This is a genomic window from Yinghuangia sp. YIM S09857 (genome assembly GCF_051388915.1).
Taxonomy (GTDB): domain Bacteria; phylum Actinomycetota; class Actinomycetes; order Streptomycetales; family Streptomycetaceae; genus Yinghuangia.
This window is the reverse complement of record NZ_JBPKBH010000004.1, coordinates 270,769-326,036: the sequence shown is the minus strand read 5'-3', so window position 1 is coordinate 326,036 and position 55,268 is coordinate 270,769. Positions and strand designations below refer to the sequence as shown.

The window sequence follows — 55,268 nt, the reverse complement described above, 5'->3', positions numbered from 1 at the left end:
CCCGCATACCGGGCGATCTCGTCGAGACCATTCACGGACACCTCCGGCGCACGTTCTCGCGGAGAACGGCGAAGACCGTACGGCGGGTCATGGCAAGAACCTGTCACCGGGCCGCGGATGTCTGCAATGACGAGATTCCCAACTTTCCTGCCATAGGGCGCGGTGGTGGATGCGGAGCGACGACTTCGCGCAGGCTGTCGAGGCGGCGACGGAGGCGCATGGCATGAAAGTTGGTTTTTGCGTCATTGCTGCCTATATATCCCGGGTGCGACCATGGCGGGCATGATCGGCGCCGCCGGCGGCACACGCGCCGCCGCTCCCGCGACCGCGCCGTCCTCCGCGACCGGAAGAAACATGACCATGCGTTCAACCCAGAGCACGCTCTTCGGCTCCGCCGCCGTACTTGTCTTGGCCCTCACAGCCTGTGGCGGCGAAGGCAACGACGACGACTCCCAGGCCTCTTCGACACCCACCGGCCGTCACGCGTCCGCCGCAGGTTCCCCGACCGCCGCCGGACAATCTCGTACCGGCGAAGCCACGCCCACCCCGGTCGACCCCGCGCGGTTCCCCCCGGCCGCGCCCGGCACCGAGCTCAAGGTCGGCGAGCCCGCGGTCATCCCCTTCGAGGACGGCGACCAGACAGGTGTCGTGCAGGTCACGGTGACAGCGATCGAGAAGGGGGCTATCGAGGACCTGACCTCCGCAGGCATCGACGTCAAGGACGAGGACAGGTCCGCTACGCCGTACTACGTGCGAGCCACCTTCAAGAACGTCTCGGCCGCCGACCTCTCGCACAGCCATCCGACCATCCCCTTCACCGCTCTCGACGCGTCCGACCGCAATCTCGGCCACACGATGATTTTCGGCAAGTTCGACAAGTGCGAGGCACCGGACACCGACATGTTCACCAACGGCGCCGAGGCCACCGGCTGCAAGGTGTATCTGGCGCCGCCCGGAGCGACGGTGGCGTCGGTCACCTACGACTTCGTCGACCTCTCCGCAGACCCGGTGGTCTGGAAACCCTGACGCCGACCCTCCGTGACGTCGCCAATACGCGGCCTCCGCGCGGGATGCACTGCCGGTGCGCCGTCGGGGTCGAACACCCCTGAGTTTCCGCACGGGTGAGGAGGCCTTTCGCCACCGGTGTCGGGTAGGCACAGCACACCTACCCGACACCCCGGATTGCGAGGCGCCTCGGCCGAGCCGCCCGCCGGCGTCTGCCGAGGGCGTCAGATGGTGGCTCGAACGGCGTCGGTGATGAGGTTGGCCACCGCGTCGGGTCGGCTCAGCATCGGAAGGTGGGAGGCGGCGATGGAGAGAACCTTGGAATTCGCGCGCTGGGCCTGGAAGTTCTGAAGCTCGGGGGGCAGGATGCGGTCCTGCGTGGTGACCAGATTCCAGGACGGCAGGGTACGCCACGCCGCGGAGGTGGTGACGTCGGTCAACGCGCTTGCGCTGACCGGGCGTTGCGCGGCAGCAGATACGCGGGTGAGTGCGGCGGGCACGTCACCGGCGTACACGTATCCGAAGCTCTCCTGCTTGATGTAGAGGTCGGTCCGCGGCGTCCCGTCAGGAGCAGTCGCGGAGACTTGCTCAAGCACCGGCTGAAGCTCGGAGCCCGGGTAGCGGAAGGCAAGTTCGCCCGCCGTTTCGCCCACGTCCGGGACCAGTGCGGCCACGTAAACGAGCGCTTTGACGTTCGCCGCGTGCGCGGCGGCCTCCGTGACGACGGCGCCACCGTACGAGTGCCCGACCACCACGACGGGCCCGTCCACGCGGTCGAGGACGGACTTCAGGTGTGCCGCATCAACCGGAAGCCCCCGCAAAGGAGTTGCCGCGGAGATCACCCGGTGGCGCTTGGCTTGCAGCCGGCCGATGACCGGATACCAGGCGGAAGCGTCGATGAATGCACCGTGCACGAGGACGACGGTGACCGGGGCGGCGCTGTCGGCCTCCGCCGACTGGCTGCCGGCCGCCACAGCCGTGCCCGCCCGCAAAGCGGTCGCGCCCGCCACTGTCGCGGCAGTGCCGACGACAACGCTACGACGACTGACACCAGTTGAGGTCATAACCGAACTCCTTGATGGGAAGAAAGCCGGGGGTTCGCATGCGCGAGCGAGCACCGGCACCGGCGCCGGAATTGAGGCAATGGCATTCACCGGGTGAGGATCTGACCCGTGCTCGCAGGATGGGCCCGCATCACCGTCATGTGTGAGCAACGGGGTGCCGGCCGCGCCCAGCTTGGCATCGCACACCTATGGCAGCAATGACAGAATTCCCAACTTTTCAGCCACCGACAGGCCACTCAGGCCCACGAAATAGGGGTCGCCGGACCGGCGACGATGTCGGGTCGCATGACGGTTCCGTACATCGGCGGCACAATTCTCGAACTCGGTGGCGTCCGAACGTGGACGAATCCTGGTTGAGCTCAACGGCCACGACCGCCAACTTGGCAGGATGCTCGCGCAGGTGATGTCCGACAGGCTGCCTTGCGATCGTGCCATCGGTGCACACTTCGTCCCGCGCATCGGTGGACGATTCTCCACTGTTGGCGCAGGGCGGGCTCTGATGTTGTGCATCCATCTGCAAAGCCGCACCTGCGCAGGCAACTTCGCCGACGCACGGCACTCCCTCGGGGCGCCCGCAAGTTGCCTTCCTCATGCGACTCGGCCCCCAACCGATTCCCGTCCTCACTCTCTCAGAGGCTGTCCATGCACAAGACCATGAAGCAGATCAGCAAGGCCGCCACCGCCTTTGTCCTTTCCGTCGGCGTAACCGCCACCCTCGCGCCCACAGCTGATGCCGCGGGCGACAGCGTCTACCTGGCGAGCTATTACGACGATTCCTTCTCCCTCGCCAGTCATGTGCGTTTCCACAGCTACGACGAGACGTTCACCGTGTACGACGACAAAGCCGACGGCCACGGCGCCGGCGTCCAGATCGACCTGAAGGACTCACGCGGCGTCTGGGTCCTCTGGAGCACCAGTTACCTGGGGACGGGTGACAACACGTCGCGGGTATTCGACTACGACATTGCCGAGGGCCGAAAGCTGAGGTTCCGCAGCTGCGTCATGGACGGCGCGGCAGACCCGAGGCCGACTTGCGGCCCCTCCAAAGAGGCCACTGCTTGATCTCCCGCGCCGCGCCGGGCCCGTCGACCGGTCCCAGGCGCGGCGACACCAAGCGTTGGGGCGCCGCCGCCGGCCACAACGGTCGGGCGCGGATTGACCGGTGTCACGTTCACGTCTGCACGCCGCGCAAGGCGGTTGGCCGCCATGACACCGGCAATCCTCCACCGACGACGGCATCGGTGCCACAGTCTCCTCGGTCACGGCCCACCTCCGTCCGCAAGGGCCGCTCAGGACAGACGGGCAACTTCCGCATGCATGACCGGACATGGGCCATGTCACACAGCCCGGCGCGCCGGCTCCGCTCGACCCGAGTGCGGATTGGCGGACACTGCACCCTCGTTCGCACCCACCAGAGCCCGCAACCTGTCAAACCGCCGTACTCGTGTCGTCACCGCACCGAGGTCTTGGCAGCGAGTCGCATTTCGCGGACGAGTGCCGCCCATGCGATGAGCCGAGGGTCGCGGGCGAGGTCGGCGACCTTGAGTCGTATCCCGTACGCGCTCCACTTGCTGACCACGGTCATCAGTCCGACGGAGTCCAGTCCCTGAACGAGCAGGTTTGTCTCGTCGTCGATTTCCGATTGGGGGCAGCGCAGAACCGCGGCCACGTCCCGACGCATCGTGTCCAGACCGAGCACCTCGGTGCCGACGGAGGTGGCACGGACGATGCCGCGCGCCATGCCGTGGAGATTCTCGCGGGTCTCGGTGAGCACCCGTTCGGGCCGTGACTCGCTGACGATGCAGGCGCCGGCATGTAGCCAGGTGTGGCCGTCGCGCCGGTGAACCGAGCGGAGCACCGTGGCCGCGTCGAAGGTGCCGTTCTGACCGAGGGTCAGCACGGATCCGGCGCGCAATCCGCGCGGTTCGCTGTTCGGCCGAAGGTTGGCGTCGTAGGCCCTGGCCTTGGGGGAGCGCGGTGCGGTCACGGCCATGAAGAGCGAGGCCAGCGCGTCCCAGCCGTCGCAATCCGGTGCGGGCATCCCGTGGAGTTCGGACGCCGGCTGCGGGGATCCATGCCAGCCGTTGGTGTCGCCCTCGCCCTCGTGAGCGGTATGGCCAAGTTGCGGCACCACGGTGTGCGTCTCCAGCCCACCGAGGTCAATCTCCACGCCGGCGCCATCATGCTCGACCCGCAGGATCAGGTGGCCGGAATCATGGGGCTCGACATCGCCAACGGCCGCGTCGACGCAATCCACTTCATCGTCAATCCAGACAAGCTCCGCCATTTTGGTCGCGTCAGCGATGTTGGCGTGTGCATACGAGCGCGCCGCTAACCAGCAAGCGGCAGTGGACACACCGGACACTTCGCGGCGGCCGTGTCTGCGCGAGTGGGGGTGACACGGCTGCTACGGCAGAATCAGTGGGTTTTGTGTCATTGCTGCCATCTCGCACGACTGCGAGGCTGACATCGAGGCGGTCTGTCGGCCACGTTGCGGAGCGGCAGTCGCAAGGCGCTCGAACACTCAGCCGAGGCACGCCCGCGCCGGATGCGCGTGCCGCAGTCTCGGCAAGAAGCAGGTGGTGCAGATGATCGACATGACACACGCGATGCCGCCGGTGGTCGTGGCGGCGTATCTGCGGACGTATCCGCGCGATACGGCGAGCATGTCGGCCCACCAGTACGCAGTCGCCCGACACGCCCGTGAACTGGGATTGGGAAACCCGGAGTTCTACACGGACCACGGCGTGCCCTCTCGCGGGGGCAAGCCCGGACTGAAGCGGCTGATGGCCGCGGTGGAGGACCATCGGGTGGACGCTGTTCTCGTGCCCGGCCCCTTCGTGTTCTCCATCGATGACGCGGACGCAGCGGCGATCGTGGACCGAATCCAAATGCACGGTTGTGCCGTGCTGGAGGTCCCGCCGCTGCGTGCCCATGGCCCACAAACCGGCCGAGCACCGATCCGCGATCCGTACTGCGCTCCCGCAGCCCCGCGACTCTCGGTCGCACAGGGCGGACACACGGTGCGAGGGTCTTGAACGCGGTGCGCCCCCGCGGCAGTGAGGTCTGAGATGAGCGAGAAGGCCGCAGCGCAGGCGGTACGGCCCACGCAGACCAGTGCCACGAGCAACGCGGTGCCATGGCTCAGTTGGCGTGGGCTGGTCCGACTCACCGCCGCGTTCACCGCCCTGTTCGCCGCCTTGCATGTGTACTGGGCGGTCGGTGGCACCTGGGGTCTGCCTCCGGCCGCCCACGAGCACGCGGCCTCCGTTCGAGCGACCAACTGGGCCGTGACCGCGGTGATGGCCTTCGGTGTGTGCTGGATCCTCGCTCTGGAACACCCCGCCGCCCGGCGACCGCCGCCGTGGGTTCCTCTCGCTCCCCTGTGGGTCGCGTCGGTGGTCTGCATCTCGCACGCCGTCTTCGGGTTCGCCACCAAGGGACTGTATTTGGCCGGGCTCCGCTCGGCGGTCGACTTCCCGGACGTCCAGGGCCTGGACGCCGCGACTCTGAACGACAAGAACCACTGGGCCGCCGTTCACGACATCCTGGTGTTCGAACCCTGTTTCGCAGTCCAGGGGCTTCTCCTGGCCGCCCTGGGCCACAGGTTCGCCCGGACCCGGCGAGGCCGCCGGGCCTGGTCCGGCTCCCTGGCCGCCGGAACGGTCGCCATAGACGCCTTCGGAATCGCGCTCGTGCTCGTCGGACACCACGTCACCGTGTCCTGACGCACCACGGCCGGATCGCTGGATGCGCTTTGCGCGATGCCGATGGCAGATTTGTTGGGTTTTGTGTCATTGCTGTCATTTGCCGGGGCTGCGACGCTGGTCATATGACCAGCTGACACCGACCACCGATCTGGATACCTGCCGGCCTCCGCACACCCTGCTCGTGCCGGGCGGGCCAGGCATGGAGAACGTCCCGGAAACCGCTCTCAAGCGTATCCGGGAACTGGCGGACCAAGCGGAACGCGTGGTGTCCATCTGCACCGGCGCATACCTGCTCGGCCTCGTCGGCGTCCTCGACGAACGCAGGGTCACCACCCACTGGAGCCTCTGCGACACCCTGGCGGAGCGCTTCCCCTCGACCACGGTCGCCGCCGACCAGTTGTACGTGCGGGACGGCAAGGTCAGCACGTCCGCAGGGGTGACCGCCGGCATCGACCTCGCGCTCGCGCTGGTCGCGGAGGATCTCGGCAGCGACAACGCCCGCTTTGTGGCACAGCAGCTCCTGGTCTTCCTGCATCGTCCAGGCAACCAGGAGCAGTTCAGCGTCGCGCCGCCCGCACATCCGGCGGAGCGCCATCCCGTACGCGAGTTGCAGCAATGGGTGCAGCGCAACCTGGACCAAGACCTTTCCGTGGAAGCACTGGCCCGCCGAATCGCCTTGTCGCCGCGGCAGTTCGCCCGCGTGTTCCTGGAGGAAACCGGTGTCACACCGGGGCGCTTCGTCGAGCGCACCCGGTTGGACGCGGCTCGCCGCCGTCTGGAGACCACCTTCGACAGCATCGACAAGGTCGCCCAAGACGTCGGCTACGGCTCGGCCGAGGCCATGCGGCGCGCCTTCATGCGACACATGTGCGTCCCTCCCGGTGCGTACCGCCGCCACTTCCGGGCACTGGCCGTGCCCTGCAACGGCTGAAGCCGCGACGCCGGCACGTGGAGTGCCGGTCGCGGCAGTCAGTTCCAACGCTGCGGGGATGCACAGGAGTTGCGGCCGGAGCGGCGAGGAACCGCGGTGCTCCGAGCTGTGGCGGTCATCGGTTCGCCTCGGGGCCCGGTTCGGCCCCGGGTTCGCCTGCCGGGATCACCACTCAGGCCGGCGGCCAGGCGGTGCCGAGGTCGTCGCCCTCAAGGAGATGGACCGCGGTCAGCTCGGTGCTGAGCCGCGGGAGGTTCTGCCGTGCGAACCAGCGCCCGGTCGCGACAGTCGCGGCCAAGTACCGGACGTCGGCAGGGCGTGCGTTTCTCTGGAGGCGCAGCGCGACCGCAGCGGCGCGCAGCAGCAGCCAGGCGACGACCAGGTCCCCCAACGCGAACAACAGGCGGTTGGCGCCAAGGGCCGCGTGGCGGAGGTCGGCGGCGCAGGCCCACTTCGACAGACCGGCCACACACGACACGCCGGTGAGCAAGAGCCTTCCCTCGACGGCGAGTTCCCGTGAGTCGTTCAGCTGTGCCGCAGTCAACTCCACGTCGGCCAGCAGACGGTGGAGGGCATGGCCCTGATCGCGGCGGATCCGACGTTGAAGCAGATCGAGTGCCTGGATGCCGGTGGTGCCTTCGTAGATGGTGTCGATCTTTGTGTCGCGGACGTACTGCTCCAGCGGGTAGTCGCGCAAATAGCCTGAGCCGCCGAAGACTTGGAGGCTTTCGGCCCCCAGGACGCGCCACGCGTTCTCAGAGCACCACCCCTTCACGACGGGAAGCAGGAGTTGGTGCCGTCGCCGCGCCTCGCCGGCCGGCTGGCCGAGCTCCTCGAAGGCCTCCACGGTGTCCAACTGCGAGGCCGTGTACAGGACCAGCGCGCGGGCGCCTTCGGCGTACGACTTCTGGGTGATCAGTGACCTTCGCACATCCGGGTGATCGGCGATGGGCACCCGCGCGGGCGGCGGGTCGTCGTCGAGTCGCTTGCCCTGGACTCGCGTGGCGGCGTATGCGGCGGCGTTGAGGTAGCCGCTGGAAAGGGCAGCGGTCGCCTTCAGCCCGACCAGCATGCGTACGTAGGTGATGATGTCGAACATCAGGCGCAGGCCGGTGTTTTCGCGCCCGAGGAGCGTACCGACGGCGGGGACGCCGTCGACGCCGAACACCAGCTCGCAGGTGGGCGACGCGACCACGCCCATTTTGTGCTCCAGCTTGGTCGCCCGTACGCCGTTGCGTTCCCGTGGCTCGCCGGTGGCCGGGTCGGTGTGGTGCGAGGGGACCACGAACAGCGACAGCCCCGCGCTGCCGGCGCCGCGTCCGGCCGGGGTGCGGGCCAGTACCAGGTGGACGATGTTCTCGGCCGCGTCGTGCTCACCCCAGGTGATGAAGCGCTTGGTGCCGTACAGGTGCCAGGTCCCGTCCTGTTGCGGAACTGCCTTGGTCGTCGCCGCCCCGACGTCCGAGCCGGCATCCGGTTCGGTCAGGACCATGGTGACGGTCCAGTGGCGGTCCAGGATCTGCTGGGCCAGGCGCCGCTGCGCGTCGTCGCCTTCCCGCCTGAGCAGGGCGACGGCGCGGGGCACGAGTTGGGTGCTCATCGCCACGGCGGGGTTGGCACCGAGGGCGAATTCCGTCGCGGCCCAGCGCAGCGAGGGGGGTATCCGCGCCCCGTCGGCGTCGGCCGGCAGGTCCAGGCGCAGCCAGTCCGACGCGAGGTGGTCCTGAAGCGCGACGCGCAGCTCGGCGGGCAGCCGTACGCGGCCTTCCTCAAGGCGAATCGGCTCGCGTTCGGCGGCGTCGAAGCTCGGCGCGAGCCTGGTCCGGGCGAAGAGTTCGGCGCCGTGCAGGAGGGCGCTGGCTGTGGCGCGGTCGAGGTCGTCGTACGGGGCTTTGCCATACCGCCTGTCCGCGCCCAGGACGTCGAACAGCGTGAACTCGGTGTGCCGGAGGTCGCTGCGGTAGTGGGACATGTCTGGGTTACCTCCGGCGGCGTGTTCAGGCGTAGTAGCGGAAGACGGGCCGGGCGACGCAGACGGGCTTGCCGCCGCCTTCGCGTTCGACGACCGCGTCGATGGTCAGTTGGACCCCGTTGGGCAGGTCTCGCAACTCCGCCACGGTCGCGCTCGCGCGCACACGCGAGCCGGCCGGCAAGGGGGCGGGGAAGCGGACCTTGTCGAGGCCGTAGTTCACCTTCGTGGCGACGTCGCGGACCTCCAGCAGCGAACTCCACAGCGGGACGAGCAACGAGAGGGTGAGGTACCCGTGCGCGATGGTGCCGCCGAACGGGCCGTCCTTGGCACGGTCGACGTCGACGTGGATCCACTGGTGGTCGTCGGTGGCCTCGGCGAACGTGTCGATGCGTCGCTGGTCGACGTCCAGCCAGTCGCTGCTGCCCAGGCTGGTTCCGACGAGTCGGGGCAGGTCCTTGATGCTGTCGACGACGATGGTCATGGGGTGTCCTCGGGGTTCGGTCGGGAATCGCCGGTGGCGGGGGAAACACGCAGTTGCGCCTTGCGGACCTTGCCCGACGCGGTGCGGGGCAGGTCGTCGACGACGCTGAGGTAGCGGGGGACCTTGTAGCGGGCGAGCCGGTCTTCCAGGTGGCGGAGCAAGCCGGCGCGGTCCAGGTCGTGGTTCTCGGCGCACATCACAAAGGCCGCGCCCACTTCACCCCATCGGTCGTCGGGCACCCCGACGACCGCGCTGTCCGCGACGCCCGGGAACTGGGCGATGACGGCCTCGACTTCGGCGGGGTAGACGTTCTCTCCCCCGGAGATGTACATGTCCTTGACCCGGTCGACGATGCGGGCCCAGCCGTCGTCGGCGACGTCCACCACGTCGCCGGTCCTGAACCACTCGTGGTCGAAACCGGCTGCCGTTTCCTGCGGGCGTCCCCAATAGCCCTGGAAGACGTTCGGCCCCTGGACCAGGAGTTCGCCGTGTCCGGGTGGGCGGGCCGGGGTTCCGGCGCCGGTGGCGAGCGCGATGTCGACGTAGAAGTGGGCGACCCCTGCGGCGAGCGGGCGTTCGCGGGCGCTCTCGGGGGTCGACATGAAGATGCCGGGCGATGCCTCGGTCATGCCGTAGCCGTGCAGCATGCTGATGCCGCGCTTGTGCCACGCGTCGGCGACGCGTGCCTGTATCGGCGAGCCGCCGAAGACCACGTAGCGCATGGAGCTGGTGTCGGCGGTGTCCCAGGCGGGGTGGTCCGCGAGCATCTGGAGCATCGTGGGGACGGCGGCGAATCCGACGACGCGTTCGCGGGCGATGGTCGCAAGTGCCGAGGCGGGGTCGAATTTGGGGGCGATGACGAGGGTGCCGCCCTTGAAGAAGGTGGGGATGCTGACGAGGTTCAGGCCGGTGACGTGGAACAACGGCGCCATGCACAGCACCACGTCGGTGCCGAGCACGTCGGTGTGCGCGAGCTGGTTCATGACGTTGAACGTCAGGTTGGCGTGGCTGAGCACCGCGCCCTTGGGGCGGCCGGTCGTGCCGCTGGTGTAGAGGATCAGCGCGGGATCGTCGAGCGCGACGTCGGCGGAGAGGAGTTCTGTCCCGATCGGGGACAGCACCGCCTCATAGTGATCAGCAGACCGCACACGCGGTGCGCCCTCGCAGGCGATGAGCGCGGGCGGCGTGTCTGCGTGTGCCGCCGCGCCCGCAGCCAGATCGGCGGTCTGTGCGGCGTACACCAACGTGCGGCTGCCGCTGTCGTCGAGCATGTACGCGAGTTCGGCGACGGACAGGCGCGTGTTGAGGGGGACGAAGATGGCGCCGAGGCGCAGCACTGCGAAGAACGTCTCGAAGGTGGCGATGTCATTGGGGCCGAGGTAGGCGACGCGGTCACCTTTGCGCACCCCGCGTTCTGCCAGGCCTCCGGCGAGGCGTTCCACGCGGTCCGCCAGTTGCCCGTAGGTCCACGTTCGGGCGTCTTGGCGGAAGGCGACGCTGTGCGGGAGGATACGGGCCCGCCGACGGGGCCAACTGCCCAGGCCTACGTCAGTCATGGCTGTCCGCCTCTGCCTGAAGGCGGAGTACGCGCGCCGCGTTGTCCTTGAGGACCAGCGGTCGGACTTCCGGCTTGACGTCCAGGGTGTCGAAGTCGCCCAGCCACCGATCGGGGGTGATGAGGGGGAAGTCCGATCCGAACAGGACCTTGTGGCGCAGCGGGCCGTTCATGGCCTTGACCAATTGGGCCGGGAAGTACTTCGGCGACCATCCGGACAGATCGATGTGGACGTTCGCCTTGTGGGTGGCGCTGGAGATGGCGGCGTCCTGCCAGGGGACCGAGGGATGGGCCATGATGACGGTCAGGTCGGGGAAGTCGGCAGCGACGTCGTCGATCAACATCGGGTCGCTGTAGCGCAGTTTGATGCCCCGGCCGCCGGGGAGACCCGCCCCGATGCCGGTCTGCCCCGTGTGGAACACGATCGGCACGCCGAGTTCGGCGGCGGCCTCGTACAGCGGGTAGAACTCCACGGCGTTCGGCTCGAACGCCTGCAACGAGGGATGGAGTTTCAGACCTCGCGCGCCGTCGGACACCAACTGGCGCAACCTGGCGACCGCGGCGGGCCCCGTGCGCGGGTCGACCGAGCAGAACGGGATGAGGACGTCTGCGTGGCGCCGGGCTTGCACGATGATCTCGTCGCTGGACAGCGGCGGGTGGGAAGTGGCGGTGCCCGCGTCGACGGTGAAGATGACCGCGCCTACGCCGCGGGCGCGGTAATACTCGGCGATTTCGTCGATTTGCGGCGCACGGTTTCGGGTGCCGACCTTGAAGTACGCCGCGGAGGCGGCACGGAGTTCGTCGTCCAACGCGTGGCGGCCGTGGCAGTCCGCTTCGACATGGACGTGTGTGTCGATGGCGTGGAGTTTGCTCAGATCAAGGGTCATGAGACGGGCTCCGGGAAATTGGGACCGACCGTTTGGAGGTGCTCCGCGAAATACTGTTCCCAGACCTCCGCGATGCGCGTGGGTGACCATCCTCCTTCTTGGTACTGGACGGCGAATTCGCTCGGATGGGTCCACAGGGCGAGGCGGTCGCCGCCTATTCCGATGGCTTGTCCGGTCACGCCCTGGGCCTCGTCCGAAGCGAGGAAGACGATAAGGCCGGAAACGTCGGCGGGGGTGCCGAAACCCAGTTCGCGGCGCGCGAAGGCGGGTAGTGGCAGGCCCTCGGTGAGGGCGTCGACATAGGGTCGCAGCGCGGGGATGGTGGCGGTCATCTGTGTGGCGGCCACCGGCACCACGGCGTTGACCGTGATCCGCTGGCGCGCCAGCTCCAGGGCCCATGTGCGGACCATGCCGACGATGCCGGCCTTGGCTGCGGCGTAGTTGGTCTGCCCGAAGGTGCCGTGCTGGCCCGTGGGCGAGCCCACGCAGATGATGCGGCCACCGCCCTGGTCGCGCATGCGGATCGCGGCGGCGCGGGCGCACGTGAACGTGCCGCGGAGGTGCACCTCGACGACCTGGTCGAAGTCGTCGTCGGTCATCTTCCACAGCACGCGGTCTCGGAGGATCCCGGCATTGGCGACCATGACGTCCAGTCCGCCGAACCGGTCGACCGCCGTGTCGACCAGCAGCTCCGCCGCGGCGGTGCTTCCCACGGCGGTGGCGCATCCGACGGCGGTCCCGCCCGCCGCGGTGATCAGTTCCACGGTGGCGTCGGTGTCGGTCCTATCGAGGTCGTTGACCACGACGGCGGCGCCGGCGTCCGCGAGGCGTTGCGCGTACTCCCGGCCGAGGCCGCGTCCCGCTCCGGTGACCACGGCGACCTTCCCGTGCAAGTCCATGAGTGTGCTCCCAACGGCAGGGGGATTCGGGGGTCGGGGCGGGGGTGGCCGCCGCGGAATTTGACGCTACCGCTGCGTCCCAGATCGGGTTTAGCCTTTCTGCTATGAGGAACAGGCCCCCGTACCCGCTCGCCTCGGTCGACAACGCCTTGCGCCTGGTCGAGATTCTTCGCGACCGCGGTCGCATTCGAGTGAGTGAAGCCGCCGAGGAACTGGGAATCGGCCGTTCGACGGCCCACCGGCTGCTCGCAATGCTCGCCTACCGTGATTTCGCCGCGCAGGACGATGACCGCGGCTACGTGCCGGGCCGGGCAATGACCACGCCCATTGGAATCGCCACGCAGACGACGCAGTTGTTTCGGCGCACGCTGTTGCCACACCTGGACGCCTTGTGCGATCAGGTCGGGGAGACCGTGAACCTGATGGTCAGAGTCGGCACCCAGACACGCTTCCTCGCAACTGTCGAGTCCACTCAGGTATTGCATGTGGGCGACCGCCAAGGCACCATCCTGCCCGCCCACCAGACGTCAGGCGGCAAGGCGTTGCTGGCCGCGTTGCCCGTCGCCGAGCTGTACCGGCTGTACGCGCTGCCATCCCCCAACGCCGGTGACACGGACAGGACTTCGGATCCGGGATCGGTATGCCTGGCCGCAGGCCGTTTCGAGCGCCTCCTGCACGAACTGGAAGGCGTGCGCAAGAGCGGATACGCCCTGAACATGGAAGCCACCGAAGCCGGCGTCCGCGCGATCGGACGACGTGTTGTGGCTCGTTCCCTCGACACCGTCGGCGCGGTCTCCATCGCGGCGCCGACGACCCGCATGCCGAAGAGCCGGATCCCCGAACTGGCCGATGCGCTGCGCCGCATGGCCGACCGCGCCCAGGCGGACTTCGAGCGCTAGACCACAAACCTTCACCGGTTCTCGCCGCCCGGCACCACGCCTCGCGGCGTTGCAGGACCTCGCGAGTACGACCGAGTACGAGCTTCGGCCCTGCGCCTGGCGATGCACGGCACCGAACGACGAGAACCGGCAAACCTTTGCGGCCACCGCACTTGACTCCGAGCCGTCGGCGCTCCGAGGACCGAACACGCCGCCGTTGAACGGTAGTTGCGTGTCCGAACGGGTGCCCCTCCTCGCACCCGGCCGGTGCCGTCCCACGTCGGCGGGCCATCCGCCATTCCCCATAGCAGAACGTGTCATATCCGGCACCGCACCAGACCTAGGGTTTCGACCAGCCATCGCTGCGCCGCCGTCGGCCCCTGGATCGAATCCTGGGAAGACCCGCTCGCGTGGGCGCAGATCGGAACCGCAGCGCACCGAGGAGCATCATGTCCCAACTTGTTGTCATCGGCGGAGGCTTCGCGGGGGTCTGGAGCGCCGTCTCCGCGGCGCGGCTCCGCGCCGAGGCCGGCGCCGACGAGGGAGACCTCACCATCACCCTGGTTTCTCCCGAACCGGACCTGGTGATCCGCCCGCGGCTCTACGAGGACGAACCCGCAAAGATGCGCGTGGCGCTCGCCGACATCCTGGGACCCGTGGATGCCCACCATCTCCCCGCCCGGGTCCAGTCCGTAGACGTGGGGCGCCGGACCGTCACCGTGCGGCGCTCCGACGGCACGGAGGCGACACAGGCATACGACAAGCTGATCGTCGCATGCGGAAGTGCGCTCGTGCGTCCCGCACTTCGCGGGGCCGACCATCTGTTCGACGTCGACACCCTCCCCGCCGCCGCGCGTCTGCACGACCACATCCGGCAACTCCCGCAGCAGCCCGCGGATGAGGGCCGGTTCACCGCCGTCGTGATCGGCGCCGGATTCACCGGCCTTGAGGTCGCGACGGAGCTCGTCGCCCGTCTCCGGGCAGTCGCAGCCTCGCCGGACCAGGTGCGTGTGGTTCTGGTGGACCGTGCCTCCGTCGTCGGTCCCGAACTGGGCACGGGGCCGCGACCGGTCATAGAACGTGCTCTCGCCGAACTGTCCATCGAGACGGTGCTCAACGCCACCGTGCAGTACGTCACCCGCACCGAGGTCGCGCTGTCCGACGGCACGATGATCCCCGCCTCCACCGTGGTCTGGACCGCGGGCATGCTGGCGAGCGAGCTGACCTCGCAGATCCCCGCCCGTCGTGACCACCTCGGACGGCTTCAGGTCGACAAGCAGTTGCGCGTCGTCGGCGTCTCCGATGTCTACGCCGCGGGAGACACCGCAGCCGTCGAGATCGAACCAGGGTTCTACGCCATGCAGAGCTGCCAGCACGCGCACGCGATGGGCAAGCACGCCGGTCACAACGCCGCCGCGGTCATGCTGGGCCTCCCTCGGGCGGCGACGGATTTCGCGCCGGTGCCGTACGTCACCTGCCTCGATCTGGGCGGGGCCGGCGCGGTGTTCACCTCTGGATGGGAACGCACCGTGGCGATGACCGGGCAGGAGGCCAAGGAACTCAAGACCCAGATCAACCGGAAGCTCATCTACCCGCCCGCCGGAGACCGCAAGGCCCTGTTCGCGGGCGTGGACCACCTCACCGACGATCGCCGGGCCTCCCTGGTCATGGGAACCGCATAGCCAACAGGACGACTTCGCCGGAATCCACCCGGCGCGGGGAACGGGTCGCATGCGCAGACCACCTGCATGCGACCCCAACTCCTGTGTCGCCCAGTCAACCGGCCGCGCGCACAGCCGCGGCCGGCGCGGGGTGCGCACGCGACGCACATCGCGCCGCCGTCCCCCGGTCCGCTGCTCCGTCGAGGCCGTTCGGCGACTCGAAAACGGCCGCCTGTTTCCGCAATTCGACGTGCGCGCGACTTCGACGTGCGCGCGACGGAGCGCAGGCCATCGGGTGCGGTCACCACACTTGCCTCGTTCACGGCACGGGACGCCAGCGTGACTCGGCCGCCGTGGATGTGCTCGTACGCGATTGTCCGAGCGTCGGTGGCAAGCTCGGCGCCGACCCGACGACGACCACCAACTCCACTTCCCGGTCGAGCGCTTGGGTCTCGGGTGGCCCGACGATGTCGTCGCCGGCGCCGACAAGGGTGCCCGCGACCTCGGTGACGAGTGTGGGGTGGGCCGGCGGTGCACGTGGCAATCCTCGATGTGGTGAAGATGGTGCCCACATCGGCATACCCGAGCTCGACCAGCGGCTCTCCGTGCGAGTCGCAACTAGTTGGCGGACCAGAGTGTGGGGGTTGGGAACGGGCGACCGCCGAGACCCGGGCTCGCCGGCGCCATCGGCCGACGCTCCCCCGCCGCGCCCGACCGGCACGATCCGGCGGGCTCGTTCACGCGACGCTCCGCTGCAACGCGAGGCTTCGGCGCTCGTCGGCACCGGTGCAACGGCACTCGTGCCCGGAGCTCCCGACCCGGGAGCTGAGACCGGTGGGTGCAGGCACGGCAAACCAAACGGTCTTGCCGGTTGCGTCCGGGTGGGTTCCCCACGCCGTCGCGAACCCGTCGAGCAGCCCCAGGCCGCGGCCGCTCTCGTCGTCTCCGCGGGCCGTGCGCCGCACAGGCGGTCTCGGATCCGGGTCGCTTACCTCGACCACGAGTTGTCCGGAACAGACATATGCGGCCAGCGCCACGTTGGGCGGCCCTCCGCGGGGTGGCCGGGCGTGTTTGCTGACGTTCGCCAGCAGTTCTCCGGCGAGCAGCGAGGCGAGTTGCGTCGCGTCGTCGTCCACATGCGCGCGGAGCCATGCCACCAGCTCATGGCGCAGTTCGTGCGCGGACCGATCGTCCAGCGCCACGACGGCCGCGTGCAGCTTGCAGTTCACCTGGCTCGACCACTGGGTGCCGTTGTCGGCGTTCATGCGTCCCACCTCCATGGATTCCGGCTTCTGACCTCTCCAATGTGGCCTTGGTGAAGGTACGAGCACATCCGGCGCATTACGTACGTGACTACGCATGTGCGCGCCGTCCCGACCACGGCGCGGAACCGTCGTATCGTGGAAGTGGACGTCGCGTCGGCGACGCCTGCTGCCTGCGTCTGCACGGAAGGGGTGAGCCGCCGTGGCGGCCACGAGCGGGCGGGAGCGACGACGGGGAAACCTGCCCGCGGACGTCACCGAATTCATCGGCCGCCGCGCGGAGCTCGCCCACGCACGCCAGTCCCTCACCCAAACGCGGATGCTGACGTTGGTCGGCCCCGGCGGCGTCGGAAAAACGCGGCTCGGATTGACGATCGCCGCGGAGTCGGGGCGCGCGTTTCAGGACGGAGTGTGGCTCGTCGAGCTCGCCTCGCTCAACGATGGCGCGCTGCTGGCCCGCACGGTGGCCGCTGCCATGGGAATGCAGGACGCGACCCCTGGCGCGGGCGCGGCGGCGCTGAGAGAGCACCTGGCCCACAAACACGTGCTGCTCGTCCTGGACAACTGCGAACACCTCCTCCAAGAGTGCGCGGTGCTGGCGACCGACCTCCTGCGCGACCTGCCAGGGGTACGCCTGCTCGCCACCAGCCGCCAGCCGTTGGGCATCACGGGCGAGCGCGTCATGCCGGTTCCGCCGCTGTCGCTGCCCTCGAACGGCGACCCCACATCCCGCAGCGAAGCCGTGGACCTCTTCGAGGCACGGGCGGCGGCGGTTCAACCGGAGTTCCGCGTCACCACCCGCAACCGCGACACCGTCCTGGGCGTGTGCCGGCGGCTCGACGGCATCCCCTTGGCGATCGAACTGGCCGCGGTTCGCCTGCGGGCACTCAGCCTGGATGACCTGCACGCCCGACTGGACGACCGCTTCGCCCTCCTGACCACGGGAAGCCGAACGGCGACCAGCCGTCAGCAGACCCTGCGTGCGGCAGTGGACTGGAGCTACGACCTGTGCACGCCCCGGGAACGGCTCTTCTGGGCGCATGCGTCGGTGTTCAGCGGCGATTTCGACCTCGACGCGGCGCAGTCCGTCTGTGCCGGGGACGGGATCGAAGAGCAGCAGACCCTGGAACTCGTGGCGTCGCTCATCGACCAGTCGATCCTGCTGCGCCTACCGGATCCCGCGCCGCACGCCCGGTACCGGATGCTGGAGACGCTCCGGCAGTACGGTCTGGAGCGATTGGTCGAGACGGGAAGAGACCGATGGCAACGGGGCAGGCACCGGGACTACTACATGGATGTTGCCGCCACGGCCGAACGGGAGTTCCCCGGTCCCGGCCAAGTCCGGTGGCACCAGCGATTGCGGGCGGAGCTTCCCGACATCCGGTCCGCCATCGACTTCAGCCTCGAATCCCCGAGCGCCTCCGGGGACGCCCTGGCATTCGCCGCGTCCATCAAGGACTACTGGCTCGGCTTGGCGCTGGGAGAGGCGGGCCACTGGCTGGGCAGGGGTTTGGAAGCACACCCCACTGGCGACGCCGTCCGCGTCAAGGGCCTGTGGGCCGCGGCGTGGGTGGCGTCCCTCCAGGGCGACCTGGCCGCGGCGACCGAAATGCTGAGCGAAGCCCAGGTCATCGCCGAAACAACGCATGACGTGCCGGGCCAGGCCCACGTCGCTCGGGTATCCGGCATCACCGCCTTGTACCACGGCGACGCAGCGCGTGCCCGTCCGCTCCTGGCAGAGGCACTGCGCGGCCATCGCACGGCCGGTGACGACGGCGCGATTGTCCTCACCCTCTTCTACCTGGGCTTGGAGGCGTCCTGGCGCGGCGACGACGAGGCTCGCGACTTCTGCGAACAGGCGTTGGCGATCTGCGACCGCAGGGGCATGGCTTGGTCAAAGGCATATCTGTTGTGGCTCGCAGGCTACGAAGAATGGCGGCGGCGCCTACTCCCGCGCGCGGCAGAACTCGTCACCGAAAGCCTCAAATCGCACAGGACCGTCCAGGACCGGCGAGGCTATGCCCTGGGCACCGAGGCTCTCGCCTGGATCTCGACGGCTCAAGGAGACCACGAGCGCGGGGCCCGGCTCCTGGGGTGCGCCCGATCGCTCTGGACCCTCACGCGTACGTCCCTGGCCGGCCTCACGCATCTCATCGGCTACCACCAAGACTGCGAGAGCGAACTGCGCAAAGCCCTGGGGGATGCCAGGTTCACGGAGATCTATCGCTCGGGAACGCACATGTCCGCGGGTGAGGCAGTCGCCTATGCCTTGCGAGAAGGGCCCGTCCGTGGCGGGCCGGAGCCTGCTGAGCAGAGCAGACACACGCCTCTGACCCGGCGGGAGACTCAGATCGCCGCTCTCGTGGCGGAGGGAAAGAGCAATCGGGAGATCGCGGAGCAGTTGGTCATCTCCCCGCGCACGGCCGAGACACACGTCGAACACATCCTGACCAAGCTGGGATTCACCTCGCGAACCCAGGTGGCATCGTGGATCGCCTCGACGACCGAACACGAGGGCTGACGACTCTCTCGGGCGCCGGGGGTCAACCACCACGGCCGATCACTCCAGAGCCGGAGCGCCGGAGGTCAACCACCACGGCCGACATGGTCGGCTTCGGCGGGTCGCCCTGCCCAGGCCCGCTGCGTCGAGGGTCGCACCACGAGTTTCGGCGCGAGAGCCACGCGAGAACGCGTATTCAGTTCACCGTCACGGTCGTCAGGTCCACGAACCACGACTGCGGTTCGACGAAGCCGTGCACGTTGGCTGCCAGGGCCCGGGGGTTGCGGTCGTTGACCACGACCAGCCACGCCGCGTCACGGTCGAGGATGCGTGCGACGGACGCGTAAACTCGCGCGCGTTCCTCGGGGTCGAACGTCGCGGACGCGGTGCCGAGGAGCCTGTCGACCTCGGGGTTCTTGTAGCGGCCGACGTTGAGCGGGCTGTTGCTGTTGAAGACGGTGCCCCACATGAGTTCCTGGACGAACGTGAGAGACATGTTCAGGGCGTTCGCGTCGTCGGGAATGCGTCCGCTCAGGAACGCGGCGAGCAGTGCGGCCCATTCGATCGGCTTGAGTTCGACGCGGATCCCGACGGCCGCGAGGTCACTGCGCAGCGCTTCGTTCATGGCACCGGGGTACATGTTCCCGGAGCCGCCCGTCGGATAGGAGACGGACATCGAAAACCCGTGCGGGTATCCGGCTTCGGCCAGCAGTGCCTTCGCCTGGGCGGGGTCGTACGTGAACGCGTCGTTTTCCGGCTCGTGCGCGGTGCTGGCGCGAGGCGCGAGTTGCCGGGCCGCGTCCGCCGTGCCGCGCAACAGTGCGCTGGTCATCTGGTCGCGGTTGATCGCCAGGTTCATCGCGCGGCGCACTCGAGGGTCCTTCAACGGGCCGTGCGTAGTGTCCAGAATCCAAGGCCAGACGTGGTCGTAGGCGTTGGCGAAGGTCTGATAACCGAGGTCGCGCAGCGGCGGGACGTTGTCCGGACTGGGGGCTTCGATCCAGTTCACCTCGCCGGCGCGCAATGCGGCGACCCTCGCGAGTTCGTCGGGCATGGGACGCAGGACGAGGCGGGAGAGCTTGGGAGCGCCGCGCCAGTATTCGGGGTTGGCGTCGAGGATCAGCTCCTGGCCGCGTTTCACGGAGTGGAACTTGAACGGCCCCGTGCCGACCGGATGCGCGGCGAAACCCGGGTTGCCGTGTTCGCGCACCGCGGTCGGGGAGGCCATGAAGACGGTGGTGAGATCGCCGGGCAGGTGTGACCAGGGCCCGTTGGTCTCGATGCGGACCGTGTGACTGTCGATTTTGGTGTACGCCTTGATGCCGGAGACCGACAGGGTCGACTGGCCGGCAAGCTGCGGGTAGTAGTGCGGGCTCTCCTTGTTGATGTGACGGTCGAAGTTGAAGACGACGGCGTCGGCGTCGAAGGGCGTTCCGTCGGTGAAGGTGACGCCGTGCCGGAGCCGGAAGATCCACGCGGTTCCCGACGGTTCGAGTTCCCAGGATTCGGCGAGGCCGGGAACGACGGACGGGGCGGCGTCGCCCCGCGACAGGTCGTACCGCGTCAGGCCGTCGTAGATCTGGAACCCGACGAAACGCAGGCCCTCGTAGCCCTGGTTGAACGACAGCGCGGAGTCGAGATGGGGGATCTCGCTCGCTGTCATCGCGACCGTGAGCACGCCTGGGCGCCCCGAGGACGACGCCCCGGTCTCGGCGCACGCCGAGGTGAACGTGGCCGCCGCGGCGAGGGTCAGGGCGAGCACGAGGGAGCGGATGCGGTGGCGTCTCATGAGCTCACTTCCTTCAAGCACGCGACCAGGTGCCCGGCCTCGGTGGGTGACAGGTCCGGACGCCTGGTGGTGCAGCCCTGATCGGCAGACGGGCAGCGCTGATGGAAGGAGCAGCCCGGCGGCGACGCGGTCGGCGACGGAGGATCGCCACGCAGGAGCGCGCTGTCGGAGGTGGCGGGACTTCCGGAGGCCAGCAGCGCACGGGTGTAGGGGTGGCGCGGGGTGCGCCACAGGTCCTCGGTTGGTGCCTCCTCCACGATGCGGCCGGAGTACATCACGGCGACGCGGTCCGCCACATGCTCGACGACGGACAGGTCGTGGCTGATGAAGACGTAGGCGACACCCAGCTCGCTCTGGAGGTCGGCCATCAGGTTGAGGACCTGGGCCTGCACACTCTTGTCCAGGGCGCTGACCGGTTCGTCGCAGACGACCAGGTCCGGACGTGAGACCAAAGCGCGTGCGATGGCCACTCGCTGGAGTTGGCCGCCCGAGAGCTCATGGGGGTAGGCGGCGTCGTAGCCGCGGTTGATGCCGACCCGGCCGAGCAGATCGCGTACGCGGGCCGGCCGTTCACCGCGCGGGACGCCCTGGGCGCGGAGGTTGAACTCGACCGAGTCGGCGATGCGCAGCCGAGGGTTGAGGCTTGTCCGCGGGTCCTGGGGGACGACCTGGATGCGGGCACGCAGGGAACGCAGGGCGCGGCCGCGGGCTTTGGTGATGTCGGCGCCGTCGAAGGTGATGGTGCCGCTGTCCGCGTCGACCAGGCGGAGCAGCATCTTGGCGGTGGTGGACTTTCCGCAGCCCGACTCCCCCACGATGCCGAGCGTTTCTCCGCGGGCGACCGAGAAGGACACCTCGCGTACGGCCTGGACACCGCCTCGGTAGGTCTTGGTCAGACCGGCGGCGCTCAGCAGGGTGGCGGTCACGCGATGACCTCCTTGACTCTTCCGGCTGCCACCGGGCACGCGGCTGTGTGTCCAGGAGCGACCTCGACCGACGGCGGCACGGCTTCTTCGCATTGGGATCGGGCGGAGGGGCAGCGCGGCACGAAGGCGCAGCCTGCGAACTCCTGGGCGGGGACAGGAGGGCGGCCGGGCAACGTGGGGAGTTGCCCGCGGTGGGTGCCCGGGCGCGGGATGCAGGCCAGCAGTCCCGCGGTGTAGGGGTGGCTCGGTCGGGCGAGGGCGTCGCGGGTGGGTCCGTGTTCGACGATGCGTCCGGCGTACATCACCGCGACGTGTCCTCCGAGGTCGGCGGCGACGGCCACGTCGTGGGTGACGACGACCAGGGCGGTGCCGAGCCGCTCGCGGAGATCGACGAACAGGGCGAGTATCTGCGCCTGGACGCTGACGTCGAGGGCGGAGGTGGGTTCGTCGGCGATGAGCACGTCGGGTTCGCAGGCCACGGCGAGGGCGATGACGACGCGCTGGCGCATGCCGCCGGACAGCTCGTGTGGACGACGGCGCACGGCGTTCTCGGGGTCCGGTATGCCGACCGTGCGCAGGAGTTCGACGGTGCGGCGCCGGGCCTCCCGGCGCGACGCGGCCATGCCGTGGACGCGCAGCACTTCACGGATCTGGGAGCCGACGGACCGCATCGGGTCGAGGGCTCCGGCCGGGTCCTGGGGGACGAGGCTCATGCGGCGGCCCAGCAGACCCCTGGTCGGCGTGCCGAGGATTTCGGCGCCGTTCAGTCGGACGCTGCCGGTGTGGGAGGCGCGCCGACCGTACAAGCCGAGGATCGAGCGGACGGTGACGGACTTGCCGCTGCCGCTTTCGCCGAGGATGACGAGAGTGCCGCCGGCGGCGACGTCGAAGGAGACGTCGTGCACGACGCTGCGGGTACCGCCGCGGCGAGCGAAAGAGGTCGACAGGTGCTCGACGCTCAGCACGGGTGTGCCGGTCATGCGAAGACCTCCTTGCGGACGTCGAGGTGGTCCCGGAGGGCGTCCCCGAGGGCGTTGAAGGTGACCGAGGCGAGAAGGATGGCTGCGGCGGGCACCAGGGACAGCGCCGGTTCGGCGAAGACGTAGTTGCGCAGATCGCCGACCATCAGGCCCCATTCGGCGTTCGGCGGGGCGACGCCGAGACCCAGGAAGGACAGGCCGGCCGCAAAGACGACGGCCATGCCGGCCAGCGTCGTGCAGTACACGACGATCACCGGCAGGAGGTTGGGCATCACCTGCCGCAGGGCGATGGTTGCGCGTCCGGCTCCGGAGGCGAAGGCGCTGTCCATGAAGTTCATCCCGGTCAAGCGCACCGTCTCTGCTTCGGCGACGCGGGCCACGGGAGGAATCAGCACGATGGAGAGCGCGATGACGGCGTTTGCGACTCCGCTGCCGAGGGCCGCCGAGATGGCGATGGCCAACAGGATGGCGGGGAACGCGTACAGGACGTCGAGCCCGCGCATGACCAGTGTGTGGACGGTGCGCCGCGCCATTCCTGCCGCGACGCCGAGCGCGGTGCCCAGCACGCCGGCGACGAGCACTGGTACCAGCCCCGCAACCAGACTGGGGCGGGCGCCGGCGACGACGCGTGCCAAGACGTCGCGGCCCTGACCGTCGGTGCCCAGCCAGTGGCCGTCTTCACCGATGCCTCGGAGGCGGCTTTCCACGTGGCTGGTGTGGGTGTCGCCCACCAGCCACGGCCCGATGGCTGCGACGAGGACGAGCAGCGCGGCCGCGGCCCCCCAGACAAACAGAGCAGTGGGGATTCGGCGGCGACGAATCCCAGAGGCGGGTGCGCCGGCCGGCTGGGGCGAGGTCGTTGCCGGGTCCGGGTCGAGGACAGAGGTGAGGGCAAGATCGGACATGGCGGCTCTTCCGGGCGAAGGGGCGTGCCGTGACGGGGAGTTCATGCCTTGCGCAGGCGTGGGTCCAGGAGGGCGCGGGCGGCGTCCACGAGGAGGTTGGCGACCACGAGCGCGACGGCGGTGAGGAGGACGCCGGCCTGGATGACGGGCAGGTCGCGGGTCGAGATGCTTTGGTAGACCAGCAGCCCGATGCCCGGCCAGGAAAACACGGTCTCGACGAAGACGACTCCGCCGACGAGGTAGCCGAGTTGCAGCCCCGCGACGGTGAGCAGGGAGGGAACCGTGTTGTGCAGCGCGTGGGCGACGACCCGGCGCTCGGGCAGGCCCCGGGCGCGCAACGCCTCCACGAAGTCCTCGGACATGGTGTCGAGGAGGGTGGCACGGCACATCCGCGCGAGCACCCCGGCGCACACGAGTGATGCCGTCAGGGCGGGCAGAAAGGCGTGGTGGAGCAGGTCGGCGATGCCGGTCTCGCCCACCGAGTGCATGCCGCTGACGGGGAACCAGCCCGTGCGCAAGGCGAGGTAGGTCATGAACACCAGCGCCACGGAGTACTGGGGCGCGGAGACCGCGGTGACCGCGGTGGCCGAGCACAGGCGTCCGATCAGGCCGCGGGGCCGGACCGCCCCGAGGACGCCGAGACCGACCCCGAGGATTGCGGCGAACAACGCGGCCAGGCCGGTGAGCACGGCCGTGTTGACGAAGGCGTCCCAGACCAGCGGGCGGGTCTCCTGGTGGTGGGTGATGCTTTCGCCCAGGTCTCCGGTCACTGCGTGGCCGAGCCACGCGAAGTACTGTTCGTGAGCGGGCGAGTCGAGGGCAAGACGGGCTTTGAGGTCAGCCACCGCCTCGGGGGTCGCTCCCGGACCGGCCATGGCGGCGACGGGATCGCCCGGGATCAGTTTCACGGTCACGAAGACGACGACCGACACCCCGAGAAGTGTCGGCAGCATCCACACGACACGGCGCAGCAGGAACGGGATCATGAAAGCTCCCGGGAGGAATGAGCGAATCGTTGCGACTCGATCCGGGCGACGAACATAACGCCGGGTTTCCGACGGCCTTCCGGCTTTTCTGTCATGCGGAACACGCGGACGTCGCTTGAACAATGTCGGCGACACGGTGCCGCGCGTCGCGTCCTTTGACTGTTCTGCAAGGCGGAACGCCGCGAGCCCGTCCTCGCGCCCGGAGTTATGTTCTAGTGGCCAAAGGTTCGGGGGTCTTGATCAGGAGGACGCCGTGACGGCTGCTGTGCTTGTCGTCGATATGCAGAACGGCTTCTGCCGTCCTACGGGCTCTGTGGCCCGCTACGTGGGGATGCTGCCGAATATGGACGCCGTGGTGGCCGAACAGGTGGCGCTGCTGGATTCCGCGCGCGCCGCAGGGCTGCCCGTCGTCTATACCCGGCATACCTGGCGGGCCGATCTGCTGGACCTGCCGCCGAAGCTTCGTGAGCCGTTCCCGGAGGGCGTCAGCCCGATGGCGCCGTCAAGTTGGGACGTGCAGGTCCTCGATGAGCTCACCCCGGCCGACCACGATCCCGTCATCGACAAAAACCGCTTCGACGCGTTTCTCTACACGGATCTCGAAGTCGTCTTGCGGGCTTTGGGCGTCCGACAACTCCTGGTCGCCGGAGTCATGACCAACTTCTGCGTTGAATCGACGGTGCGTACCGCCAGCCAACTCGACTACGACGTCCACGTCGCCGAGGACTGCACCAGCGCGCCGCCGGACCGCCATGGTCCGGCCCTTGAGGCCATGGGCGCGTTGTTCGCCACCGTCGGCCCGTGGAAGACCGGGTTGGCCGCCTTGACCGGCACGGCCTGAGCCTGCGCAGGCCGGTGCTGAACGCACCATCGGGCGTCCGTTCAGGCGGCGGCGAACACACGCGGGTCGTCCGTCGGCTGCCCGCGTCTGGGCGGGAGATCCGCGGCGAAGACCTTGTGGAGCGTGCCGGGGCCGATGGCTCTGCCCCCCACCCGGACTCCGCGCTGCCTGCCCTTGGTCGCTTGGTCACTGCTGGTGAGTTGACCGCGCGACACCGAAGGGAACCTGACCTCACGCGAACTGAGGCCGCGGACTGCGGGTCCGGTGGGCCCGCAGGCCCATGGGCCCGAGGGCCCGTGAGCCCGTGGGCCGCGTCAGCGCGGCATTTACTGACACCGCGGCCTGCGGGTCGCGTGAGCGCGTGAGTCCTTGGACCTTTGGGCCCGTGAGCCCGTGAGCCCGTGAGCCCGTGGGCCCGTGAGCCGCGTCAGCGCGGCATGTCGCGGGCCGGTCCCCGCGCGGCCTGCCGGTCGGCCGAACTGCTCATCCGCGTGGTGCCCGGACGGTGGATGTAGCGGTTGTCCGTGCGGTTCTCGGGGCGGTTGTCGCGCACCCGGCGAAGACGCTTCAGGTGCCGGGCGGCCCGACTCTTGCTGCGGCGGGTGTGCTTGCTGGCCGCGAGCCGCGGTTCCACGCGCTTGTCGACGTCGAGCTCGTCGAGCATCTGGTCCACGCTGGCGAGCAGCGTCCCGTGCAACTCCCAGGTGTCCGGCTCGTATTCGGTCTCGGCGCGGAGCAGATGCGCGGTGTGGTCGCGGTCGGCGCGGGCCTCGGCCAGCGCGGTGGCGAGCTGCGTCTCAGCCTCCTCCGCGCGGGCGGTGACCTCGGCCGTCACCATGCGGCCGAAGTTGCCGACCGCGTCGGCGAGGTGACGCAGCAAATTGTCGAGGGATTCGGCGACGTCGGCGGGATAGACGTTCTCGTACCGCCCGGACTCCTGGGTCAGGTCGGCGAGGCCGCGGCAGACGGACCGCATGGTGACCGTGCAGTGTTCGAGCGTGTCGAGCCCGCTGCGCAACACGATCCCGGCGTGCAGGGCGTGCCGGGCAGCTCGCGGGTTGAGCCGCAGGCTCTCCTCGGCCTGCGCGAGTGCGCCGTCGACCTGGACGATGTCCCCGTCGAGTACGCGGGCCTCCTTGAGCCACTCGTCGGCGTGTTCGCGCGACGCGCCGCCGCGAAGCTCTCCACCCATGCGTGCAAGCAGGTCGCGTAGGCGGTTGCTGAGGTCTTCGATCGCCTCCCCGGCGGGCTGGACGAAGACAGGCGGGGCGTACACGAGGTTGAAGAGCATGCCGACGGCGACGCCGATCAGCGTTTCGCCGACGCGCCCGGCGGCGGTGGAGTGCGCGGCGTGCAGGCTGCCGACGCCCAGCACGAGCATCGCGCTGATCGCCACCTCCTCGACGAAGGGGTCGACGCGCAGCAAGTGTCCGGCGACGAGCGAGGCGAGGATGAGGCTGCCGAGGCTCCACCACGTGAGGTCGACCAGTTCCACGAACCCGACGGCGATGAGCACACCGATCAGGACGCTGAACATCCGGCGGACGCCGGTGGTGAGCGTCGAGTACAGGGTGACCTGGACGACAAGCAGCGCGGTCAGCGGCGCGAGCAGCGGCGCCGGGTTGCCGGACAGCCATTGGGCGACCACGAAGGCGAGCACGGCGGCGACCGTGCTGCGGAGGGTGCGCACCACGACGGGCTCGTTGCGCCGCTTGACCAGTCCGAGCACGGGTTCGGGAGCAATGGGCATAAATGCCACATCCCCGTTCAGGAGTCGCCGAACCGGGATCGGATCGATCACCTGCTCGTGGGCGGCGCGCCGGGGCGGGTGGTCCGGTTAGCCGCCTCAGTTCCTCGCCGAGGCGGTCATGCCGCGAAACGACGGGCCCACCGCGCACGGTCGGATGTCGACACTTTCCCAGACCCCGCCGGTCATGTAGGGCTCGACGGCAAGCCAGCCGTCCAGTTCGGCACGACTCGGGAAGTCCAGAACCAACATCGAACCGATCATCCGGCCCTCGTCGTCCAGGACCGCCGTGCCGAACCGCATGCGCCCGGCAGCGACCATCTCGTCACCGAGCTTGATATGCGCCTCGCGAGCCGCGAGACGCCGTCCAGCCGCCGCCTCGTCGACTCCGTCATGAGCGATCAACAGGAACTGCACGTATCCCCCACACAACCTGCCGTCGGAACCGCGGCCTGCGCTGACATGCGACCATCCTGCCACCACCGGATGGCCCCTCCCGCCCCGAGAACCGCCGAGCAGGGGCATGCCGTGGCCGCGGGGTGCTGGGCCGGCACGGTGGCCGTGGGTGGGGTTGGGCCGGCACGGTGGCCGGGGGAAGTGCTGGGCGACACGGTGGCTGTGGGGACGACAGACGCGCGGTGCGGCCGCCGGTCCGCAGAGCGCCCACACGCCTGGCAAGGGCGGCGGTCGCCCGAGGAAGCGACGGTCGACGAGCTGACCGGGGCCTGCCGCCGCAGCCCTGGGCCGCGTCGGCCGGATCCTTGCGCCGCTCACGGTCCCTGGACAGCCCGCCTCGCGGTGCCCCTGGACACCGCGCCTCGCGGCTTTGCAGCCCTTTGCGAGTACGAGCAAGTACGAGCTTCGGGCCTGCGCTTGCGCGGGCCGCCAGGCCCGGCGAGCGACGCACGGCACCACAAACCGGGAGCGGCACAAAGATCCGACGGACACGACCCAGCCTTCGCCCGGTGCGGCGAAGGCTGCCGCGGTGGTGGTTTGTTGCCGGGGTTGTGGTCGTCAGGCCAGGAGTGCCGGGGCCAGGCGGCGCCATTCTGTTCGGGGCAAGGGGGTGGCTCCTGGGGTGGTGGGGAGGATGTGGACGGCCACCTGGTCGGCGCCGGCGGAGAGGTGTTCGTGGACCCGGGCGGCCACCGCTTCTTCGTCGCCCCAGGCGACGATGGCGTCGACGAGGCGGTCGCTGCCGCCGTCGGCGAGGTCCTCGTCGGTGAAGCCCAGGCGCTTGAGGCTGTTGCGGTAGTTGGCGAGGCCGAGGTACATACCCATGGCTTCGCGGGCGAGGCCGCGTGCGGCGGCTGCGTCCGTCTCCAGGATCACCTTCTGCTCGGGTGCGAGGTAGGGGTCGGCGCCGAGCAAAGTGCGGGCCTCGGCGGTGTGCGCCGGCGTGGTGAAGTACGGGTGCGCTCCTGCGCTGCGCTCCGCGGCGAGGCGCAGCATCTTCGGGCCGAGCGCTGCGAGCACGCGCCGGTCGTCACCGATGCCGGCGGCGTCGAGCGCGTCGAGGTACGCCCGCATCGCGGCCAGCGGCGGGACGTACTCCTCGCCCTCCTGGCGCATGAACTCCTCGTGGCTGACGCCCAGTCCGAGGATGAACCGGTCCGGGTCGACCTTGTCCAGCCGGGCGAGTCCGGCCAGCGTCTCCTCGATCGGGAACATCCGGATGTTGAGGATCCCGGACGCGAACGTCAGGCGCGACGTGGCGGCCAACACCTTCTCCGCGTTCTCGAAAAGGTGGCCGGGGAACGCCCCGCCGATCCACAGCGTGGCGTAGCCCAGCGCCTCCGCCTCGGCCGCCGCCGCGCCGACGTCCGGTTCGGCGCCGAAGCGGTCGAAGCGCTCCCACAGGCCGATCCGCCCCGCGTACGCACCCGGTGCCGCCGTGTCGCCCGCGATGCCGTCCGCTGTGTTGTCCGCCATGCTGATGCCGCCTCCCGATCGATGTGCCGCATGTCCCGCGAGGCTACTCGTCGGCGGCGAACATCCGCGCGCGCCCGATCGCCGCGGCCGCCTCGCCCCCGGCCGCCACCGAGCTCAGCACGCTCTGGCCCATCGGCACGATGAGGTCGCCCGCCGCGTACAGCCCGGGCACGTTGGTGCGCCGCTCGGCGTCGACGGTGACGAATCCGCCCTTGTCGACCGCGAGCCCGAGCGTCTCGGCGAGCCGGGCCACGAGCGGGACCGGCTTCTGCTCCAGGTGCCAGACGAGCGTCTGGCGGTCGAGGGTGCGGCCGTCGTCAAGTTCGACCGTGTGCAGGGAGCCGTCGCGGTGCCGCAGCCCGGTGACGCGCGCCTCGATCAGCTCGTTGCCCGCCTCCTTGTACGCCGCCCGCACCTCGTCCAGCCGTGGCATGTCCGGCGGCACGATGCCGAGAATGTCACCCGACCAGGCGCGGAACGCCCGGGCCGTCATGATCGCGTGGTCCGGCTCGTGGGCGACGATCCCCCACCTGCGGTCCCGGTTCTCCCACCCGACGCAGAACGGGCAGTGGATCACGGTCTGCGCCCAGCACTCCGCGAACCCCGGAATATCGGGGTGCACGTCGACGACGCCGGTGGCGAGGATGACGTCCCGCGCCCACAACGTCGCCCGCCGAACCCCCGGATCGGCATCGTCCACCGCGCCGGGACGGGCGACGTCGACGAGGAAGCCCCCGCCGGGATCCACCCGTACGTCGGTGACGTCCGCTTCGCGGCGCAGCGCGAGGCCGTAGCGGTCGAGATCGGCCCAGGCGGCCCGGCGCACCTCGGCCGGCGTGCTCGTGTCGAGCCCGATGAGACCGTGGGCGCCGTGCGAAGCGGCGTTGCGCGGCGGCGCGGCGGACTCGATCACGACGCTGCGCTGCATCATCCGCGTCGCGGCGATGGCGGCACTGAGACCCGCCGGGCCGCCGCCGACGATCGCGACGTCGTAGTGGGCGTCCGGGACCACGGGACGGTCGGACGCCTCACCGCGGTCCAGCCCGCGCGGCCCTTCCGACTGCAACGGCTGCGGTTCCTGCCTGCTGGTCGCCATGGTGCTCTCCTTCGACTCACGTGTCGTGTCTCGCGTCTCGCCCAGACCGCCCGAATTATGACCACTGGTCATTTGACTGACCAAGAGTCATACTAGTGACTCACGGTCATTCGTCAACTCGCCGCGACCGCTCGTGGTGAGCGGGACGACCGACCGCCGCGCGGCCCCCGGGCGGACCCGCACCGCCAGCGGGCCCGGGCGAGGGGGTTCGGCTCAAGGCCGTGGAGCCGTGGCATGCTCGGTCGCACCGCAGTACCGAAGGAGTCCCCGTGAGTCCCAGCACCGAGCCGGACACCGCCGCCGGCCGCTTCCAGCCGCCGGACGTACGCCGCCGCCAGATCCTCACCGCGGTCGCCGACCTGCTGCTGGAGACCGGCCACGACGCGCTCACCATCAGCCGTGTCGCCGACCGGGCGGGTGTCGCCAAGGGCACCGTCTACCTCTACTTCGATTCCAAGCAGGCGCTGATCGCCGCCCTCCAGGCCGAGGTCTGGGACCGCATGCTGGAGGGGCCCGCCGCACTCCTGGACGACCCGTCGGTGGGCTGGGCCGAGCGCCTGGACGCGCTGGTCGCGGAGTGGGTGCACACCGAGCTGCGCCACCGGCGGCTCTACCACGTGCTCTTCCACGAGCTCGGCGGCGGCCCGGAACCGCTGGGCGGTGCCCGCGACCTGCTGCTGCGCCTGCTGCGCGGGGGTACGGAGGCGGGCGAGTTCACCGTCCTCGACGGGGAGTTGACCGCCGACTTCCTGCTGCACGCGTACGTCGGCCCCTGCCACCACGCCGTCGACCCCGAGGCCGGCGAGGAGCAGGTCAAGTCAGGCGTGCAGGCGCTGTTCCGCCGCGTCGTCGGCGCGGCCGACGCCCCGGCGCACTAGTGCGGTGGCCGCAAGGGTTTGCCGGTTCTCGTCGTTCGGTGCCGTGCACCCTGCTCGACGAATGGGCCTACCTGCGGCCCTATACCGGCAACCAGGAACGCGTCGACGCACTCGACCCCTTCCACCTGCAACCACCACCGCGGCCGCACCGCACTCGCAGGCAACCCACCCATCAGCCGGATATACAACGCTATGGGTCAATACACCTAGACAGCCCTCCCGCGCCGGACAGCCCTCCTAGGGCTGCGGCGGCAGGCCCCCGGTTAGCTCCTCGACCGTCGCTTCCCCGGTGGTCAATCCCTCTGAGCGTGCCGATCCCCTGTCCTCGGCCGCGTCCGGTTCGCGACCCGACGGCTCGCCTCCGGACGCCGACGAAGGCCCCGCCGACTCGGTTGTCTGGCTGATCGTCACTCCGGCGCTCGCCGCCACGACGAGCAGAATCCCGGCGACCTGGATGAGTTCCAGCGTCTGGCTCAGGACGACCAGCCCCGCCAGGGCCGCCACCGCGGGCTCCAGGCTGGCGAGCAGCCCGAAGGTCCCAGCCGACAGCCGCTTCATCGCCAGCATCTCGCACGAGTACGGCACCACGGACGACATCAGCGCCACGACGAGCCCGAATCCCAGCGCGCCCGGCTCGACCAGCGACGTCCCCGCGCCGACGACGCCGAACGGCAGCACCAGGACCGCGGCGACCGCCATCGCCAGCGCGAGCCCGTCGACGCCCTTGAACGTCCGCGCGGTCCTGGTCGCGATCATGATGTACGCCGCCCAGAACCCGGCGGCCGCGAAGACGTACGCGACACCCACGCCGTCCAGCCCCGAGAACCCGCCCTCGCCGAGCATCAGCACCCCGATCGCGGCGAGCACGATCCAGAACAGGTCGCGCAGCCGCCGTGACAGCACCACCGCGAGGCCGAGCGGCCCCAGGAACTCCAGCGTCACCGCAGGCCCGAGCGGGAGGCGCGCGATCGCCTCGTAGAAGCACAGGTTCATGCCGCCGAGCGCGACGCCCAGCCCGACGACGGTGGCCAGGTCGGCGCGCGAACGGCCGCGTACTTTGGGCCGGATCACCGCGAGCATGACCACGGCGGCGATCACCAGGCGCAGCGTGACCGCGCCCTCGGGACCGACCCGCGGGAACAGCTTGGCCGCGAAGGCCGCGCCGAACTGGATCGACGCCGCGCCGACGAGCACAAGCAGGACGGCTTGGCCGTTGGTACGCGGGTTCAGCAGGGCGCGGGAGGTCATGGCTACGACGGTACGTGCCGATCCGCGATCGGTCCGCATCACCCCGTCCGACGTATGACGGCAACGACGCCGAACGTACTCCCCGCTGCGCGTTCCGGCCAGGATCGCGCGCCCGCGGCGTCCGATCTACCCGCCGGCCCCGCTCCGCAGCCCCGCCAGCACCCGGTCCACCACCGCACCCGCCTCGCGGCGGGCGATGTCCGGGTCGTCGGCGCGCGCGGTGTACAGGCTCGCCTCGGAGATCAGCGCGGCCAGCAGGCGGGCGAGCGGGGCGACCGGCAGTTCGTCGATCTCGCCGTTCGCCATGGCCTTGCGCAGCCACTCCGCGAGCAGGCCGTGGCCGTGTTCGGCGACCAGCGTGTCCCACACGTCCTGGCCCAGCACCGCCGGGCCGTCGATGAGCACGATGCGCTGGAAGTCCCCGGTCGTGCACACGTCGAGGAACGACTGGAAGCCGTGGCGCAGTTGGTCCCACGGCTCGTCCGGCCGCTCCTGCGCGTGTCGCAGCTCGTGGCTGACCAGGGCCTCCGCGGCCTCGGCGGCGACGCTGTCCATGACCGCGCGGAAGAGTGCCTTCTTGTCCCGGAAGTGGTGGTAGAGCGCGCCGCGCGTCACCCGGGCGCGGGCGACGATCTCCTCGGTGCCGGTGCCCGTGTAGCCGCGCTCGGCGAACAGCTCGCGGGCGGCCGTCACGAGCGCGTCGCGGGTGTCGGCGACGTGCTGGGCCCGACGGGTGACTGACATACAACGCTCCCGAGACATACAGACTGCATCGCCCCAAGCCTGACATGCGGATGCCACGCTGTGACCTGCGGCGGTTCACGAAATACCCGCACGATACGAGCGCCTGGAACGCATTCCGGACCTCCCGAGGCCGCATCCCGGGCCCCGGGTACGGCGTGTCGCCCGGCCGCGAGTGGGAACAGTCCGGGCCTGGCAAGGGTTCTGGCGTATCTGCGACACGTTGGACCCGAGGTGTGACAGACGTACAACGGGTTCGAGACATACAGCGTGTATGTTGATGTCGACAGCAACCGGTGAGTGTCGGGCATCCACGCAGGCCCGGACTGTGCCGAGAGGGGCGAGGAAGAACTATGGGTCTGCCGCTGAACCTGGCCGCGAAGATCGGTACGCATCTCGTCAAGCAGAAGATCAAGCGCAACGACAAGTTCACGATGATCGTGGAGATCGAGCCGCTGTTCGCGTGCAACCTCAAGTGCGGGGGCTGCGGGAAGATCCAGCAGCCGCACGACGTCCTCAAGAAGCGCATGCCCGTCGAGCAGGTCGTCGCGGCGGTCGAGGAGTGCGGCGCGCCGATGGTCTCGCTCGCGGGCGGCGAGCCGCTGATGCACAAGGACATCGACAAGATCGTCCAGGCGCTGCTGGACCGCAAGAAGTTCGTGGTGCTGTGCACCAACGCGGTGCTGCTGCCCAAGCACCTGCACAAGTTCAAGCCCAGCCGCAACTTCGCCTGGATGGTCCACCTCGACGGACTTGAGGAGCGCCACGACCAGGCGGTCGCGAAGGAGGGCGTGTTCAAGGAGGCCGTCGCGGCCATCAAGATGGCCAAGGACGCCGGCTTCCAGGTCTTCACGAACAGCACGTTCTTCAACACCGACTCGCCCGAGTCGGTGCGCGAGGTGCTCGACTACCTCAACGACGACCTCAAGGTCGACCGCATGCAGATCTCGCCCGGGTACGCGTACGAGAAGGCGCCGATCCAGAACCGGTTCCTCGGCGTCGAGCAGACCCGCGCGATGTTCCGCGAGGCGTTCTCCGACGGCAAGCGCAAGAAGTGGCGGCTCAACCACTCCGCGCTTTTCCTGGACTTCCTGGAGGGCAAGCGGGAGTTCGAGTGCACGCCGTGGGCGATCCCGTCCTACTCGCTGCTCGGTTGGCAGCAGCCGTGCTACCTGATGGGCGACGGGTACGTGGAGACGTACAAGGAGCTCATCGAGACCACCGAGTGGGACAACTTCGGGCGCGGCAAGGACCCGCGCTGCGACAACTGCATGGCCCACTGCGGGTACGAGCCGACGGCGGTCCTGGCCACCATGGGCTCGCTCAAGGAGAGCCTGCGCGCGGTCGTCAGCGGCTGATCCGCGACGTCGCCCCGGGCACCCGCCCGGGCAAGTCGTCAGAAACACCGAGAACCGCCGAGATCCGCCGGTCCCCGATTCGGGGACCGGCGGATCTCGGCGGCGTCTTCGGTCGGTGGCACTCTCGGTCGGCGCGCTGTCGGTCGGCGGCGCTCCGGCCACGCGTCAGACGAGAGTGCCCTGCTCGTCGCGGTCGCGCGTCACGGCCACGAACTCGACCTGGCGGGAGCCGAACACGCGGCGGGCGAGGAGGTTCTTGCCGCCGCCGCGTCCGGATGCTCTGGCTTCGGCCGCGTCCGACGTATCGGAGGGCAAGTACGCGGGCCCGTGGCCGGGTTGCCAGTCGCGCCCGTCGCGGCTGTCGGCGACGCGGCCGTTGGCGGCGAGGTAGCCCAGGAGGGCGAGGACTGCGGGGGCTCCGAGGAGGATCATCGTCGTCGTCATGTATCCAGGGTGCCGTCGGCGGACCCACGCAGCGAGTGGCAGGACTGCCATTTTCTGACAAGATACTGCCAAAACTTCGACCGGTCTGGCAGAGTGTCCGGCATGCTGCAAAATGTCGTCACGGTGGCCGTCCCCGGCGTGCATCCCTTCGAACTCGGCGTCGCCTGCGAGGTCTTCGGCATCGACCGGAGCGACCACGGGCTGCCGGTCTACGACTTCGCGGTCGCCACCCCCGAGCCCGGCGGCGTGCCGACCGCGAGCGGCTTCTCGATCCTGGTCGAGCACGGGCTCGAACGCATCGCCGCCGCCGACCTGGTGGTGGTCCCGGCGTCCGGCGTACGCGCCGAGGACGACCCGGAATCGGAGGGGCTGCTGGGCGCACTCCGCGAGGCCGTGGACCGCGGTGCGCGCGTGCTCAGCATGTGCTCGGGCGCGTTCATGCTCGGCGCCGCCGGCCTGCTCGACGGCCGCGACTGCACCACCCATTGGATGTACGCCGAGCTCCTGGCCCGTCGGCACCCGGCCGCCCGGGTCCGGCCGGACGTCCTCTACATCGAGGACCGCGGGGTCGTGACCGGCGCCGGGACCGCGGCCGGCATCGACGCCTGCCTGCACATCGTGCGGCAGGAGAACGGCAGCCGGGTCGCCAACACCATCGCGCGCCGCATGGTCGTACCACCGCACCGAGACGGCGGGCAGGCACAGTACGTGGCGCGGCCCCTCGCCTCCCCCGAGTGCAGTCAGATGCAGGCCACCCTCGACTGGCTCCAGGACAACCTGGCCAACGACGTGACGATCGAGCAGATGGCGGCGTACGCGCGCATGTCGCAGCGCACGTTCGCCCGCAAGTTCCAGCAGGAGACGGGCACGACGCCGTACGAATGGCTGGTCGCCCAGCGGGTGCTGGCGGCGCAGGAACTGCTGGAGGAGACCGCGATGACGGTCGACTCGGTGGCCGCGCGGACCGGCTTCGGCAGCGCGGCGACGCTGCGGCACCACTTCCTCAAGCGGCGCGGCGCGACCCCGCAGGCGTACCGGCGCCTCTTCCGCGGCGCCGCCTGAGACGCCGCGGAACGCCCCGGCACCGCGCCGCGCCCGCTCGCCGTGATCGAATGGCCGCAACGCTCCGAACAGCACGGGAGAAGACCGCGTGACCGTCCCTGCCTCCAGTCCCACCGCCGCCGAGGCCGCCGCCGAGAACACCGCCGCGGCCGTCTCCGCCTCCGCGCCCGCCTCGGACGCGTTCCTCGCGGGCCTCCCCAAGGTCGAGCTGCACGTGCACCTGGAGGGTTCGCTGCTGCCCGAGACGCTGCTGACGCTCGCCCGGAAGCACCGGCTCGCCGACATCCCGCAGACGGTCGAGGCCATCGAGGGCTGGTACGCCTTCAAGGACTTCCCGCACTTCATCCAGGTCTACGTCAAGGCCCTCGAAGGCCTGCGCGACGAGGAGGATTTCGCACTCCTCGCCGCGGTGACCGGCCGCGCGCTCGCCGCTCAGAACGTCCGATACGCCGAGGTCCACGTCAGCCTGCAAAGCCACCTCGTGCGCGGCATCCCGGCCGAGGTGGTGTTCGCCGGAATCGAGGCGGGCCGCGCCGAGGCCGAGCGGGAGACCGGCATCCGGCTGCGCTGGATCCCCGACTTCGCCGGGCAGTTCGGCCCCGAGGCGGGCGAACTGACCCTGGACGCCGTGCTGGCCCACGGCCCGGCGAGCGTGGTCGGCTTCGGCGTCGGCGGCATCGAGGTGGAGCGCGACCCGTTCGAGGCGGTGTTCGCGCGGGCGCGCGCTGCGGGGCTCAAGAGCCTGCCGCACGCGGGTGAGGTCGAGGGCCCGGACCGCGTATGGTCCGCGATCCGCGCGCTCAAGGCCGAGCGCATCGGGCACGGCATCCGCAGCATGGACGACCCGGAGCTGGTGGCGTACCTCCGCGACACGCAGCTCCCGCTGGACGTCTCCCCCACCTCCAACCTGCGCACATCCGCGGTCGCCCGCCCCGAGGACCACCCGCTGCCGCGCATGATCGCCGAGGGCCTGATGGTCACCCTCAACTCCGACGACCCGCCGATGTTCGGCACCACGCTCCTCGGCGAATACCGCTTCGCCCGCAAACTGGGCCTCACCGCCGGCACCCTCGTCGACCTCGCCCGCAACGGCGTCCGCGCGTCCTACCTCGACCCGACCGACAAGAGCGCACTGTTGGCCGAAATCGCCGCTTATGAAGCTAACAGCACGGAAGCACCTCAAAACACCTGATACGGCAAACGCCTGATACCGCGCGCGATCAGCGGCGCGTGGACCGAGGTGCACGCCGCTCGAAGTGTCGGGCGCACGCCCGCCGACCCGGGAGGTGGGCGGAGAGGTGGTGGTCGGGACAGCTCGGATCGCAGGTCTGCGCGAGGACGTGACCGGAAGCAGTGGACCGGACATGCCCGGCGTGCCCGCGGACCCGAAAGGTGGGCGATCAGGCCATCGCGGGCCGGGCCGAGCACACGCCACCTACGCCCGCGAGCCCGGGAGGTTCGCCGTCAGATAGGAGATCAAGCCGCTCGGGTTGCGGGACTGGGCCAGAACACGGCCGGGGCCGGTGAAGTCGAAGACGAAGCCCTCGCCGGACTTCATGCTCTGGATGGAACGGCCCTGGACCGCGCGGCGGATCTGGAAGGTGATCGTGGGCGCGTAGGCGACGACATGGCCGGTGTCGACGACAACCTGCTCACCCGGCTCCAGGTCGATGACGTCGAGGGCGCCGAAGCAGCTCGCCACCACCACGCCCTGCCCCGAAGCCTCGACCAGGAAGCCGCCCTCGCCGCCGAAGAGGTTGCGGGCGCCGCCCCACTTGGTGTCGATCGTGACGCCGGACGAATTGGCCAGCCAGCAGCCCTTCGTCAGCAGGAAGCGGTCCTGGCCCGGCTCCAGGTCGATGGTGATCGCGTCGCCCGGGAGGTTCGCCGCGACGTCGACCCAGCCGCCCTGCGGTGGTGCGGTGAAGGTGGTCTGGTACAGCGATTCGCCGCCCAGCACGCTGCGTTTGAGGCCGCGCATGAGGCCGCCCTCGATCTTGGCGTCGATCGACACCCCCGCGCTGTGCGCGAGCATCGCGCCGCTCTCGGCACGCATCTGCTCGCCGCCGGCCAGGACGCACCGGGCGACCGTGAACGAGGGGTTGTGGCGTAGCTGGACCTTCATGGGCGGCTCCCGTCGGACGCGGTCTCTGCCTCCAGGATCGGTGATTCGCGACACTCCCGCCGGGTGCCACACGCCGCATTACCGGGCATCCGCCGAACGGGCCACCCGCCCTGCCCTCGAAACCGCCGCCCCGTTGGTATATGCAGGTCAAGTGACACATCGTCAGATCCACGCCGAGCACCGACGGAGGCCAAGTGGCGGACAAAGTCCTGCTTGAGTACGACGGTCCGATCGCCACGATCACCAACAACAACCCGGACAAGCACAACGCGTTCGACGACGACATGGACCAACAGCTCTGGCAGATCCTGGCCGAGCTGCGGACGCGCAACGACGTGCGGGCGGTGATCTGGCGGGCCGAGGGCAAGTCGTTCTCGTCCGGCCGCGATGTGGGGGCCATCGGCGGCGGCCAGGTCACCATGACGCACCACGAGCTGATGACGCGCGGGCACCGGGGCGTCCAGCAGATGTTCGACCTCGACGCACCCATCCTGGTCGCCTGCAAGGGCTGGTCGATCGGCGCGTCGTTCCAGCGCGCGCTGCTCGCCGACATCCGGGTGGCCGCGGAAGGCTCCCGGTTCATGCTGCCGGAGGTGACGCACGGCGTCATCCCGGACACCGGCGGCGTCGGCCGGCTGTTCCAGATCTGCGGCCACGGGGTGGCCTCCGACCTGGTCCTGACCGGACGGCCGATGGGCGTGGAGGAGGCGTACGCGCACGGCGTCGTCTCGCGCGTGGTCCCCGCGGACCAGCTGGACGCGACCGTGCGCGAGATGGCCGAGAAGATCGCCGCGGCCCCGTTCGCGACCGTCAAGACCGCCCGCCGCGTCATCAAGCACCTCGCCGAGCCGGAGGTCCGCAGCTCGATGGCCGAGGAGCTGATCGCCCAGACCTACCTGAGCCGTTCCGACGACCTGGCCGAGTTCCGCGCCGCCCGCGCCGAGAACCGTCCGCCGCACTTCACGGGAAGCTGAGCCGCCGACATGACCGAGAACCAGAGCGACAAGAAGAGCCCGTACCAGGGCCTGCCGGAGCCGGCCCCGTTGGGCGCGAGCGCCCTGCCGCCGGGGACGTACGACGGAACCGTGGTGTTCGTCACCGGCGGCGGCACGGGTCTGGGCAAGGCCATCGCGAGCGAGTACGCCCGCCTGGGCGCCGACATCGTCGTAGCCAGCCGCAAGGACGACCACCTCAAGTCCGCCCGCGAGGGCCTGGAAGGGCTCGGGGGCCGGGTCGCCACGGTGACCTGCGACATCCGCGACCCCGAGGCGATCGCCGCGGCCTTCGACGCCGCCGAGTCGCACTTCGGGCTGCCGCACGTCCTGATCAACAACGCCGCGGCGAACTTCCCCGTCCCGGCCGAGGACATGTCGCCCAACGCGTGGCGCACCGTCGTCGACATCACCCTCAACGGCACGTACTTCTGCGCCCGCGAGTTCGCCCGGCGCCACCTTGCCGCGGGCACCCCCGGCTCGATCGTCAACATCGGGGCGTCGTACGCCTGGACCGGCGGCCCCGGCTTCGCGCACAGCGCGGCGGCCAAGGCGGGCGTCAAGAACATGGTCGAGACGCTGGCCGTGGAGTGGGGCCCGTACGGGATCCAGATCAACGGCCTGGTCCCGGGCCTCTTCCCGCACACCGACATGACCGCCGACATCCGCGGCAACGTCGACCGGGAACACGACAAGGACCCGCTCCAGCCGGCCCTGAGGGTGGGCCGGGTGCGCGAGCTGGGCTGGGCGGCGACCTTCCTGACCTCGCCGTACGCCCGGTTCATCTCCGGCCACACGCTGGTCGTCGACGGCGCCAACTGGCAGCGGCGGGCCCTGCTCAACCCGCCCGTCGTGACCGTGCGGGATCAGATGGGGAAGGGGCCGTTCGAGCTCTGACCTGCGGTGATGCCGTGATGAACGGCCACATGGAATATCCGCTGACGGAAATCGTTCTCACTCATGTGCCGCGGTCGGAATCGCGGCGCCGAGAGAGACGAGGAGGCCCCCGATGGCACGAAGCGATCTGCGCCCCGTGGTGAAGCTGCGGTCGACGGCAGGCACCGGACAGACGTATGTCACGCGCAAGAGCCGCCGGAACGATCCGGACCGGCTGGAGCTGCGCAAGTACGACCCGGTCGCCCGGCGTCACGTGGTGTTCCGCGAGGAGCGCTGACCCGCCGCACGCACCCGCTGCCCGCGCACGATCCGCCCGCGCAGCAGGCGCCCATCAGCCGCACATCCGCCGCGTACGCGGCATACGCCGCACAGGAGGCTTCCATGCGTTCCGCCATCCACCCCGAGTACCGCGAGATCGTCTTCCGCGACAAGTCCGCCGACTTCGCGTTCCTGACGCGATCCACCCTCGACAGCGACAAGACCGTCGAGTGGACGGACGGCAAGACCTACCCCGTGGTCGACGTCGACATCTCGGCCGCAAGCCATCCTTTCTGGACCGGCAAGGGCCGCGTCCTGGACACCGCCGGCCGGATCGAGCAGTTCAACCGGCGCTACGGACGCTGACCGTTCGACGAGCCGCTTGCCGAGACCCCGACCAAGGTTCTCGGCAAGAGGTCCGACGCTTGGACCCACGGGCGACAAATCCGCGGAAACCGCGCGGCAAAAGGGACAATAGTCGGGGGGGGCGACCCCCCCCCGTCGGCCCCCCCCCCCCCCCCCCCCGCCCCCCCCCCCCCCCCCCCCCCCCCCCCCCCCCCCCCCCCCCCCCCCCCCCCCCCCCCCCCCCCCCCCCCCCCCCCCCCCCCCCCCCCCCCCCCCCCCCCCCCCCCCCCCCCCCCCCCCCCCCCCCCCCCCCCCCCCCCCCCCCCCCCCCCCCCCCCCCCCCCCCCCCCCCCCCCCCCCCCCCCCCCCCCCCCCCCCCCCCCCCCCCCCCCCCCCCCCCCCCCCCCCCCCCCCCCCCCCCCCCCCCCCCCCCCCCCCCCCCCCCCCCCCCCCCCCCCCCCCCCCCCCCCCCCCCCCCCCCCCCCCCCCCCCCCCCCCCCCCCCCCCCCCCCCCCCCCCCCCCCCCCCCCCCCCCCCCCCCCCCCCCCCCCCCCCCCCCCCCCCCCCCCCCCCCCCCCCCCCCCCCCCCCCCCCCCCCCCCCCCCCCCCCCCCCCCCCCCCCCCCCCCCCCCCCCCCCCCCCCCCCCCCCCCCCCCCCCCCCCCCCCCCCCCCCCCCCCCCCCCCCCCCCCCCCCCCCCCCCCCCCCCCCCCCCCCCCCCCCCCCCCCCCCCCCCCCCCCCCCCCCCCCCCCCCCCCCCCCCCCCCCCCCCCCCCCCCCCCCCCCCCCCCCCCCCCCCCCCCCCCCCCCCCCCCCCCCCCCCCCCCCCCCCCCCCCCCCCCCCCCCCCCCCCCCCCCCCCCCCCGACGCCGTTCCCGACGCCACTCCCGCGCCCGCGCGCACCCCGGAGGCCCCCCGATGGACGACATCCGATGAGCGACACCCGATGAGCGGCTCGTGATGTGCGGAACCTCCCGGGCGACCCCCGGGCAGGCTCATCCGGTGAGGGGGCACCGATGAGCGACCGGCGCCGCTCCTACCTGCGCGGCCGCCGGCACGCCTCCCCCGACCGCTCGGGCGAGGCCGGGTCCGAGCGGTCGCCCGAGCAGTCGATGGACCCGCGTCCGGTTGAACCGCCGCCCCTGCCCGTCGAGAACAGCCTCATCGACAGCGCGCTCTACGTCGACGGCCGCCGCGTCGCCTCGCCCGACACGCTCGCCGAGACGTACCGCTTCCTGCACGAACGCCCCGGCGCCATGGCCTGGATCGGCCTCTACCGCCCCGCCGAGGCACAACTGCTGTCCGCCGCCGAGGAGTTCGGGCTGCACGAGCTCGCGGTGGAGGACGCGATCGTGGCACACCAGCGCCCCAAGCTGGAGCGCTACGGCGACACCCTCTTCGCGGTGCTGCGCGCCGCGCGCTACCTGGACGACGTCGAGGAGGTCGACTTCGGCGAACTGCACGTCTTCATGGGCCGCAACTTCGTCCTGACCGTGCGGCACGCCGAGGCCCCGGACCTGGCCGCCGTGCGCCGCTGGGTCGAGGAGCGCCCCGACCTGCTGCGCCTGGGCCCCGAGGCGGTGCTGTACGCGATCCTCGACACCGTCGTCGACGAGTACGCCCCCGTGGTGGCCGGGCTCCAGCACGACATCGACGAGATCGAGACCGAAGTCTTCCTCGGCGAGCCCAACGTCTCCCGCCGCATCTACGAACTCGGCCGCGAGGTCATCGAGTTCCAGCGCGCCGGCCGCCCGCTGCTGGGCATCCTGCGCGACCTGTCGCTGGGCTTCGAGAAGTACGCGGTGGACGACGAACTGCGACGCTACCTCCGCGACGTCGAGGACCACGCCACCACCGTCGTGGAACGCGTCGACGGGTTCCGCCAGATGCTCCAGAACATCATGTCCGTCAACGCCACCCTCGTGACGCAGAAGCAGAACGAGGAGATGAAGCAGCTCACCCAGGTGAGCCTGGCGCAGAACGAAGAGGTCAAGAAGATCTCGGCGTGGGCGGCCATCCTGTTCGCCCCGACCCTCATCGGGACGATCTACGGCATGAACTTCACCGAGATGCCGGAACTGACCTGGGTCGCGGGCTACCCGTTCGCGATCGGGCTGATGGCTCTGGTCTGCGTGACGCTGTACGTGGTCTTCAAACGCCGCGACTGGCTCTGACCCGACCACGGGGCGCCACCGAGGGAGTGCCTTCGCGTTCCCTCGCATGCGGGCCCCGGCGGGAATGTGGAGGCATGGCTCAGCCCGCCGCGACCAGGTACCGCGTCCGCAGCGCCGCCACGAGCGCGTCGTCCACGCCGAGCTGCGCTTCCGCGTACCCGCGCAGCGAGCCGTGTTCCGCCTCCGCCCAGGCCAGGAAGCGCCGCATGAGACCTGCGGGTGCCCGCCCGTAGCCCGGCCAGGTCAGTTCGCGGTCCGCCGGTACCCAGGAGCGCCAGTCGGCGACAAGCCGCTCGGTGGCGAGACCGGTGAGGGCGAAGTCGGCGACGATCACCTCGTCGTCCACCCCCAGGAGGGTCAGGACCAGCGCGCCGATGATGCCGGTGCGGTCCTTGCCCGAGGTGCAGTGGAACACCGCGGGGCCGGCGGCCGCGGCCAGGACGTCGAGGGCGCCGCGGATCTCCTTGACGCCGTCCGCCGCGACCTCGGCGTACTTCTCCACCAGGAAGGTCTCGACGTCGACGTCCGGCCCCAGCGCCGCCTGGTCGTACGGCCGGTGCTCGATGCTCAGGTTGTGGTAGTCGAGCCCGTCCTGCTCGGGGACCCGGCCGCGCTTCGCGATCTCCCACGGGTACCGCAGGTCGACCACGGTGCGGATGCCCAGGGCGGCGAACCGCTCCCGGTCGGCGGAGGCGTCGTCCCCGCGCAGCTTGCCGAGCGAATCGGCGCGGTAGAGCCGCCCCCACGCCACCACGAGACCGTCGGCGGCCGGGTAGCCGCCCAGGTCGCGGAAGTTGTGCAAGCGGTCGAAAGCCACATGGCGCCGCGCCGTCGCGGCGGCGCCGATCTGCGGGTCCATCTGCGGATTCGTCGGCATCTGCGCATGCTACGGGGCGGCGGACGCCCCCGCCGGAGCCAAGTGCCGACGGTCAGCCGCGGTCGGGGGACGTCCAACCGGGGTCGCGGCCGGAGTCGGCGAGGAGCCGTACGAACGCGTCGGCGTCCTCGGGCGCCGCGCACGGCTCGCCGAGCACGCCCGTCTTCCGGGCGGTCGGGCCCATCACGGCCAGCAGTTCGGCGAGTTCGGGCACCGTCTCGGGCGCGGGCTCGAACGGCTGCCCCGTCGCGCGGGCGAGGTCCCACGCGTGCACGGTCAGGTCGAGCAGCGCCATCTGCCCCACGGTGCGCGCCGGTAGGCCCATTCCCGGGGACACGCCCTCCTCGCTGCCCGGTGCCGCCCATGCCTCGGTGAGGCGCTCGGTCTCGGCGGCGAACGCATCGCGCCAGGCGCCGTGGAGGTAGTCGGGGGTCTGCGACCAGTCGGGCAGTTGCTTGGCTGCCAGCTCCTGGAAGTTCACGACGACCAGGTACAGGTGGTTGGCCAGGTCGGCGACGGTGTACTCGACGCAGGGCGTGGGCGCGTCCATGAGGTCGTCCGGTAGGCCCTGGACCACGAGGACGGCGCGCTCTGCGGCGGCGGCAAGAAGATCGGTCATGCGCGTGCTCATGAACCCCACGCTATGCCGCGGGGCCGCGAGGCTCTTGAAGAAACGCGACAGCAGGGGGATCGCGGCCCAGGCGGGCCGCCGGCGGCGGGCGGGAAATGCCGAGCGGCACGGGCCGCGGCGATGGAGGATGGTTGCGGAGGACGCGGAACCCGGGGAGCGGAAATTCGAGGAGGAGCCGACGAGATGACCGATCCTGACCTGCGCCACATTGCGGTCGTCCTGGATCGTTCGGGATCGATGCAAAGTGTCAAGGACGACACCGAGGGCGGGCTGAAGGCCTTCCTGGAGGACCAGCGCGAAGTCGAGGCGCGCACCACGGTCTCGCTGTACCAGTTCGACGACCGCTACGAAGTGGTCTACGAGAACAAGTTGGTGACCGAGGCCCCCGACTTCACGCTGCGCCCGCGCGGTATGACGGCGCTGCTGGACGCGGTCGGCCGGACCATCGCCAAGGTCGGCGAGGACTTGGCGGGCCTGCCAGAGGCGCGGCGTCCCGGCGAGGTGATCATGGTGATCCTCACCGACGGGCAGGAGAACGCCTCGTCCGAGTACTCGCTGTCCCGGGTGCGCGAGATGATCACGCATCAGCAGGAGCGGTACGGCTGGGTGTTCGTGTTCCTGGGCGCTGACCAGGACGCCTTCGCGGCGGCCGGCGGCATGGGCATCGCGGCCGGGCAGGCGATGAGCTACAGCAGCAAGAAGACCCGCCAGACGTTCCAGTCGGCAAGTTCGATGCTGCGCCGGGCCCGGCAGGCGCCGGCCCCGGCCGCGGGCGCGGCTCCGGGCGCCTCGCCGTACTCCTTCTCGCAGGAGGAGCGCGACCAGAGCAGCGACGACTGACGAAGACGGCCGGTTCGACGACGGCTGACGAGTGGGGCTGACGACGGGGAAGGGAAGGGCACCGGTCACGGCGGCCCTTCCCCTCCCCGGCGTGCGGAACCGTCAGCGCGGCCCCGCCGACCGCGCCCGCCGGACCAGGGCGAAAGCCACCAGCAACGCCCCCGCCAGCACGATCGCCGCGTCCACGAGCACGCCCGCGCTGATGCCGGACAGCAGCGCGTCGGCCTCGGAGCGCGTGCCGGTCTCCCCGTCCATGCGTGCGGTCACGACCGAGCTGATGACCGGGATGCCCATCGCGAGGCCCACCTGCTGGGTCATGGACGCGATGCCGGTGACGAGTCCCTGCTCGTCGTCCGCGACGCCCGAGGTGCTGGTGACCATGTAGCCGACGATGGCGAACAGGTGGCCGACGCCGCCGAGCGAGAGCGCGGCCAGCACCAGGGCCAACTGCCCGCGCGAGTCGCCCACGTTGAACAGCGCCGCCGTCGTGACGCCTTGCAGCACCAGGCCGACGACCAGCGCCGCCGCGCTCCCGATCCGGGCGATCACGCGCGGTGCCGCGACGCCGCCGAAGAAGCAGGCGATGCCGACGACGCCGAACGCCAGTCCGGTCTGGAGCGCGGAGTAGCCGAGCACCTGCTGCAAGTACAGCGTCATGACGTAGACAAGGGCGGACTCCATCGTGAAGGTCACGAACCCCCCGACGTTGCCCCAGCTCACGGTGCGCCGGCGAAGCATGCGCACGGACGCGAGGGGCGCGTCCGCGTGGAGTTCGACGTACCAGAACGCCACCAGCAGCACGGCGCCCGCGGCGAGAGTCGTGAGGGCGACGGTGTCGCCCCAACCGTCCTCCCCCGCACGGGTGATGCCGTACACGAGTGCCAGCAGACCGCCCGCGGCGGTGAGCGCGCCGGGCACGTCGAGCCGGGTGCTGCCGGACGCCTTGCTCTCGGCGATGACCGCCGGGGTCGCCAGGATGACGGCCGCCGCGATCGGCACGTTGACGAGGAACGCCCAGCGCCAGCTGAGCGCGTCGGTCAGCACGCCGCCGAAGACCGCGCCCGCGGTGAACCCGGACGCGAGCAGCGCGCCGTTCAACCCCAGCGCCCGGTCGCGCAGCGGCCCCTCCGGGAAGGACGTGGTCAGCAGCGACAACGCGGCGGGCGTGGCCATCGCGGTAGCGAGGCCCTGGACGACCCGGCCGATCAGCAGGACGCCCGGGGTCGGGGCGAGCCCGCCGACGAGCGAGCCGACGATCAGCAGCGCCATGCCGAGCATGAACATGCGGCGGCGTCCGACCAGGTCGGCCAAGCGGCCGAAGACCAGCGTGAACCCGGCGGCGGCGAGCGCGAAGGACGTCGCCACCCACTGGAGGTCGGCGAGCCGGAAGCCCAGGCCCTCACCCAGCTTCGGCAGCGCCACGTTGAGGATCGAGAAGTCGACGGCGAGCATGAACTGCGAGCCGAGGAGCAGGACGAGGATCAGCCGCTGACGCGGCGTCATACGCGGTGCCGCGCCGGTGCGTCCGGGCGGCCCGGACTGCGGCGCGGCTGCGGAACCTGTTTCCAGGGTGGTGGACATCGTGGGGTGCCTCTCGGGGACATCGGTGCGACGCCGGCGCGGCGGCCGCCGTCCGCGGTGCGTGCGGGGGCGGCGGCGGACGAGGCGCCGGGTGCGGCGGCGGTGCCGCCTCCTTACGCCGAGAAGCCTCCCGGGAGCGGCACGGCGTACCCAGCCCCCTGCGGGAGATAGGCCCGCGAAGCATGGTTTCCCCGGTCCTGGTACTGACAGGGACACCCTCGCCGCTGGCCCCCGCCACCCGGCCGGGGTAATGCTGGGCGGCATGGAACGACGCGATGACCTGGGAGAATTCCTGCGCAGCCGACGCGCGCGGCTGCGTCCGGAGGACGTGGGGCTGACCGCGTACGGCGCGCGCCGCCGCGTACCAGGCCTGCGCCGCGAGGAGTTGGCCCAGCTCGCCGGGGTCAGCGCCGCGTACTACACGCGGCTCGAACAGGGCCAGAGCGGCAACGCCTCGGACGCCGTCCTGGACGCGCTCGCCCGCGTCCTGCGCCTGGACGGGGACGAGCACGCGCACCTGCGCAACCTCGCCCGCCCCGGGCGGGCCCGGCGCCGCGGAACGGCCAGGCACGAGAGGGTGCGGGCGCCGCTGCGCCGCATGGTGCACGCCATCGACCGGGTGCCGGCGATCCTGGTCGGCCGGTTCGGACACATCCTCGCCTGGAACCGCCTCGGGCACGCGCTGCTCGCGCCGCACTACGACTTCGCCGCCACCGACCGGGCCGCGGACCGGCCCAACTGCGCGCGGCTGGTGTTCCTGGACGCGCACACCCGCGCCCTCTACCCGGACTGGACCGCGAAGGCCCACGACAACGTGGCGTACCTGCGGGTCGCCGCCGGGCAGTACCCCGACGACCCTCAGCTTACCGAGCTGGTCGGCGAACTGACCTTGAAGAGCCGGGAGTTCGCGGAGATGTGGGCGGCGCACCCGGTGCGCGGCAAGCGGCACGGCACGCAGCGGCTGGACCACCCGCTGGTCGGCGGCCTGTCGCTGGAGTACGAGTCGCTGCACCTGCCGGACGACTCCTGCGTGCTCTCCACGTTCACCGCGGAGCCCGGCTCGGCGTCCGAGGCGGCGCTGACGCTGCTCGCCGGGCTCACGCTGCCGACCCGGGCGGAGGCCGGGACGGAGGCGGACGCGGTCACACCGTCCGGGGATCCGCGCTGACCGCGTGCTCCACGACCGGCCCCAGCGGCCGGAACCCCAGCGCCCGGTAGACCGGTTCGCCCTCCCCGGACGCCTGGAGCACCGCGACGGAGTAGCCGAGTTCGGCGGCGGTGCGCACCGCGGCCCGGGACATCGCGCCGCCGTACCCGCGCCTGCGGTGGGCGGCGAGTGTGGCGACGTTGTAGATGCCCGCGACGTCGGCGTGCCCGAAGACCTCGGCGGCCGCGACCGGACGCCCGTCGGCGTACCCGACGAGGTAGCGCGACGCGCTGTCGGGGCCGAGCGCGGTGGCGGCGGTCGCGGCGAAGAACTCGGTGACGGTGGTGGACGCCGGCGTCCAGTTGGCGGCGAGGACGGCGGCGAAGTCGGCCAGTTCGGCGGGGTCCTTGGCGGCGCGGATGTCCAACTCCGGGCCCCGCAGGGCCGGTACGGTCCCCGCCGACTCCACGGCCGACGAATCGGCGGCCGCCGATTCCGCCGCCGACGCCTGCGCGCGCTCGCCCGCCGGGAGCTCCGGGGCCGTACGGTCGAGGCCCATGCCGACGGACTGTTCGGCGACCTCGGCCGGGACCGCCCACATCGCCAGTTCCTGTTCCGCGCACGGCGCGCCCGCGGCCGCCAGGCGCCGCGAGAGGTCCTCCGGCCCGGACGCGGGGCCGATCCACCACGAGAACGGGCGGCCGACGCGGCGCAGGTGCCGCAGCGTGTCGGCGATCCGCAGGTCGGCGTCGCGGGGCGCGAAGCGGGCGTGCGCCACGATGTTGAACGTGTCGTCGTCGAGGCCGCTGTCCGCGAAGGTCACGTCGGGCGTCTCGGTGACGGTCATGTGCCGCGTGCGTCTGTGCAGGTGGCAGGCGTGCTCGGTGAGGTTGAGCTCCATCCGCAGGGCGAGGTCGGCGGCATCCACACCTCCATGATCACACCGGCGGCGGGGGCGGCGGCGCATCGGGGCACGGGTTGCCGTCGCGAGTGTCGGCGCGCACAGGCAGTCGCAGAAACGCCGCCGGGCACAAGGGCCGCCGCCCGCCCACCCGGATCGAATGGACGGGCGGTGGGCGGTCCGCTGCGCTGCCCTGGTCGGGACAGCAGCCGCGGGTCGGACCAGGCTCTTCAGGTCAGGCCCTTCATCAGGGCCCTTGGTCAGGCCGTTCAGGTCAGGGCAGCCGCTTGAGGTAGCCGTTGTCGACCAGCCACAGGACGTTCAGCCGCTCGGGCGCGCCGGGGACGAGGCTGCCGTCCAACTGGTACTGGAGGCCGCCGCCGGGCTGCGCGAACCACGCGGCGATCGGCCCGGCCTTCACGGTGAACGGCTTCACCACGCGGTAGTCGCGGTAGTTGCACCCGGCGGCCGGGGTGCCGTTGAGGCTCTGCGGCGGGATCGCGCGGGCGGCGTACGGCAGGCCCTCGGGCGCGAGGAAGGCGCCGTACTCGCTCCCGTAGCGGTCGACGTCCTGGCCCGGCGACAGTTGCTGCCGCCACGCGACGGGCTGTCCGTCCTTTCCGACGACGTAGCCGTCGGACGGCGGGTAGCGCCATCCGGGCACAGCCGGGTCGTAGTAGGTGTCCAGGAACTGCGGGACCGACATGTGGCCGGTCCTGTCGTACAGGAACAGTTGGAAACCGACGGGACCCAGCTTGGGCAGCGTCTCGGGTCCGAGGCGCGGGTCGCCCTGGTAGGACGCCGTGGAGCATTCGTCCAGCGGCGTGAACTGCGCCGCGGCGCTCGCGGGCGCGGCCAGGGCGCCGACGAGCAGCGTCCAGATGCCGAGCAGAACGGCGGCAAGGCGGTATCTCATGCGCTCCCCCGTGAAGTTCGCACCGCGTTCCGGCGGTGCGCGGTGCGGAATGGGCGCGCCAACGCTAAGGCGCGGCCGGGGGCCGCTCCGGGAGATTCCGCGTCGTCCGCCGCCGATTCACCCGATCGAGCCACGCGAACGGTACGGTTTCCTGACGACTTCCCGAGGGGGCTCCATGCGCAAGCCCGCACCCGCCGCGCTGGCCGGTGTCGACCTGACCGACCTGGACGTCTTCGCCGAGGGCTTCCCGCACGACGTCTTTGCGGCGCACCGCCGCGAGGCGCCGGTGTGGTGGCACGAGCCGACCGCGCACACCCCGGACGGCACCGGGTTCTGGTCGGTGGCGACGTATGCCGAGACGCTGGAGGTGCTGCGCGACGCCGACACCTACTCGTCCGAGCACGGCGGCACGATGCTGGCCGACTCCCCCGCAAGCGGCCTGGTGCTGAACATGATGGACGACCCCCGGCACAACCGGATCCGGCGCCTGGTCAACAAGGGACTGACGCCGCGCATGGTGGCACTCCTCCGCGACGACCTGCTCCGCCGCACACGCGCACTCTTCGACGCCGTCCCCGAGGGCGAGCCGGTCGACTTCCTGGCGGCGGTCGCGGGCGAACTGCCAATGCAGACGATCTGCTCGATGCTCGGCGTCCCGGAGGAGGACCGGCACGAGCTGTTCGGGTACATCGAGCACCTTTTCGACCACCGTGACGGCCGCGACGCCGAGAAGGCCGCCGCGCAGAAGGCGATGTTCGCGTACGGGGCCGCCCTCATCGCGGAGAAGCGCGAGCGGCCCGCCGAGGACATGCTTTCGCTCGTCGTGCACGCCGAACTCGCCGACGTGGACCCGCCACGCCTGACCCAGGTCGAACTGCACATGTTCTTCAACCTCTTGTTCGCGGCAGGCGCGGAGACCACGCGCAACGCCGTCGCCGGCGGCGTGCTGGCGCTCGTGCAGAACCCGGCGCAGTTCGCCGCGCTGCGCGATGCGCCGGAACTGCTGATGGGCAGCGCGGTCGAGGAGGTCATGCGGTGGACGTCGCCGTCGCCGTCCAAGCGGCGGACCGCGACCCGCGACACCGTGCTCGGCGGCATACCCGTCGCGAAGGGCGACAAGGTGCTGGTGTGGGAGGGCTCGGCGAACCGCGACGAGGCGGCCTTCGCGGCCGCCGACCGCTTCGACATCGCGCGGGACCCGAATCCGCACCTGGCGTTCGGGCAGGGCGTGCATTACTGCCTCGGTGCGAACCTCGCCCGGTTGGAGACGCGCACGGTGCTGCGCGCGCTGGTCGACACCTTCGGAACGGTCGAGTCGGCCGGTGCGGTGGAATGGACGCGCAGCAACCGGCACACGGGAATCAGGCACCTCCCGCTGGTGTTCGGCGAAAGGCGTCACGACTCCTGACAACCCGGGGACCACCTGCATGAACCACAAAGCCGAACTGGGAGATTTCCTGCGCTCGCGGCGGGCCCGCCTCCGACCCGAGGACGCGGGCCTGCGGGCATACGGCGAGCGCCGCCGCGTCCCCGGCCTGCGGCGTGAGGAGCTGGCGCAACTCGCGGGCGTCAGCGCGGACTACTACGTGCGCTTCGAGCAGGGCCGCACCGGCAACGTCTCGTCCGAGATCGTCGACGCCGTCGCGGGCGCACTGCGGCTGGACGGCGACGAACGGGCGCACCTCCACCGTCTCGTGCAGGCGGCCCAGGGCTCGCCCGGTGCGGCGGACGCCCGCTCCTACGCTGAGCCGCAGGAGGTCCGCCCCGGGCTGCTCCGCCTGCTGGAGTCGATGCCGCACACGCCCGCGTTCATCGCCGGGCGGCGCACTGACGTCCTGGCGTGGAACCCGCTGTTCGCGGTGCTGGTCGCCGACCCGGGCCTGCTGCCGCCGGGCGATCGCAACAAGGCCCGCATGGTGTTCCTGGACCCCGAGGTACGCGGGCGGTTCGTGAACTGGGAGACAAAGGCGCGCGACATGGTCGCGTACCTGCGCCTGGACGCCGGACGTCACCCGGGCGACCCGGCCCTGGCCGCGCTCGTCGCCGAACTGGGCGAGGGCAGCGCGGAGTTCCGGCGGCTGTGGGCCGAGCACGAGGTGAAGGACAAGTCGCACGGCGGCTATCATCTGCGGCACCCGGAACTGGGCGAGTTCACGTTGGCGTACGAGACCTTCCGGGTCGCGGACGACGACGACCAGCTCCTCATCACCTACACCGCCGAGGCGGGTTCGCCGTCCGAGGCGGGCCTGCGGGTGCTCGTCGAACAGATCGACGCCGCACAGGTCGCGACACAGGCCGCGACACAGGCCGCGGAGCAGACAGAAGGCGCGCGGACAGCGGACGCGTGACGGCAGACTCGTGACGGCATACACATGACGGCAGACGCGCAGGCGCGGGACTTCCGGACAGGACACGCGGGGCCCGCTCCTACCTGACAGAAGATGTCAGGTACCGGCCATAGCGTCGTCCTTGTCAGCAGGGCCGCGACCGGCGGCCCTCGCACAACGGCCCGCGTCCGCGGCGCCCGGCAAGGAGCGGCAGCATGGCGACCATCGTTCTGATCCCCGGATTCTGGCTCGGCGCGTGGGCGTGGGACCGCGTCGCCGAGCCGCTGCGCGCGGCCGGGCACGACGTCCTGCCGGTCACCTTGCCCGGCCTGGCCGAGCGCGCCGGCGAGGGCCCGCAGGGCATCGACCAGGACACGCACATCCAGGCGGTCGTCGACCTGTTCGAGAAGGACGACCTGCGCGACGTGGTGCTGGTCGGGCACAGCGGCGGCGGTATCACGGCGTACGGCGTCCTGGACCGCATCCCGGAGCGCGTCGCCCGCATCGTGTTCGTCGACAGCGGCCCGCTCGCGGACGGCACCGCGCAGTTGGACACGGCCGAGCCGGAGGAGCAGGAAACGATCCGGCGCCAGGTCGCGGAGTCGGGCGGGGTGGCCGTCCCGGTGCCGCCCTTCGACCCGGAGGCCGACCCGGAGAACCTCGCGGGATTGTCGGACGCGGACCTCGCGCTGCTGCGCGAGCGCGGCACCCCTCAGCCGTGGGGCGTCTCGACGGGTCCGCTGCGGCTGGTGAATCCGGCGCGGTACGACGTGCCGAGCCACCTGGTGGCCTCGACGTTCCCGCTGGAGGTGGTCGAGGCGATGACGGCGGCGGGGCACCCGTTCTTCGCGGAGTTCGCGGCGGCGCGCACGCGGTCGGTGCACGCGGTGCCGACCGGGCACTGGCCGATGCTCTCGGAGCCGGCGCGACTGGCGGAGGTCCTCGACACCATCGCGCGGGGCTGAGCGGCGGGAACCGGGGTCAGGAGCGTGCCAGGCGCAGCAGCCGGGCGCGCTCCTCCTCGACGATCTGCTGGGCGCGCCGGACGACCTCCTCAGTCAGGCCGTCGGGTACTTCGCCATGGGTGCGGTAGCGCTGGAGTTCACGGGGGCGGACGCCGGTGATGTCGTACGCCTTGAGTGCGGCCAGGCGTATCGCGTACGCGTCGAGCGTCCGGGTCATCGCCACCTCGTCGGGTCGAACGGGCGCGGCGGCCGTCGGGCCTGCCGCGCTGCCGCCGACGTCTCCGGTGACGGGTCCCGCTCCGGTGTCGGCGGGGGCTCCCGATGGGGTGCCCACACTTGTCTGAACGTGGGAACCGCCTTCCGCGTTGCCGCATTCCTCGATTTTGTCGATCAATCCTGGATTCTCCGCGGCGGGTTCGCTGAGTTGTCCGGGTTTGGTGTGCTCCGTTCGCTGGCGTGGGACCGCCCGGCCCCCGGAACGCCTGCGCCCGGTCTTGCTGTCGTTCAACACCGCCCCCGGTGGTCGCCGCTCGGCTGCCGCGGATGTGAAGGGTCGTCTCCCATCCTTGTCGACATGCACCCCGTTCGGGTTCCCTCGATGGGATGAATTCCCGGGCAACTTGAGGACGACAAAGGACCGCGAGACCGGCACCAGTCGGTACGGATCCCTACAATCCGCTCCACCGTTCGGCGTACTGTGCCCACGGCCGCACAGACTGTCACGGTCCGCGCATCCGCGCCAAGTACTAACGGTCAGTAGCTTTTGACGATCAGTCACGTGACGGCCGACACATCCGGTTCCCACCTGCGGCGCAGCCCGTCCGCAGGCATGGGAACACGGATCTGCGGTGATACGTTCTTATGCCAGCAGGCCAGCCGAAAACGCCGCGGTGCCCGATGAGCGGGCGTCCGCGGACTTCACAAGGAGCGTGTGTGTCCGCCCAAGAGACGGACCCCCCGAGTACCGGTCCCTCCCGAGCCAGTGATCCGCGCGGCGTCGTTCGGGAGGGTGTCCGATGAACGCCGCGTCCGCCGCCTTCGGCATACTCGCCGTCGTCGTCCTGACGGTCGGCACCGGTTTCTTCGTCGCCCAGGAGTTCGCGTACGTCGCGGCCGACCGCGCAGAGCTGCGCCGCCGCTCCGAATCCGGCGACCGCGGCGCGGGCCGCGCACTCAAGGTGACCCGCCGCCTGTCGTTCATGCTCTCCGGCGCGCAACTGGGCATCACCATCACGACGCTGCTGGTGGGCTTCATCGCCCAGCCCGCGCTGGGCGCCCTCCTCTCCCCCGCACTCGACCCCCTCGGCCTGCCCTCCGGCGCCGACACCGCGGTCACCCTCGTGCTCGGCTTCGGCATCGCGACCGGCGTGCAGATGGTCCTCGGCGAACTGATCCCCAAGAACTGGGGCATCGCCGAGCCCGAGCGCGTCAGCGTCCTGCTGGCCGGGCCGACGCTCGCGTACCTGAAGGTCATGGGCCCGGTCATCCGGATGTTCGACAACGTCGCGAACCGCCTCGTGCGCGCGCTCGGCATCGAACCGGTCGAGGAGATCCACGGCGGCGCGACCACCGAGGAACTGGGCCACATCGTCGCCGAGGCGGACCGCGAGGGCGATCTCGCCCCCGAGCTGTCGGACATGCTGCAACGCGCCATCGCCTTCGGTGACCTGACGGTCGATCAGGTGATGGTGCCGCGCCCCGACGTCATACGGGTCCGCGCCGACAGCAGCACCGCCGAACTGATCGCCCTGGTCCAGGAATGCGGTCACTCGCACTACCCCGTCGTCGGCGAGCGCGTCGACGACATCGTGGGCGTGGTCGGCGTCGCCGACCTGCTCGCCGTGGCTCCTGCGGACGCCGACCGCGTGACGGTCGGCGCGATCGCCCGGCAGCCCCTGCTGATCCCCGACACCGCCGGCCTGTCCTCGCTGCTGGAGCAGTTGCGCGCGGTGGACGAGGAGTTCGCCATCGTGCTGGACGAACACGGCGGGCTCGCCGGGATCGTGACGTACGAGGACGTGGCCGAGGAACTGGTCGGCGAGATCGCCGACGAATCCGACGTGGAGTCCGTCGTGGACGCCTGCCCCGAGGACGGCTGGTGGCGCCTCGACGCCGTCCTGCGCGTCGACGAGGTCGAGCGCATCATCGACACCGAGCTGCCCGAGGGGCCGTACGACACCCTCGGCGGGCTGGTCATCGCCCGGCTCGGGCGGCTTCCGGAGGTCGGCGACCGGGTCACGATCCCGGATCCGGACGAGGCCCGGGATCCGGACGCGCCGGTGACGACGGTCGTGGAGATCGAGGTGCTGACCGTCGAGCGGCACGTCCCCGGACTGGTCCGGGTGCGGACGCACGTGCCGCTGGATGCGGTTGTGGAGGCGGGGGCGGGGGCCGCTTCGGGCTCCGGACGGGACTCCGGGCCGGGTGCTGGTTCGGGCGCCGGGTCCGGCTCCGGCCCGGGCAGCGGCTCGGGTGCCGGTTCGGGTGCCGGGGACTTGGCCTGCGGCTCGGACGACGTGGCGGCCGACGGGGACCGGGCGGAGCAGCCCGCGGCG

General features: G+C 70.8%; 51 protein-coding genes and 3 pseudogenes. 25 read left to right on the top strand and 29 right to left on the bottom strand.

Annotated features, from left to right (window positions below; translation table 11 throughout):
• Positions 1–360 precede the first annotated feature (360 nt).
• On the top strand, positions 361–1,026 hold the full coding sequence (locus ACRX5S_RS10325; RefSeq protein WP_436772527.1) for a hypothetical protein: 666 nt from the start codon (positions 361–363) through the stop codon (positions 1,024–1,026).
• 203 nt (positions 1,027–1,229) lie between these two features.
• On the opposite strand, the gene ACRX5S_RS10320 is transcribed toward ACRX5S_RS10325, so the two are convergent.
• Complete coding sequence (locus ACRX5S_RS10320; protein WP_436772526.1) at positions 1,230–2,069, bottom strand: alpha/beta fold hydrolase; 840 nt, start codon at positions 2,067–2,069, stop codon at positions 1,230–1,232.
• A gap of 642 nt (positions 2,070–2,711) precedes the next feature.
• Between ACRX5S_RS10320 and ACRX5S_RS10315 the strand changes: the two genes are divergently transcribed.
• Entirely contained in the window at positions 2,712–3,131 is a 420-nt protein-coding gene (locus ACRX5S_RS10315) for a hypothetical protein (protein WP_436772763.1), read from the top strand.
• A 388-nt stretch (positions 3,132–3,519) separates the two neighbouring features.
• Here the strand turns inward: ACRX5S_RS10315 and ACRX5S_RS10310 are convergent, their stop codons facing one another.
• Positions 3,520–4,425, bottom strand: a complete 906-nt coding sequence (locus ACRX5S_RS10310) for a chorismate-binding protein (protein WP_436772525.1) — start codon at positions 4,423–4,425, stop codon at positions 3,520–3,522.
• A gap of 232 nt (positions 4,426–4,657) precedes the next feature.
• Here ACRX5S_RS10310 and ACRX5S_RS10305 point away from each other — a divergent pair, with 232 nt between their 5' ends.
• From ACRX5S_RS10305 to ACRX5S_RS10295, 3 genes are read left to right on the top strand one after another with little or no spacing between them, the layout of a single operon-like run.
• On the top strand, positions 4,658–5,107 hold the full coding sequence (locus ACRX5S_RS10305) for a recombinase family protein (RefSeq protein ID WP_436772753.1): 450 nt from the start codon (positions 4,658–4,660) through the stop codon (positions 5,105–5,107).
• Between the two features lie 33 nt (positions 5,108–5,140).
• A complete protein-coding gene (locus tag ACRX5S_RS10300; RefSeq protein WP_436772524.1) occupies positions 5,141–5,797 on the top strand; it encodes a DUF3995 domain-containing protein in 657 nt (218 codons plus the stop codon).
• A gap of 22 nt (positions 5,798–5,819) precedes the next feature.
• On the top strand, positions 5,820–6,710 hold the full coding sequence (locus ACRX5S_RS10295; RefSeq protein WP_436772523.1) for a GlxA family transcriptional regulator: 891 nt from the start codon (positions 5,820–5,822) through the stop codon (positions 6,708–6,710).
• Between the two features lie 172 nt (positions 6,711–6,882).
• Here the strand turns inward: ACRX5S_RS10295 and ACRX5S_RS10290 are convergent, their stop codons facing one another.
• From ACRX5S_RS10290 to ACRX5S_RS10270, 5 genes are read right to left on the bottom strand one after another with little or no spacing between them, the layout of a single operon-like run.
• A complete protein-coding gene (locus ACRX5S_RS10290; protein WP_436772522.1) occupies positions 6,883–8,682 on the bottom strand; it encodes an acyl-CoA dehydrogenase family protein in 1,800 nt (599 codons plus the stop codon).
• A 25-nt stretch (positions 8,683–8,707) separates the two neighbouring features.
• A complete protein-coding gene (locus ACRX5S_RS10285; protein ID WP_436772521.1) occupies positions 8,708–9,163 on the bottom strand; it encodes a MaoC family dehydratase in 456 nt (151 codons plus the stop codon).
• Entirely contained in the window at positions 9,160–10,719 is a 1,560-nt protein-coding gene (locus ACRX5S_RS10280; protein ID WP_436772520.1) for an acyl-CoA synthetase, read from the bottom strand. The genes ACRX5S_RS10285 and ACRX5S_RS10280 overlap by 4 nt, the downstream gene beginning before the upstream one ends.
• The gene (locus ACRX5S_RS10275; RefSeq protein WP_436772519.1) at positions 10,712–11,605 is read right to left on the bottom strand and encodes an amidohydrolase family protein; all 894 of its coding nucleotides are present in this window, start codon (positions 11,603–11,605) and stop codon (positions 10,712–10,714) included. The genes ACRX5S_RS10280 and ACRX5S_RS10275 overlap by 8 nt, the downstream gene beginning before the upstream one ends.
• A complete protein-coding gene (locus ACRX5S_RS10270) occupies positions 11,602–12,504 on the bottom strand; it encodes an SDR family NAD(P)-dependent oxidoreductase (RefSeq protein ID WP_436772518.1) in 903 nt (300 codons plus the stop codon). The genes ACRX5S_RS10275 and ACRX5S_RS10270 overlap by 4 nt, the downstream gene beginning before the upstream one ends.
• Before the next feature lie 104 nt (positions 12,505–12,608).
• Between ACRX5S_RS10270 and ACRX5S_RS10265 the strand changes: the two genes are divergently transcribed.
• Complete coding sequence (locus ACRX5S_RS10265; RefSeq protein ID WP_436772517.1) at positions 12,609–13,403, top strand: IclR family transcriptional regulator; 795 nt, start codon at positions 12,609–12,611, stop codon at positions 13,401–13,403.
• A 428-nt stretch (positions 13,404–13,831) separates the two neighbouring features.
• On the top strand, positions 13,832–15,064 hold the full coding sequence (locus ACRX5S_RS10260) for an NAD(P)/FAD-dependent oxidoreductase (protein ID WP_436772516.1): 1,233 nt from the start codon (positions 13,832–13,834) through the stop codon (positions 15,062–15,064).
• Positions 15,065–15,362: 298 nt separating this feature from the next.
• Here ACRX5S_RS10260 and ACRX5S_RS10255 read toward each other — a convergent pair whose 3' ends face one another.
• From ACRX5S_RS10255 to ACRX5S_RS10245, 3 genes and pseudogenes are all read right to left on the bottom strand, one after another.
• Complete coding sequence (locus ACRX5S_RS10255; RefSeq protein ID WP_436772515.1) at positions 15,363–15,617, bottom strand: fumarylacetoacetate hydrolase family protein; 255 nt, start codon at positions 15,615–15,617, stop codon at positions 15,363–15,365.
• 50 nt (positions 15,618–15,667) lie between these two features.
• Positions 15,668–15,782 (bottom strand): annotated as a pseudogene (locus ACRX5S_RS10250) (cupin domain-containing protein); the annotation flags it as partial.
• Complete coding sequence (locus tag ACRX5S_RS10245; RefSeq protein WP_436772514.1) at positions 15,781–16,308, bottom strand: ATP-binding protein; 528 nt, start codon at positions 16,306–16,308, stop codon at positions 15,781–15,783. The pseudogene ACRX5S_RS10250 and the gene ACRX5S_RS10245, both read right to left, overlap by 2 nt.
• Before the next feature lie 199 nt (positions 16,309–16,507).
• On the opposite strand from ACRX5S_RS10245, the gene ACRX5S_RS10240 reads away from it, so the two are divergent.
• Positions 16,508–18,826: an ATP-binding protein gene (locus ACRX5S_RS10240; protein WP_436772513.1), complete on the top strand. Its 2,319-nt coding sequence runs from the start codon at positions 16,508–16,510 to the stop codon at positions 18,824–18,826.
• Between the two features lie 175 nt (positions 18,827–19,001).
• Here ACRX5S_RS10240 and ACRX5S_RS10235 read toward each other — a convergent pair whose 3' ends face one another.
• From ACRX5S_RS10235 to ACRX5S_RS10215, 5 genes are read right to left on the bottom strand one after another with little or no spacing between them, the layout of a single operon-like run.
• A complete protein-coding gene (locus ACRX5S_RS10235) occupies positions 19,002–20,594 on the bottom strand; it encodes an ABC transporter substrate-binding protein (protein WP_436772512.1) in 1,593 nt (530 codons plus the stop codon).
• Positions 20,591–21,520, bottom strand: coding sequence for an ABC transporter ATP-binding protein (locus ACRX5S_RS10230; protein ID WP_436772511.1), 930 nt, complete (start codon positions 21,518–21,520; stop codon positions 20,591–20,593). Before ACRX5S_RS10230 ends, ACRX5S_RS10235 begins: the two co-directional genes overlap by 4 nt.
• A complete protein-coding gene (locus ACRX5S_RS10225) occupies positions 21,517–22,500 on the bottom strand; it encodes an ABC transporter ATP-binding protein (protein ID WP_436772510.1) in 984 nt (327 codons plus the stop codon). The genes ACRX5S_RS10230 and ACRX5S_RS10225 overlap by 4 nt, the downstream gene beginning before the upstream one ends.
• Positions 22,497–23,405 carry an ABC transporter permease gene (locus ACRX5S_RS10220; protein ID WP_436772509.1) on the bottom strand — a complete coding sequence of 303 codons (909 nt, stop codon included), beginning with the start codon at positions 23,403–23,405 and terminating at the stop codon, positions 22,497–22,499. The genes ACRX5S_RS10225 and ACRX5S_RS10220 overlap by 4 nt, the downstream gene beginning before the upstream one ends.
• A 41-nt stretch (positions 23,406–23,446) precedes the next feature.
• Entirely contained in the window at positions 23,447–24,391 is a 945-nt protein-coding gene (locus ACRX5S_RS10215; RefSeq protein WP_436772508.1) for an ABC transporter permease, read from the bottom strand.
• 253 nt (positions 24,392–24,644) lie between these two features.
• Between ACRX5S_RS10215 and ACRX5S_RS10210 the strand changes: the two genes are divergently transcribed.
• Complete coding sequence (locus tag ACRX5S_RS10210) at positions 24,645–25,232, top strand: cysteine hydrolase family protein (protein ID WP_436772507.1); 588 nt, start codon at positions 24,645–24,647, stop codon at positions 25,230–25,232.
• Positions 25,233–25,659: 427 nt separating this feature from the next.
• On the opposite strand, the gene ACRX5S_RS10205 is transcribed toward ACRX5S_RS10210, so the two are convergent.
• The 4 genes from ACRX5S_RS10205 to ACRX5S_RS10190 all read right to left on the bottom strand — a co-directional run bounded on the left by ACRX5S_RS10205 (position 25,660) and on the right by ACRX5S_RS10190 (position 30,007).
• A complete protein-coding gene (locus ACRX5S_RS10205) occupies positions 25,660–26,982 on the bottom strand; it encodes an FUSC family protein (RefSeq protein WP_436772506.1) in 1,323 nt (440 codons plus the stop codon).
• 96 nt (positions 26,983–27,078) lie between these two features.
• Positions 27,079–27,396, bottom strand: coding sequence for a YciI family protein (locus tag ACRX5S_RS10200; RefSeq protein WP_436772505.1), 318 nt, complete (start codon positions 27,394–27,396; stop codon positions 27,079–27,081).
• Between the two features lie 597 nt (positions 27,397–27,993).
• Entirely contained in the window at positions 27,994–28,911 is a 918-nt protein-coding gene (locus ACRX5S_RS10195; RefSeq protein ID WP_436772504.1) for an LLM class F420-dependent oxidoreductase, read from the bottom strand.
• A 43-nt stretch (positions 28,912–28,954) separates the two neighbouring features.
• Positions 28,955–30,007, bottom strand: coding sequence for an FAD-dependent oxidoreductase (locus tag ACRX5S_RS10190; protein ID WP_436772503.1), 1,053 nt, complete (start codon positions 30,005–30,007; stop codon positions 28,955–28,957).
• 269 nt (positions 30,008–30,276) lie between these two features.
• Between ACRX5S_RS10190 and ACRX5S_RS10185 the strand changes: the two genes are divergently transcribed.
• The gene (locus ACRX5S_RS10185; protein ID WP_436772502.1) at positions 30,277–30,885 is read left to right on the top strand and encodes a TetR/AcrR family transcriptional regulator; all 609 of its coding nucleotides are present in this window, start codon (positions 30,277–30,279) and stop codon (positions 30,883–30,885) included.
• 47 nt (positions 30,886–30,932) lie between these two features.
• Positions 30,933–31,095 (top strand): annotated as a pseudogene (locus tag ACRX5S_RS10180) (IS481 family transposase); the annotation flags it as partial.
• A 27-nt stretch (positions 31,096–31,122) separates the two neighbouring features.
• On the opposite strand, the gene ACRX5S_RS10175 reads toward ACRX5S_RS10180, so the two are convergent.
• Positions 31,123–32,133: an EamA family transporter gene (locus ACRX5S_RS10175; RefSeq protein WP_436772501.1), complete on the bottom strand. Its 1,011-nt coding sequence runs from the start codon at positions 32,131–32,133 to the stop codon at positions 31,123–31,125.
• A gap of 126 nt (positions 32,134–32,259) precedes the next feature.
• Complete coding sequence (locus ACRX5S_RS10170; protein WP_436772500.1) at positions 32,260–32,877, bottom strand: TetR/AcrR family transcriptional regulator; 618 nt, start codon at positions 32,875–32,877, stop codon at positions 32,260–32,262.
• 350 nt (positions 32,878–33,227) lie between these two features.
• On the opposite strand from ACRX5S_RS10170, the gene hpnH reads away from it, so the two are divergent.
• A complete protein-coding gene (gene hpnH, locus ACRX5S_RS10165; RefSeq protein ID WP_436772499.1) occupies positions 33,228–34,232 on the top strand; it encodes an adenosyl-hopene transferase HpnH in 1,005 nt (334 codons plus the stop codon).
• 165 nt (positions 34,233–34,397) lie between these two features.
• On the opposite strand, the gene ACRX5S_RS10160 is transcribed toward hpnH, so the two are convergent.
• A complete protein-coding gene (locus ACRX5S_RS10160; RefSeq protein ID WP_436772498.1) occupies positions 34,398–34,676 on the bottom strand; it encodes a hypothetical protein in 279 nt (92 codons plus the stop codon).
• Positions 34,677–34,778: 102 nt separating this feature from the next.
• Here ACRX5S_RS10160 and ACRX5S_RS10155 point away from each other — a divergent pair, with 102 nt between their 5' ends.
• Together ACRX5S_RS10155 and add are read left to right on the top strand one after the other, a co-directional pair.
• A complete protein-coding gene (locus ACRX5S_RS10155) occupies positions 34,779–35,738 on the top strand; it encodes a helix-turn-helix domain-containing protein (protein WP_436772497.1) in 960 nt (319 codons plus the stop codon).
• A gap of 88 nt (positions 35,739–35,826) precedes the next feature.
• Positions 35,827–36,930 (top strand): adenosine deaminase, encoded by a 1,104-nt coding sequence (gene add / locus ACRX5S_RS10150; RefSeq protein WP_436772496.1) that lies wholly within the window; start codon positions 35,827–35,829, stop codon positions 36,928–36,930.
• 243 nt (positions 36,931–37,173) lie between these two features.
• Here add and ACRX5S_RS10145 read toward each other — a convergent pair whose 3' ends face one another.
• Positions 37,174–37,863, bottom strand: a complete 690-nt coding sequence (locus ACRX5S_RS10145; protein WP_436772495.1) for a TIGR00266 family protein — start codon at positions 37,861–37,863, stop codon at positions 37,174–37,176.
• A 194-nt stretch (positions 37,864–38,057) separates the two neighbouring features.
• Here ACRX5S_RS10145 and ACRX5S_RS10140 point away from each other — a divergent pair, with 194 nt between their 5' ends.
• The 5 genes from ACRX5S_RS10140 (at position 38,058) to ACRX5S_RS10120 (ending at position 42,528) form a co-directional block, all read left to right on the top strand.
• Positions 38,058–38,837, top strand: coding sequence for an enoyl-CoA hydratase/isomerase family protein (locus ACRX5S_RS10140; RefSeq protein ID WP_436772494.1), 780 nt, complete (start codon positions 38,058–38,060; stop codon positions 38,835–38,837).
• A gap of 9 nt (positions 38,838–38,846) precedes the next feature.
• Positions 38,847–39,752: an SDR family oxidoreductase gene (locus ACRX5S_RS10135; RefSeq protein WP_436772493.1), complete on the top strand. Its 906-nt coding sequence runs from the start codon at positions 38,847–38,849 to the stop codon at positions 39,750–39,752.
• A 112-nt stretch (positions 39,753–39,864) separates the two neighbouring features.
• Positions 39,865–40,029: a 50S ribosomal protein L33 gene (gene rpmG, locus ACRX5S_RS10130; RefSeq protein WP_436772492.1), complete on the top strand. Its 165-nt coding sequence runs from the start codon at positions 39,865–39,867 to the stop codon at positions 40,027–40,029.
• A 104-nt stretch (positions 40,030–40,133) separates the two neighbouring features.
• On the top strand, positions 40,134–40,376 hold the full coding sequence (locus tag ACRX5S_RS10125; protein WP_436772491.1) for a type B 50S ribosomal protein L31: 243 nt from the start codon (positions 40,134–40,136) through the stop codon (positions 40,374–40,376).
• Positions 40,377–41,370: 994 nt separating this feature from the next.
• The gene (locus tag ACRX5S_RS10120) at positions 41,371–42,528 is read left to right on the top strand and encodes a magnesium and cobalt transport protein CorA (protein ID WP_436772490.1); all 1,158 of its coding nucleotides are present in this window, start codon (positions 41,371–41,373) and stop codon (positions 42,526–42,528) included.
• Positions 42,529–42,607: 79 nt separating this feature from the next.
• Here ACRX5S_RS10120 and ACRX5S_RS10115 read toward each other — a convergent pair whose 3' ends face one another.
• Positions 42,608–43,405: a tyrosine-protein phosphatase gene (locus ACRX5S_RS10115; protein WP_436772489.1), complete on the bottom strand. Its 798-nt coding sequence runs from the start codon at positions 43,403–43,405 to the stop codon at positions 42,608–42,610.
• Positions 43,406–43,457: 52 nt separating this feature from the next.
• The gene (locus ACRX5S_RS10110; RefSeq protein WP_436772488.1) at positions 43,458–44,036 is read right to left on the bottom strand and encodes a TIGR03086 family metal-binding protein; all 579 of its coding nucleotides are present in this window, start codon (positions 44,034–44,036) and stop codon (positions 43,458–43,460) included.
• Between the two features lie 183 nt (positions 44,037–44,219).
• On the opposite strand from ACRX5S_RS10110, the gene ACRX5S_RS10105 reads away from it, so the two are divergent.
• Complete coding sequence (locus tag ACRX5S_RS10105) at positions 44,220–44,876, top strand: vWA domain-containing protein (protein ID WP_436772487.1); 657 nt, start codon at positions 44,220–44,222, stop codon at positions 44,874–44,876.
• A 102-nt stretch (positions 44,877–44,978) separates the two neighbouring features.
• On the opposite strand, the gene ACRX5S_RS10100 is transcribed toward ACRX5S_RS10105, so the two are convergent.
• Positions 44,979–46,457: an MFS transporter gene (locus ACRX5S_RS10100; protein ID WP_436772486.1), complete on the bottom strand. Its 1,479-nt coding sequence runs from the start codon at positions 46,455–46,457 to the stop codon at positions 44,979–44,981.
• Between the two features lie 262 nt (positions 46,458–46,719).
• On the opposite strand from ACRX5S_RS10100, the gene ACRX5S_RS10095 reads away from it, so the two are divergent.
• Positions 46,720–47,625 carry a helix-turn-helix transcriptional regulator gene (locus tag ACRX5S_RS10095; RefSeq protein WP_436772485.1) on the top strand — a complete coding sequence of 302 codons (906 nt, stop codon included), beginning with the start codon at positions 46,720–46,722 and terminating at the stop codon, positions 47,623–47,625.
• Here ACRX5S_RS10095 and ACRX5S_RS10090 read toward each other — a convergent pair.
• Complete coding sequence (locus ACRX5S_RS10090; protein ID WP_436772752.1) at positions 47,600–48,505, bottom strand: GNAT family N-acetyltransferase; 906 nt, start codon at positions 48,503–48,505, stop codon at positions 47,600–47,602. The two genes, ACRX5S_RS10095 and ACRX5S_RS10090, sit on opposite strands and share 26 nt — an antisense overlap.
• Before the next feature lie 274 nt (positions 48,506–48,779).
• Complete coding sequence (locus ACRX5S_RS10085) at positions 48,780–49,421, bottom strand: TNT domain-containing protein (RefSeq protein WP_436772484.1); 642 nt, start codon at positions 49,419–49,421, stop codon at positions 48,780–48,782.
• A 175-nt stretch (positions 49,422–49,596) separates the two neighbouring features.
• On the opposite strand from ACRX5S_RS10085, the gene ACRX5S_RS10080 reads away from it, so the two are divergent.
• The 3 genes from ACRX5S_RS10080 to ACRX5S_RS10070 all read left to right on the top strand — a co-directional run bounded on the left by ACRX5S_RS10080 (position 49,597) and on the right by ACRX5S_RS10070 (position 52,713).
• Positions 49,597–50,829 carry a cytochrome P450 gene (locus ACRX5S_RS10080; RefSeq protein ID WP_436772483.1) on the top strand — a complete coding sequence of 411 codons (1,233 nt, stop codon included), beginning with the start codon at positions 49,597–49,599 and terminating at the stop codon, positions 50,827–50,829.
• 19 nt (positions 50,830–50,848) lie between these two features.
• Positions 50,849–51,769 (top strand): helix-turn-helix transcriptional regulator, encoded by a 921-nt coding sequence (locus tag ACRX5S_RS10075; protein WP_436772482.1) that lies wholly within the window; start codon positions 50,849–50,851, stop codon positions 51,767–51,769.
• A 194-nt stretch (positions 51,770–51,963) separates the two neighbouring features.
• Entirely contained in the window at positions 51,964–52,713 is a 750-nt protein-coding gene (locus tag ACRX5S_RS10070; protein ID WP_436772481.1) for an alpha/beta fold hydrolase, read from the top strand.
• 16 nt (positions 52,714–52,729) lie between these two features.
• On the opposite strand, the gene ACRX5S_RS10065 is transcribed toward ACRX5S_RS10070, so the two are convergent.
• A complete protein-coding gene (locus tag ACRX5S_RS10065; RefSeq protein ID WP_358349715.1) occupies positions 52,730–52,930 on the bottom strand; it encodes a hypothetical protein in 201 nt (66 codons plus the stop codon).
• A 799-nt stretch (positions 52,931–53,729) separates the two neighbouring features.
• On the opposite strand from ACRX5S_RS10065, the pseudogene ACRX5S_RS10060 reads away from it, so the two are divergent.
• Positions 53,730–55,058, top strand: a pseudogene (locus ACRX5S_RS10060) (hemolysin family protein); the annotation flags it as partial.
• Between the last annotated feature and the right edge of the window lie 210 nt (positions 55,059–55,268).

What these genes read in the sequence shown, in the direction of transcription:
- ACRX5S_RS10325 (WP_436772527.1), top strand. Translation starts at nt 361, where the DNA reads ATGCGTTCAACCCAGAGCACGCTCTTCGGCTCCGCCGCCGTACTTGTC.
- ACRX5S_RS10205 (WP_436772506.1), bottom strand. Translation starts at nt 26,982, where the DNA reads ATGCCCATTGCTCCCGAACCCGTGCTCGGACTGGTCAAGCGGCGCAAC.
- ACRX5S_RS10315 (WP_436772763.1), top strand. Translation starts at nt 2,712, where the DNA reads ATGCACAAGACCATGAAGCAGATCAGCAAGGCCGCCACCGCCTTTGTC.
- ACRX5S_RS10215 (WP_436772508.1), bottom strand. Translation starts at nt 24,391, where the DNA reads ATGATCCCGTTCCTGCTGCGCCGTGTCGTGTGGATGCTGCCGACACTT.
- ACRX5S_RS10075 (WP_436772482.1), top strand. Translation starts at nt 50,849, where the DNA reads ATGAACCACAAAGCCGAACTGGGAGATTTCCTGCGCTCGCGGCGGGCC.
- ACRX5S_RS10235 (WP_436772512.1), bottom strand. Translation starts at nt 20,594, where the DNA reads ATGAGACGCCACCGCATCCGCTCCCTCGTGCTCGCCCTGACCCTCGCC.
- hpnH (WP_436772499.1), top strand. Translation starts at nt 33,228, where the DNA reads ATGGGTCTGCCGCTGAACCTGGCCGCGAAGATCGGTACGCATCTCGTC.
- ACRX5S_RS10175 (WP_436772501.1), bottom strand. Translation starts at nt 32,133, where the DNA reads ATGACCTCCCGCGCCCTGCTGAACCCGCGTACCAACGGCCAAGCCGTC.
- ACRX5S_RS10080 (WP_436772483.1), top strand. Translation starts at nt 49,597, where the DNA reads ATGCGCAAGCCCGCACCCGCCGCGCTGGCCGGTGTCGACCTGACCGAC.
- ACRX5S_RS10300 (WP_436772524.1), top strand. Translation starts at nt 5,141, where the DNA reads ATGAGCGAGAAGGCCGCAGCGCAGGCGGTACGGCCCACGCAGACCAGT.
- ACRX5S_RS10225 (WP_436772510.1), bottom strand. Translation starts at nt 22,500, where the DNA reads ATGACCGGCACACCCGTGCTGAGCGTCGAGCACCTGTCGACCTCTTTC.
- ACRX5S_RS10105 (WP_436772487.1), top strand. Translation starts at nt 44,220, where the DNA reads ATGACCGATCCTGACCTGCGCCACATTGCGGTCGTCCTGGATCGTTCG.
- ACRX5S_RS10070 (WP_436772481.1), top strand. Translation starts at nt 51,964, where the DNA reads ATGGCGACCATCGTTCTGATCCCCGGATTCTGGCTCGGCGCGTGGGCG.
- ACRX5S_RS10160 (WP_436772498.1), bottom strand. Translation starts at nt 34,676, where the DNA reads ATGACGACGACGATGATCCTCCTCGGAGCCCCCGCAGTCCTCGCCCTC.
- ACRX5S_RS10065 (WP_358349715.1), bottom strand. Translation starts at nt 52,930, where the DNA reads ATGACCCGGACGCTCGACGCGTACGCGATACGCCTGGCCGCACTCAAG.
- ACRX5S_RS10275 (WP_436772519.1), bottom strand. Translation starts at nt 11,605, where the DNA reads ATGACCCTTGATCTGAGCAAACTCCACGCCATCGACACACACGTCCAT.
- ACRX5S_RS10145 (WP_436772495.1), bottom strand. Translation starts at nt 37,863, where the DNA reads ATGAAGGTCCAGCTACGCCACAACCCCTCGTTCACGGTCGCCCGGTGC.
- ACRX5S_RS10270 (WP_436772518.1), bottom strand. Translation starts at nt 12,504, where the DNA reads ATGGACTTGCACGGGAAGGTCGCCGTGGTCACCGGAGCGGGACGCGGC.
- ACRX5S_RS10120 (WP_436772490.1), top strand. Translation starts at nt 41,371, where the DNA reads ATGAGCGACCGGCGCCGCTCCTACCTGCGCGGCCGCCGGCACGCCTCC.
- ACRX5S_RS10085 (WP_436772484.1), bottom strand. Translation starts at nt 49,421, where the DNA reads ATGAGATACCGCCTTGCCGCCGTTCTGCTCGGCATCTGGACGCTGCTC.
- ACRX5S_RS10260 (WP_436772516.1), top strand. Translation starts at nt 13,832, where the DNA reads ATGTCCCAACTTGTTGTCATCGGCGGAGGCTTCGCGGGGGTCTGGAGC.
- ACRX5S_RS10220 (WP_436772509.1), bottom strand. Translation starts at nt 23,405, where the DNA reads ATGTCCGATCTTGCCCTCACCTCTGTCCTCGACCCGGACCCGGCAACG.
- ACRX5S_RS10115 (WP_436772489.1), bottom strand. Translation starts at nt 43,405, where the DNA reads ATGCCGACGAATCCGCAGATGGACCCGCAGATCGGCGCCGCCGCGACG.
- ACRX5S_RS10135 (WP_436772493.1), top strand. Translation starts at nt 38,847, where the DNA reads ATGACCGAGAACCAGAGCGACAAGAAGAGCCCGTACCAGGGCCTGCCG.
- ACRX5S_RS10170 (WP_436772500.1), bottom strand. Translation starts at nt 32,877, where the DNA reads ATGTCAGTCACCCGTCGGGCCCAGCACGTCGCCGACACCCGCGACGCG.
- ACRX5S_RS10280 (WP_436772520.1), bottom strand. Translation starts at nt 10,719, where the DNA reads ATGACTGACGTAGGCCTGGGCAGTTGGCCCCGTCGGCGGGCCCGTATC.
- ACRX5S_RS10100 (WP_436772486.1), bottom strand. Translation starts at nt 46,457, where the DNA reads ATGTCCACCACCCTGGAAACAGGTTCCGCAGCCGCGCCGCAGTCCGGG.
- ACRX5S_RS10245 (WP_436772514.1), bottom strand. Translation starts at nt 16,308, where the DNA reads ATGAACGCCGACAACGGCACCCAGTGGTCGAGCCAGGTGAACTGCAAG.
- ACRX5S_RS10110 (WP_436772488.1), bottom strand. Translation starts at nt 44,036, where the DNA reads ATGAGCACGCGCATGACCGATCTTCTTGCCGCCGCCGCAGAGCGCGCC.
- ACRX5S_RS10305 (WP_436772753.1), top strand. Translation starts at nt 4,658, where the DNA reads ATGATCGACATGACACACGCGATGCCGCCGGTGGTCGTGGCGGCGTAT.
- ACRX5S_RS10125 (WP_436772491.1), top strand. Translation starts at nt 40,134, where the DNA reads ATGCGTTCCGCCATCCACCCCGAGTACCGCGAGATCGTCTTCCGCGAC.
- rpmG (WP_436772492.1), top strand. Translation starts at nt 39,865, where the DNA reads ATGGCACGAAGCGATCTGCGCCCCGTGGTGAAGCTGCGGTCGACGGCA.
- ACRX5S_RS10155 (WP_436772497.1), top strand. Translation starts at nt 34,779, where the DNA reads ATGCTGCAAAATGTCGTCACGGTGGCCGTCCCCGGCGTGCATCCCTTC.
- ACRX5S_RS10265 (WP_436772517.1), top strand. Translation starts at nt 12,609, where the DNA reads ATGAGGAACAGGCCCCCGTACCCGCTCGCCTCGGTCGACAACGCCTTG.
- ACRX5S_RS10195 (WP_436772504.1), bottom strand. Translation starts at nt 28,911, where the DNA reads ATGGCGGACAACACAGCGGACGGCATCGCGGGCGACACGGCGGCACCG.
- ACRX5S_RS10285 (WP_436772521.1), bottom strand. Translation starts at nt 9,163, where the DNA reads ATGACCATCGTCGTCGACAGCATCAAGGACCTGCCCCGACTCGTCGGA.
- ACRX5S_RS10095 (WP_436772485.1), top strand. Translation starts at nt 46,720, where the DNA reads ATGGAACGACGCGATGACCTGGGAGAATTCCTGCGCAGCCGACGCGCG.
- ACRX5S_RS10090 (WP_436772752.1), bottom strand. Translation starts at nt 48,505, where the DNA reads ATGGAGCTCAACCTCACCGAGCACGCCTGCCACCTGCACAGACGCACG.
- ACRX5S_RS10295 (WP_436772523.1), top strand. Translation starts at nt 5,820, where the DNA reads ATGCGCTTTGCGCGATGCCGATGGCAGATTTGTTGGGTTTTGTGTCAT.
- ACRX5S_RS10255 (WP_436772515.1), bottom strand. Translation starts at nt 15,617, where the DNA reads ATGTGGGCACCATCTTCACCACATCGAGGATTGCCACGTGCACCGCCG.
- ACRX5S_RS10190 (WP_436772503.1), bottom strand. Translation starts at nt 30,007, where the DNA reads ATGGCGACCAGCAGGCAGGAACCGCAGCCGTTGCAGTCGGAAGGGCCG.
- ACRX5S_RS10320 (WP_436772526.1), bottom strand. Translation starts at nt 2,069, where the DNA reads ATGACCTCAACTGGTGTCAGTCGTCGTAGCGTTGTCGTCGGCACTGCC.
- ACRX5S_RS10290 (WP_436772522.1), bottom strand. Translation starts at nt 8,682, where the DNA reads ATGTCCCACTACCGCAGCGACCTCCGGCACACCGAGTTCACGCTGTTC.